Here is a 44,042-nt window from a genome sequence, read left to right as displayed (position 1 = left end):
GGCGGCCCACGAAACAGGCAATGAGGCAGACGAGGACTAGCGCCAGCAACATCGCTGGCGCTCCCCATATCAGAAAACCGGCCTGTCGATTTTTAGGATAAACCGGTCTTGACGTATTAGTCAAGTACTGCGTAATCGCCTTAGTTAGTGCTTTCACGATTGGAAAACCACCCCAACTTTCGGGACAACAGACAAGTAACTCTATAACTACTCAACAGGCATTACGTTTCTCCACTCCCTCTCCGCCCAACGGGGGGAGAGGGCCGGGGTGAGGTGGGCTTCCCTACCATGTCCGCAGGCCGCACCCACTGGTCAAACTGTTCGGCGGTGACATAACCCAGCGCGAGCGCAGCCTCCTTCAGCGTCGAACCTTCCTTGTATGCCTTTTTGGCAATCTCGGCGGCCTTGTCGTAACCGATATGCGGATTCAGCGCGGTCACCAGCATGAGCGACTGGCCCAGCATCTGCTCGATCCGTTCCCTGTCCGGTTCGATGCCGACGGCGCAGTTGTCGTTGAAACTCACCACGCCATCGGCGAGCAATCGCACGCTCTGCAGGAAATTATGGATGATCAGCGGCTTGAACACGTTCAGTTCGAAATTGCCCATTGCGCCGCCGATATTGATCGCGACGTCGTTGCCGAGCACCTGGCAGCAGAGCATGGTCAGCGCTTCGGACTGAGTCGGATTGACCTTGCCCGGCATGATCGAACTGCCGGGCTCGTTCTCGGGAATGCGCAGTTCGCCGATACCGCTGCGGGGGCCGGACGCCAGCCAGCGAATGTCGTTGGCGATCTTCATCAATGAAGCCGCGAGCGTCTTCAGTGCGCCATGCGCATGCACCAGCGCATCGTTGGCGGCGAGCGCTTCGAACTTGTTGCGTGCCGAAACGAAATGCAGTCCCGTGGATTTCGCCAGTTCCTTCGCCACTCGCGCGCCGAACTCCGGATGAGCATTGAGGCCGGTGCCCACCGCGGTGCCGCCGAGCGCGAGTTCGCACAAATGCGTCAGCGATCCCTGCACGTGGGCGATGCCGTGCTCGAGCTGCGAGACATAGCCGGAAAATTCCTGGCCCAGCGTGAGCGGCGTCGCGTCCTGCAGGTGGGTGCGGCCGACCTTGACGATGTCGTCGAATAACTTCGATTTGACGACCAACGTATCCCGCAGCAACTTCAAAGCCGGTACCAGCTTTTCGTTCAGTGCGCCGACCGCCGCGACGTGCATCGCCGTCGGGAACACATCGTTCGACGACTGCCCCTTGTTGACGTCGTCGTTCGGATGCACCAGACGTTTCTGGCCGCGTTCGCCGCCGAGCAGTTCGGAGGCGCGATTGGCCAGCACTTCGTTCATGTTCATGTTGGTCTGGGTACCGGAACCGGTTTGCCAGACCACCAGTGGAAATTCCGCGTCGTGTTTGCCGGCGATGACTTCGTCCGCCGCTTCGACGATGGTCCGGGCTTTTTTTTCGTCCAGAAGGCCGATCTCGGCATTGACCAGGGCGCAGGCGCGCTTGACCCGGGCCAATGCATGAATCAGCTCCGGCGGCATGCGCTCGCCGGAAATGCGGAAATTCTGCAGGCTGCGCTGCGTCTGCGCTCCCCACAGCCTGTCGGCCGGAACCTCGATCTCGCCGAAACTGTCCCGCTCTTTCCGTGTCGCTTCCATCGCTGCAATCTCCAGAAAAGTCAAAATCTCAACGCGGAGGCGCAGAGAGCGCAGAGGTCGCAAAGGAATTCATGATAGAGGGAGAACATGTATTCAAGTTGATATCTCGCCAACTACAGATGGGCAGAGGATTTCCGCAATGCTCAGTCCCAGGGCGCGGACTCACGGACCAACTATACTTCGTTTTTTCTCTGCGACCTCTGTGTTCTCTGCGCCTCTGCGTTGGGTGTAGCGCTTCACCAAGGGATAGGCTTCTTGTCACGGAAGAATCCGCCCGTCGGGCCGCTGTCAGGCAACATGGCCAGCCATACCGCCGTTTCCGCGCCCTTCTCCACGCTGCGACTCGCAGCGGGACCGCCCATGTCGGTGCGCACCCAGCCGGGACACATCGAGTTGACCAGGACATTGTCGCCCGCCGTAGCCGTCGCGACCATACGGGTCAGCGCATTCAACACAGTCTTCGACGTCCGGTACGCCGCGTTGCCATCGCCCATGTCGTCGAGTTGCCCCAATCCGCTGGACAGGTTCACCACCCTTCCATAGCGATGCTTCTGCATCAGTGGCACCACTGCCTGGCACATGCGCAGCGCGCCAAAGAAATTGGTTTCCAGCGTGGTATGGAACACGTCCTCTTTTTCATCCAGAACGCTGGTCGCGGATCTGTCGATCAGGATGCCGGCGTTGTTCACCAGAACATCGACCCTGCCGTGCTCTTTGGCCAGATACCGGGCGAGTGCGGCAACGCTCCTGCGCCTGGTCACGTCGAGTTCATGGCAGAGGACTTCCAGACCTTCCTTCGCCAGCGCCTTTTGCGCCTGTAAGCCCTTCTTCGCATCGCGGCTGGTCAATATCACACGCAGTCCCTTGCCCGCGAGCTGCCTGGATACTTCGAAGCCAATGCCCTTGTTGGCACCGGTTACCAGCGCCAGCCGCTTGTCCGCCTTCGCCATGTCCCTTCACTTCCTTTCTGAGGACGGCCGCCGAACGTGGCCGACCGTCCCGGTCAATAGTCTACCGCGGGGATATTCAGATCAACTCGATGCCATCGAGCTCGGCCGCACATTTGCTGCGAATGATCGATACGAGTTCGAGCACATAAGGTTTCGCCGCCAATGAGCGCGGCACGACCGCGTGCAGTTCACTCCACAGGCCTTTGGGTCCTATGCGCTTGGCCAGTATGTAGTCGTAGTCGACATAGTTCTTCACACCCCAATTGGGCAACGCCGCGATGCCGCGCCGGCTGGCGACGAGTTGAAGGATGGCTATGGTCAGTTCGGCGGTGCGCCGCTGCAAGCGGACGCCCGCCGGGCGCAGAACTTCGCGGATCACGTCGATCCTGTCTTCGGGGACGGGATAGGTGATGAGCGTTTCTCCCGCCAGGTCGGCGGCATCGATCCGCCGTTTGGCGCGCAGGCGATGCTCCACCGGCAGCACGGCGAGTATCTCGAAACGGAACAGCGGCATGGTCCCGAATTCCCGGCCGCGCGGTTTGCCGGAACCGATCACCAGTTCCGCTTTTCCGGTTCGGAGCAGCCCGATGGGATCGCTGTGGAACCCTGCGACCAGATCGACCTCGACTTCCGGCCAGCGCTTGCGGAACTCATCCATGACCGGCATCAGCCAGTCAAAACAGGTATGGCATTCGAGCACGATGCGCAGTTCCCCGCTCATATCGCCTTTCATGCGCTCGAGGTCCCGCTCCGCGTCCACGACAGCGGCCAGCATTTCGCGCGCGAGCTGCAGCAGGCGTTGTCCTGCGGCGGTATAGCGCAACCCACCGCTGGTCCGCTGAAACAGCGTAATTCCGTAGTGCTCTTCGAGGGCCCTGACCTGGTGCGAGAGAGCGCTTTGCGTCAAGTGGACCCGTTCCGCGGCGCTGGCGAGCCTGCCGGCCTCGGCAATGGCAACCAGCGACCTGAGATGGCGCAGTTCAATCATAAGTTCTCGATATGAATTTCATTCAAGTATCTCGGAAAAACTATCGTTTGATTCTAATCCTGCGGTTGCCGATACTCCACGGCCTGTCCAACGAAAAGCCGGGGTTCCCATGGGCACGACCCACATTCTCGGTTACCCGCGCATCGGTCCGGGGCGGGAGATCAAATTTGCCCTCGAGGCCTTCTGGCGCGGCGAAGCTGACGAATCCTATCTGCAGGGCGTGGGCCGCGGCCTGCGGGCACGGAACTGGGACAAGCAAAGCGAAGCGGGGCTGCGCTTCCTCGGCGCGGGCGATTTCGCATTCTATGACCAGGTCCTGAACATGGCGGCGCTGCTGGGCTGCCCGCCGCGGCGTTTCGGCTTCGACACCGACCGGCTTTCGCTCAAGGATTACTTTGCGCTTGCCCGCGGCAGCGCGGATCAGCCAGCCATGGAAATGACCAAGTGGTTCGACACCAACTATCACTACCTCGTGCCGGAGCTGGACCCCCTCACGCGTTTCGGAGGTGGCCCCGACTGGTATTTCGATCAGATTCGCGAAGCCCAACTCCGCGGCACGGCGGTAAAGGCGATCCTGATCGGGCCGGTCACATTCCTTTACCTGTCGAAGGCCACCGAGCCGGGATTCGACCGCCTGCGTCTCCTGCGACCGCTGGCCGAAGCCTACGCCCGCCTTCTGGAGCGCCTGCAACAGACAGGCATCCAGTGGGTGCAGATCGACGAGCCCGCGCTATGCCTGGACCTGCCGCCGGAATGGCTCGATGCGTTCGATCGCGCGTATCCGGTCCTTGCGGGGCGCGCGCCGAACCTGCTGCTTACGACTTACTTCGACAGCGTCGAGGCCTACGCCGACAGGATCGTGCGATTGCCGGTGCAGGGAATCCATCTCGATCTGGTGCGTGGGCCCTCGCAGATCAAGAAGTGGGCAACGACGCTGCCGCAGGATTGGGTGCTGTCGGCCGGGGTGGTCGACGGTCGCAACATCTGGCGCGCAGACCTGCGACGCCTGTTGGCGAGCCTGCATCCGCTGCATGAGAAATTTCAGGACAGGCTCTGGATTGCACCGTCGTGTTCACTGTTGCACGTTCCGGTGTCGTTGGAAAACGAACAGAAACTGGCTGCCGACGTCCATTCCTGGCTGGCGTTTGCGGATCAGAAGCTGGATGAAATCCGCATCCTCGGGTCGGCCCTCGACTCGGGAGAAAACGCGGTCGCAAGCGAACTGGATCATTCGGACGCGCTGCAGAAGTCGCGTCGTGAGAATGCGCGGGTTTCGAACGAGTGGGTGCGCAAACGCCTCGCAGACGTAAGCGCGGATATGGCGAAACGCGCAAACCCGTTCGGCGCGCGCATTCTCAAGCAGCGCGACCGATTGAAGCTTCCGCCTTTGCCGACGACGACGATCGGCTCGTTTCCACAAACGCAGCAGATCCGCTCGGCACGAGGCGCCTACAAACGCCGGGAAATAAGCGCTCTCGAATACCTGGAGCGTATCCGCGCCGAAATCAGAACCGCGGTCGAACGGCAGGAAGCACTCGGACTCGACGTGCTGGTGCATGGCGAGGCCGAGCGCAACGACATGGTCGAGTACTTCGGCGAGCAGCTTTGGGGATTCGCTTTCACCGAGAACGGCTGGGTCCAGAGCTACGGATCCCGCTGCGTGAAGCCGCCGATCATTTACGGCGACGTCTATCGCCCGGAGCCGATGACCGTGGATACCGCGCGTTACGCTCAATCGCTCACGGAAAAACCCATGAAAGGCATGCTGACCGGGCCGGTCACGATCCTGCAGTGGTCTTTTGTGCGCGACGACCAGCCGCGCAAGCTGACTGCTTTCCAGATTGCGCTGGCCATCCGCGACGAGGTTGCCGATCTGGAGAAGGCCGGCATCGGCGTCATCCAGATCGATGAGCCTGCATTTCGCGAAGGCCTGCCGCTGAAGAGACGCAACTGGGAAAGTTATCTGGACTGGGCGGTGCATGCATTCAAGCTGTCTGCAGCCGCCGCGGCCGACGAGACGCAGATTCATACGCACATGTGCTACTCGGAATTCAACGACATCCTGCCGGCGATTGCGGCCATGGATGCGGATGTAATTACCATCGAAACATCGCGCTCCAAAATGGAATTGCTGGATGGATTCGGCCAGTTCAGTTATCCGAATGAAATCGGTCCGGGCGTCTACGACATCCATTCGCCGCGCGTGCCGTCAACCGATGAAATGACCCGGTTGCTGGAACGCGCGTGCGGGGTCATTCCCCCCGAGCGGCTGTGGGTCAATCCCGATTGCGGCCTGAAGACGCGCGGCTGGCCGGAGACCGAGGCGGCCCTGCGCAGCATGGTGGAAGCCGCGCACCGGATGCGAAAGCGACTGGATATTTCGAAGCCGATCGCCTTGTCGGCATGAATGCACTCAATCAAGTTCAACTTCGATAGCCACAGAGGGCACAGAGGAATACCAGTATCGGAAAAACAGGTGGCCAAAATGAGGCTGCGACGTTGCGAGATGTCAACGTGGTTGGCCGCATGATTCCCCGTCGGTCCCTTCCTCTCGCTTTCCTCTGTGGCCTCTGTGGCTAATTTTTTTTGCGGTTCACGTCAGTATGCTGATGCAGCGCCGAGGTCGGCGAGCGGGTGCTCGCTTGCTTTCCAGGGACTCGCGAAAAAGCCGTCGGTCCATTCAGGCGTAATCTGGGCCAGCGTCGGCGGTCGCCACCGCGGCCGCTGATCCTTGTCGATCAGCAGCGCGCGTATGCCTTCGGCAAAATCCGCCCGGCGCGCGCAATGAAGCGCGGCCACGAACTCCATGCGAAACACGTCGGCCAGCGACAGATGCTTCGCGCGCCGTTGCAGCTCGTAGCTCAGGGCAGCGGTGCTCGGCGATCCCGCGGCGAGCGTCGCCCCCGCCTTTGCGAGCCACGCGTCTTCGGTCTTCAGGCCGGTAATCGCGGCAACGATGTCGTTCAGCTCCCCGCCGCCACACAGTTTGTTGATCAGGTCGAAGTGCCGGCGCAGCGGACCGTGCGGCAAGTCGGCCTCCGCAAAGGCGCGCAGCACTGCGGAAAGCAGGCGGTGATTGTCGCCGGAAGCGCGTGTCCACGGCCGCGCGAACAGCGCGTCGAAAACCGCAGGCTTGCGCGCGTGATCGATGCAATAGTCCGCGAGCTTGACGAACAGCGCATCGGACGCCTGCAATCTCGCGCCGGTCAGCGCCAGGAACAGGCCAGTGGCGCCCGGCATGCGCCCAAGCAGCCAACTGCCCCCCACATCCGGATAGAGCCCGATGGTGATCTCCGGCATCGCCACGCGTGATTCATGGGTGACCACGCGATGGCTCGCGCCGGACATCAGGCCCACGCCACCGCCCATGACTATGCCGTGTCCCCAGCACAACACCGGCTTGGGATAGGTATGAATCACGTAATCGAGACGGTATTCGCGACCGAAAAAGCCGGCGGCGTACGCATTGCCGCGAATGTCGTCGCGTTGCGCCGAAGCGTGATGCGCGAGCATGGCCTCGTGTACCTTGTGCAGGTCAGCGCCCGCGGAAAAAGCCTTCTCGCCGGCCCCTTCGATCACAACCAGGGCCACGCCCGGATCAGCGGCCCATGCGGTCAAGCGTTCGGCCAGCAGGTCGATCATCTCCAGCGACAGGGCGTTCAGCGTCTTCTCGGCGTTGAGCCTCGCGACGCCGATGCGCGCGCCGTTTGCGGCGTTTTTTTCTTCGAATACGACAGGCAGGGTCATGCAATTCTCCAATGCGGTACGACCGGCCCCCGATCGCCGCAGAGTCCGGTATTCCGGGGGAATCAGCGGCTGAAGGATGCGTCCACGGAGGCCAGAGCGGCCATGTTCACCAGCCTGCGCACGGTGGCGGTCGGCGTCAGGATGTGTACCGGCTTTGCCGCGCCGAGCAGTATCGGGCCGACGGTGATGCCGTCGCCGGAAATGGTCTTGATCAGGTTGAAGGTAATGTTCGCCGCGTCGAGCGTCGGCATGATCAGCAGGTTGGCCTCGCCCTTGAGCCGCGAGTTCGGGAAAATCTTCATGCGGATTTCCTCGTCGAGCGCTGCATCGCCGTGCATTTCTCCCTCGACTTCCAGTTGCGGCGCGCGCTGCTCGAGAATTTCGCGCGCCTTGCTCATCTTCTGCGCGGACGGGTTGCGCGAACTGCCGAAATTGGAATGCGACAACAGCGCGATCTTCGGTGTGATCCCGAAGCGCAAGACCTCATCGGCCGCCATCATGGTGATCTCGGCGATCTGCTCGGCGGTCGGGTCCGGATTGACGTAGGTGTCGCAGATGAACAACTTGCGGTCCGGCAGGATCAGCATGTTCATCGCCGCGAACTGGTTGACGCCCTTGCGCAGGCCGATGACAGTGGCAATGTATTCCACGTGCAGCGAGAACTGTGCAATTGTTCCGCACAACATCGCGTCCGCATCGCCCCGGCGGACCATCAGCGCGCCGATCAGCGTGGTGCGCCGGGTCACTTCGCGCTTGGCATATTCCACTGAAATACCCTTGCGCCGGACCAGCGCGTAGTACTCCTGCCAGTAGTCACGAAAGCGCGGATCCGAGTTCGGGTTCACGATCTCGAAGTCCTTGCCCGGACGAATGCGCAGGCCGTACTTCTCGATGCGGGGAATGAGCACTTCCGGACGAGCGATCAGGATCGGTTTGGCCACGCCCTCGTCCACCACGATCTGCACCGAACGCAGCACGCGTTCGTCTTCGCCCTCGCAGAACACCACCCGGGTCGGATTCTTCTTTGCCGCGCTGAATACCGGCTTCATGATGAGGCCGGAGTGATAGACGAACTGCGAGAGCTGATCGCGGTAGGCGACAAAATCGTGGATCGGCCGGGTTGCCACACCGCTTTCCATGGCGGCCAGCGCCACGGCCGGCGCGATCTTTTCAATCAGGCGTGGATCGAAGGGCTTCGGAATCAGGTATTCCGGACCGAAGGTCATTTCCTGCTCGCCGTAGGCGATCGCGACTATGTCCGACTGTTCCGCCTGGGCCAGTTCGGCAATCGCGCGGACCGCCGCGAGTTTCATCTGCTCCGTGATGGTGGTCGCCCCGACATCCAGCGCGCCGCGGAAGATGAACGGGAAGCACAGCACGTTATTGACCTGGTTCGGATAGTCGGAGCGTCCGGTCGCCATGATCGCGTCGGGACGCACCGCCTTGGCCTGGTCAGGCAGGATTTCCGGCTCGGGATTGGCAAGGGCGAGAATCAACGGCGTCGGACCCATCTGTTTGAGCATTTCCGGCTTGAGCACGCGCGCGGCGGAAAGACCGAGGAATATGTCCGCACCCGGCAGAATGTCGGCTAGCGACCGGGCTTTCGTGTCCTTCGCGTAGCGCGCCTTATTGTCGTCCATCTCCTCCTTGCGCCCGCTGTACACCACGCCCTTGATGTCGGAGACCCAGATGTTCTCCATCGACAAGCCGAGGCTCACAAGCAGATCGAGGCAGGCGAGTGCCGCTGCACCGGCACCCGAGCACACCAGCTTCACCTTGCCGATGTCCTTGCCGACTACCTTGAGACCGTTGAGCACTGCGGCGCCGACGATGATCGCCGTGCCATGCTGGTCGTCGTGGAATACCGGAATCTTCATCCGGCTGCGCAACTGCTTCTCGATGTAGAAGCATTCCGGCGCCTTGATGTCTTCAAGATTGATGCCACCGAAGGTGGGCTCCAGGCTGGCGATGATGTCCACCAGCTTGTCCGGGTCGCGCTCGTTGATCTCAATGTCGAAAACGTCGATGCCGGCGAATTTCTTGAACAGCACGCCCTTGCCTTCCATCACCGGTTTGCTGGCGAGCGGACCGATCGGCCCAAGGCCGAGCACCGCAGTGCCGTTGGTGATCACGCCGATCAGATTGCCGCGCGCCGTGTAGCTGCGTGCCGTCGTCGGGTCCCGCACGATTTCCTCGCAAGCCGCCGCGACCCCCGGTGAATACGCGAGCGCGAGATCGCGCTGGTTGAGCAGGGCTTTGGTGGGGACCACCGAGATCTTTCCCGGTGTCGGCAAGCGGTGATAATCGAGTGCGCTTTTGCGCAGAAGCTCGTCCATATTTTCTCCGTCCTCGGTATTGGCAGTGATTATACGGGACGCATGTCTAAGCGATCCTCTGCGGCGCCGCATCGAGGTTTGTCGCAAGCCAGGCTTTTTGCTATGGTTCCGGCAATTCCTGCTTCGTAGCCACATTTGATCGCAGTCACACTTGCCTTGCACTTCGGAACATGGATTTCCCGACTCCACGCATTCGCACCGAGCTTTATCCGGAAATCGAGCCGTTGCGCTTCAGTCACCTCAGATTGGACGACCGGCATGAAATGTACTGGGAAGAGTCGGGAAATCCGCGCGGGGCGCCCGTAGTGTTCCTCCACGGCGGGCCCGGCGCCGGCGCCAGCCCGATGCACCGCCGTTTCTTCGATCCGGCACACTACCGCGTCATCATATTCGACCAGCGCGGCGCCGGACGTTCGCGACCGCACGGAAACCTGACCGACAACACCACGCCGCACCTGGTCGCCGACATGGAGAAGCTGCGCACGCATCTCGGCATCGAAAAATGGGTCGTCTTCGGCGGATCATGGGGCAGCACGCTCGCACTTGCCTATGCGGAAACGCATCCGGCGCATTGCGCGGCACTGGTATTGCGCGGAATATTCCTGTGTCGCAAGCTCGAGATCGACTGGTTTTTGTACGGCATGCGCTTTGTCTATCCCGAAGCCTGGCGCCGCTTTGCAGAATACATACCGGAATCGGAGCGAAGCAACCTGCTTGCGGCCTATTCGATGCGGCTGAACGATCCGGACCCGCTGATCCACATGCCTGCGGCCCACCAATGGAGCATTTACGAAGGTTCCTGCTCCACGCTGCTGCCAAGCGCGTCCACGGTGGCGCATTTCTCGGAGGATATCGTTGCACTGGGCCTTGCGCGCATCGAAGCGCACTACTTCGCCAACAACATCTTTCTGCCGGAAAATTCGTTGCTTGACAACGCTGGCAAGCTGCGATCGATTCCCGGCATCATCGTGCAGGGACGTTACGACATGGTATGCCCGATCATTTCCGCCCACGATCTGCACCAAGCGTGGCCCGAAGCGGAATACACGGTCATTCCCGACGCCGGTCATTCGGCCTGGGAAGCCGGGATCAGCGCGCAACTGGTTGCGGCGATGGAAAGATTAAAGGCGAGGGTCTAGGCGCTAGGCTCTAGGGTATTAGTGCCTGGCGCCCAGAGCCTAGCGCCTAATTTCACGGGGGGGGTTGCATGAACGAGCACGTCGAATCACTCAATCAGATCAAAGCGACTGTCGTCGACCTGGCAATCAAGTTCGGGCCGAAGGTATTCGTCGCCATCGCCATCATGGTCGGTGGCTACTTTGCCGGGCGCTGGGTGGGCAAGGTCATGGCCCGCGGCTTGAGGAAACTCGATCTCGAACCGCCAGTTCGAGACCTGCTGGTGCGCATCATCCGCATCCTGGTGCTGGGCATGTTCGCGATCATGGCGCTGCAGAACCTGGGCGTCGAGTTGTTGCCGCTGATCGCCGGAATCGGCGTCGCCGGCGCCGGCATCGCCCTGGCGATGCAGGGTGTGCTGAGCAATGTGGTCGCCGGGTTGACGATCATCTTCACGCGACCGTTCCGCGTCAGCGAGTACATCTCGATCGTCGGCGTTGAAGGCAAGGTCGAGAACATCACGTTGTTCAGCACCACGCTTACGCACGCAGACCTGTCGCGAGTGGTAGTCCCGAACCGGAAGATCGTCGGCGAGATCCTGCACAACTATGGCAAGATCCGTCAGCTCAACATCATGGTCGGCGTCGCCTACGACACGGATCTGAACAAGGCGCTAGCGACGATCAGCGAAATCCTGCAGAGCAATCCGCGGGTGCTGAAGGATCCGGCACCGGGATTCGGCATCAGCGTGCTTGCCGATTCGTCAATCCACATTTCCGTGAATCCGTGGGTGAATGTGCCCGACTTCGGACCGGCCGGCAGCGAGATCAACAAGGCCCTCGTGGAAACATTCCGCGGCAAATCGATTTCCATCCCGTTCCCGCAGCAGGAAGTGCGGATGCTGGGAAACGCGGCCTGATGGTCTGGTAATCCGGGGCGGTTCGCCCCGGAACGCCGCTTCATTTTTATTGCGCGCGCCTCAAGCCCAGGGAATCCTGTAGACCTTGCCAGTCGCTTTTAAAGCCTCCAGCGTCCATTCTCCGCCCACGCGCGGAATCAGCCATTCCAGGAAGCGCCAGATATCCTCGTCGATCGCCTCCGGATCGACGGGATCGAAACCCGGGACCAATGCGTGGATTTCCAGACCGGAGGGAAATCGGTGCCCGGACCGGGAAGTGAACACGATTTCGTACTCGCGTCCCGACGCGGCGCGAAAATAACCTGGCGGCCCGCCGTCGGCATGTTCGGGGGTAAGACCGAAGGCTGCGATCATTGCTTCGCGGAAACCGGTGTAGTGGCCAAGCCGCTCTTCGACCATCACGAAGACACGCCGAACCTTTTGCGCACGAATGTCTGCGGGCGTGATGATTTCGATGCTCATGCTTGACTCCCGCGGCCCTGGTCATGCAGGAATTCGAGGATGTGCCCGCAGATTTCTTCCGGCGAATCCTCCTGCAGAAAGTGCGATCCGGTCACCCAGAGCGGTCCTTTCGCGTGCGGCAGCAGCGTCTTGAACCGGTGCGCGCACTCTGCGGGGAATACGATTTCTTCCTTTCCCCATACGATCAGCACCGGAATCTTCAAATCGCGCAGCGATTGTTCGAGCCAGCGCATGGTAGCGGCCGAACGGTCATCGGATCGCAACGGGATGAGACGCGGGAATACGCGCGTGAGCAGCCGGCTGTCGTAGTCCGGCATCACGAAACGGTAAGCCGGCAGTGCTTCTTTGAGAAATCGCTCGCGATGCACGACCGACAGGTACAGTCCGCGCTCGACCAGGATGTTGCGCCGCTGGAAAAGATAAGGTCCGACCAACGGCGCATGCATCATGCGCCAGGGAAATACGCCGCCGTGGAACGCAGTCGGCTCGGGCCAGGCCCAGGTATTCATCACCACGATGGCTTTGCAGGCCGCGGGATTCAGCACCGCGCACGCCAGCCCCGTCGGGCCGCCCCAGTCCTGACAAACCACCGTGAGGCGTTGCAACCCGAGTCGACGGATGAATTCCGCGAGATTGGCGATATGATTCTCGAGGCTGAAATCGTGTTCGCGCGCGGGTCGGTCGGAAAGCCCGAAACCGATGTGGTCGGGTGCGACGACGCGATAGCCGGCGGCCACAATGCGCGGGACGAATTTGCGGTACAGGAATGACCAGGTCGGATTGCCGTGCAACAGCAGCACCGGATCGCCCTCGCCTTCGTCAACATAGTGCATGCGGTATCCGTTGACCGGCATAAACCGGCTTGCAAACGGAAAGTGCCTGCGAATCTCCGGCGGCAGTTCGGATGCGAGTGTGGAATCGGCACTCATGGTCGGATCGGTTGCTGGGCCCGGTCGATATCCGGTTCGTGGAGTTTGACACGGATGAATGCCGGCATTGACTCGCGCGATGCCGCCTGCCGGAAGCGGGCGAAAAAAAAGCCCGGCATAGCCGGGCTTTCTTGCGGACGACGCAGGTCAACCGGTGATCTGCACCAGATGCCGGGTGCTTTCGACCGAGCGGGCCCCGTTGGCCCACTCGACGTAAGCCTCGTCGCCGACGATGGCTTCGACCACCCCGTCAGTACGTTCCAGTACCCCGAAGCTGCCAACCAGATTGACCTTGGCCCGCATCGCGATTCGCGGGCGGCGGGTATCGAACAAGCGGCGAAAAGCGGAGATCATGGTCGCTCCTCAGAACAGGGAATGATTGCTCTTCGAATCGAGCAAACGCAGGCGGTACTCGAGCTCGCCCAAGTTCTGGGCTTGCGAAAGGAACGCCTCGACCTGACGATTTTCCTGTCTGGCCAAGTAGTTATCGATGGAATCCAGTAATTTGCTAAATACGTTCATTTTGGCCTCCTGTCAGCCATTTATTGCACTGCGCCATTATCAGCCTTTCTGGCAAAAGATTTACATGGCGGATTGCATTGCTGCTATGCAATAAAAGCGTGGAATTCCAGGGAACTAGACGGCAGACTTGAAGGGCGTAATGAACAAGGGAGGGGTATCGGCTACGGCGGGATTTCCTGGACAGGATTTTTGATCTACACCCTGCCCGCTGCGTCACTCAGAAGGTTTTGCGGCCTTCGGTTTTTTTTCCGGCGGAGGCTGTTTCGCCGATTCCTGGATCGTCTCGAGAGCCGACTTCTGCATCTCCAGCGTCTTGGCCGTCATCTGCACGAAGGTGAGGTTCATCTTCAGCCAGTTCTCCACGGCCTGAAGCTCGCGGATTTTTTTCTCGACCTCCTCCACGTCCATGGTGGGCTGGAACATCCCGGGAATCGGGAACGACATCGGGTTCCACATTTTCTGGAAGAACTCGAACAATTCCTTGGAAGAATCTTCAGCCATGGCTTTTCTCCGAAAAACCGTGACGATCGTGACGGCCTTTTACATCGTCGGGCCGAGTATCCACGGAGCAAACTCGTCCTCTCCGTAACCCATCGCCTCGCTCTTGCTCTGCTCGCCTGATGCGGTCCTGAGGATGATCTCGAAGAACTTCTGGCCGACTTCCTGGATGCTGGCCTTGCCGTCGACGATCACGCCGCAGTTGATGTCCATGTCGTCTTCCTGCTTGTTGAACATCGCGGTGTTGGTGGCAAGTTTCAGCGATGGCGACGGCTTGCAGCCGTAGGCCGAGCCGCGGCCCGTGGTGAAGCAGATCATGTTAGCGCCGCCGGCGACCTGTCCGGTCGCCGACACCGGATCGTAGCCCGGGGTGTCCATGAACACGAAGCCCTTGACGGTAACGCGCTCGGCATATTCGTACACGCCCATCATCGCCTGGGTGCCACCCTTCGCGACCGCGCCGAGTGACTTCTCCAGAATCGTGGTGAGGCCGCCTGCCTTGTTGCCGGGCGAGGGATTGTTGTTCATCTCGCCGCCGAGCTTGGTGGTGTAGTCCTCCCACCAGTGAATACGCTGGACCAGTTTCTCGCCGATCTCGCGGGTGGCTGCGCGGCGGGTCAGCAGGTGTTCGGCGCCGTAAACTTCCGGGGTCTCCGAGAGAATCGCGGAGCCGCCGTTACGCACCAGGATATCCACCGCGGCGCCGAGCGCCGGATTGGCGGAAATGCCGGAGTACCCGTCGGAGCCGCCGCACTGCAGGCCCAGGGTCAGGTGCGAAGCCGGGACGGTCTCGCGCTTCACATTGTTGGCGTCGGGCAGCAATTCCTTGATGCGCGCGATCCCGTCGGCCACGGTCTTCTTGGTGCCGCCGGTCTCCTGGATGGTAAAGGCCTGCAATTGCCGGGAACGCTTCAATCCCTGCGCGGCCAGAAGATTGTTGATCTGGTTGGCTTCGCAACCCAGGCCGATCATCAGCGAGGAATGGAAGTTCGGGTGGGTGGCGTAGCCTGCGAGCACTCGGCGCAGCAGGTCCACCGGTTCGCCCTCGGAACCCATGCCACAGCCCGTCTTGTGATGAATCGGCACCACGCTGTCGACGTTCGGGTACTGCGCCATGAAATCTTCGTCGAAGAACTTGGCGATAGTGCGACAGACGTGGGCGGAGCAGTTGACGCTGGAAATCACGCCAAGGTAGTTCCGGGTGGCGACACGGCCGTCTTCGCGGACGATGCCCTGGAACGTAGCCGGGTTGGTGACGTAGTCGACCGGCTTGAAGTCCGCACAGAATGCGTAATCGCGCTGAAAGTCGCCCATCGCCAGATTATGCACATGCACATGATCGCCGGCCTTGATCGGCTTCACCGCGAAACCGATGATCTGGTTGTAGCGGCGCACCGGCGAGCCTTCAGCGATGTCGTGGGTGGCGATCTTGTGCCCGGCCGGGACCGTCACGGCGGCGCGAATCTTTTCCTTGATGATCTCGGTGCCGGCAGGCAGTTCCACCCTTGCGATCACCACGTCGTCGGCAGGATTGAGACGAATGGTGAGATCGGCGGCTTGCAACATTGTGTAGTCTCCTCAATGGGCGCCGGCTGGCTAAGGGGAAAATCGGGCCACGCCGTATCAGTTCAAGCCGCCATTTTATGCTGGTGCGCCCGATTTGGGGGAGTGGCAGTTCCGAACTACGGTAGCCCCCGGGGGGCGTGTTAGCATTCCCCATCCCCTGCCGGTGCGCGGCATCGGGGCAAAAAAAGTCATAACACCCCCGATGAATCTGCGGCTGCTGGTCCTGTGTTTCGGTAATTTCATCATCGGCACTGGCACCCTGATCGTTCCGGGAATGCTGCCGGCACTGGCGCACGGGCTCGGTGTCAATGTTCCAGTCGCCGCCCAACTGATCACCGCTTTCGCCTTCACGGTCTGCGTCACAGCACCGCCGCTTGCCGCACTGACCGCCCGCTTCGACCGCCGCGCCCTGCTGGTCGCCGTGCAATTGCTGTTCGCCGCCGGACATTTTGCTTCCGCACTCGCCTCCAGCCTGCATGAACTCCTGGTGCTGCGCGTGCTGTCATCGGTCGGTGCGGCACTGTTCACCGCTCAAGCGGCTTCCACGGCGGCGCTGCTGGTGCCCACAGAACGTCGCGGCAGCGCAATCGCCTTCGTGTTTGTCGGCTGGTCGATCGCATCGGTTGTCGGCATGCCGCTCGGGGCTTACGTCAGCGAGACGGTTGGATGGCCCGCCGGTTTCCTGATCGTCGGAAGCGGCGCCCTGCTCGCAGCCGCCGCGGTTCACCTCACGATTCCCCGCGGCCTGATGATCGTTCCCATCGGCCGCGCCATGTGGGCTTCGCTGTTCGGCAATCGGAGATTGATAATGACGGTCGCCGTCACCGCGATCCAGGCCGCCGCGCAGTTCACCGTGCTCTCTTTCCTGGTTCCTTCTTTCAAGACGTTGTTCAACGCTTCGCCTGAAACCATCAGCATTCTGCTGATCGCGTTCGGCGCCACCGGCGTTGCCGGCAACATCATCGGCGCGCGCATGGTCGACCGGATCGGTGCCGCGAAGGTCACGTTCCTCGGCCTCATCTCGATGCTGACGTCGCACGTGCTCTGGCTGTTCGTTCCGGGATCCTGGTTGCTGCTGGTTGTTTTCCTGCTGCTGTGGGGCATCGGCTGCTTCTCGACCAACAGCGCGCAGCAGGCGCGGCTGGTCATGCTGTCGCCACCGCATGCTCCGGTGTCGGTGGCGATGAATTCGTCGGCAATGTATTTCGGGCAGGCGGTGGGTACGGCCGCCGGCGCCGCGGTACTCGCCGGCGTCGCCGGCCCGTCCGCTTACTCCGCGCTGGCTCTGATCAGCATCCCGCTGTTCGTCGTTTCCATCGTCGTGTCATTGCTTGCCGATCGCAAGAAAACCGGCATGGACTGAAAAAGAAACGAGGCGCCGCAGCGCCCCGTTGCGTTTAGATGGAATCAGCTTCGGGTTCGACTCTTTACTCCTTCACGTCTCACGCCGTTCGGCTAGTGCGATTCGCGCAACAACGGTGTTCCGCTGCCACCCACCAGAATATCCAGGTCCGCGCCTTCGTCGGCCTGGTTCACGTGGTCGATATAGAGCTTGACGTAGCCGCGATCCGCCATCGGCTTCGGCGCCTTCCACTTCCTGCGGCGCCGCTCCAGTTCCGCGTCGGAAACATCCAGGTGCAGTTTGCGTTTCGGCACGTCGATCTCGATCATGTCACCGTCCTGCACCAGCGCCAGCGGTCCGCCCGCCGCTGCTTCCGGCGCGCTGTGCAACACCACGGTGCCGTAGGCCGTGCCGCTCATGCGTGCATCCGAGATACGCACCATGTCGGTAATGCCTTTCTTAAGGATCCTGGACGGCAGCGCGAAATTGCCGACTTCCGGGAATCCGGGGTAGCCCTTCGGACCGCAGCCCTTCAGCACCATCACGCAAGTTTCGTCGATCTTCAGCTTCGGATCGTCGATGCGTTTCTTGTAGTCCTCGATGCTTTCGAACACCACCGCGCGGCCGCGATGCTTCATCAGTTTCGGCGTAGCGGCGGAAGGTTTGATCACGGCACCCTTCGGAACCAGATTGCCGCGCAACACCGCAATGCCACCCTGCTTCTTGAACGGCTTCTCGATCGGGAAGATCACCTTCGGGTTCCAGTTCTTGGCGGCCTTGACGTTGTTCCAGATCGTATCGCCGCTTACCGTCAGCGCGTTCCTGTGCAGCAGGCTGGCTTTACCGAGTTCGCGCAGTACCACCGGCAGGCCGCCGGCATAGTAGAAATCCTCCATCAGGTATTCGCCGGAAGGCATCAGGTTCACCAGGCACGGCAGTTTGCGGCCCAGCCGATCCCAGTCGTCAAGCGTCAGCTTCACGCCGATGCGGCGCGCGAGTGCAAGCAGGTGCACCACCGCGTTGGTCGAACCGCCGATCGCGCCGTTGACGCGGATTGCGTTCTCGAACGCCTGCTTGGTCAGGATCTTCGACATGCGCACGTCTTCCTTGACCAGTTGTACGATGCGCCGTCCCGCCATGTGCGCCAGCACGTAGCGGCGCGAATCGACCGCAGGAATCGCGGCGTTGGTCGGCATCGCCATGCCCAGGGCTTCGGCCATCGACGCCATCGTCGACGCCGTTCCCATGGTCATGCAGTGCCCGGCGGAGCGCGACATCGCCTGCTCGGCCTCCATCAAGTCGTCGTCGTTCATCTCGCCGGTCTTCAGCATTTCCTTGAATTTGAAGACATGCGTGCCCGAACCGACGGTCTGGTCGCGCCAGCGGCCGTTCAGCATCGGCCCACCGGAAACGACCAGTGCCGGCACGTCGCAGGAGGCCGCGCCCATCATCAGCGCCGGGGTGGTCTTGTCGCATCCGGTCAGCAGGATCACGCCGTCGAGAGGATTGGCGCGGATGGATTCCTCGACGTCCATGGCGGCGAGGTTGCGGAACAGCATCGCGGTCGGCCGCATCACCGGCTCGCCCAGCGACATCACCGGAAACTCCAGCGGGAAACCGCCTGCTTCCAGCACGCCGCGCTTCACGCGGTCGGCGATCTGGCGGAAGTGCGCATTACAGGGCGTGAGTTCCGACCAGGTGTTGCAGATGCCGATGACCGGACGGCCTTCGAACAGATGCCGCGGCAGGCCCTGGTTCTTCATCCACGAGCGATGCACCATGCTGTCGATGCCAGGCCCGCCGAACCAGTCGTGACTACGCAGTTTTTTCTTTGCAACCATTTCTATTTTCCTCAGACAAGAACAAACAAGAATGAACCACGGAGGACACGGAGAAGACGGAGGAAAATCAATTCGGTAATAATATAAATGAACATGGGCGAAATTATTCATCCAAGGAGTGAACCTGCCACCGGCAGTCATATCCCGCCGCCTTTCTATCCCCCAGTCGTTCTCTTGTATTTCCTCCGTGCTCTCCGTGGTTCAAGAATCTTTATTCCTTGACAGCGCCCGTCATGCCGGCGACGTAATATTCTACGAAAAAAGAATACATGATCGCGACCGGCAGCGATCCGACCAGTGCGCCCGCCATCAATGCGCCCCAGTGGTAGACGTCGCCTTCCACCAGCTCGGTGATCACACCCACCGGAACCGTTTTGTTCTCCGATGCGGAGATGAATGTCAGCGCATAGAGAAACTCGTTCCAGGACAACGTGAATGCAAAAATCCCCGCCGAGATCAGGCCCGGCACGGCCAGAGGCAGGATAATTTTGGTCAGAATCTGCCAGCGCGTCGCACCGTCGATCAGCGCGCATTCTTCCAGTTCGAACGGAATCGAACGGAAATAGCCCATCAGCAACCAGGTGCAGAACGGGATCAGGAAAGTCGGATACGTCAGGATCAGCGCCCAGCGCGTGTCGAAAATGCCGATCTGGAACACCATCATCGCCAGCGGGATGAACAGGATCGACGGCGGAATCAGATAGGCCAGGAATATCGCCAGTCCGGTCTGGCGCGAGCCTTTGAAGCGCAGGCGCTCGATCGCGTAGGCGGCGAACACGCTCGCCGCCAGCGACACGAAGGTCGCGCTCACCGACACGATGATCGTATTCCACATCCATTTCGGATAGGACGTCCCCAGAAACAGTTTCCTGAAATGATCGAGCGTGGGTTCGTCGACCCAGAACGGATTGCCACCGGTGGACAACAGTTCCGCGTTCGGCTTGAATGACGTGATCACCATCCAGTAGAACGGGAACAGCAACACGAACAGGAAGACGAGCAGGGGAATGTAAACCGTCACCCAGCGCCGGGGCAGAGATTCCAGGTAATGCATCCCTTCGCGCGGCTCAGTGCTCGCCATGTGGGCTCGCTGAGCGAGGGGTGAGGGGTGAGGGGTGAGGGGTAAGTAAGATCAAACGCCCTGTAAGGCATTTGGGTTTCCCCTCGCCCCTCGCCCCTCGTCCCTCTCCCCTTCGGTTCATTTATCACCCCCCCCTTGCTGCCACCTTCTGCGCTGCAAGCCAAAATAACTGAACAGAATCGCCGCCAGCAGGAAGGGAATCATCGCGGTGGCGATCGCCGCACCTTCGCCGAGCGCACCACCGGGAATCGCGCGCTGGAAGGAAAGCGTCGCCATCAGGTGGGTCGCGTTGATCGGGCCGCCGCGCGTCAACACCCAGATCAACTGGAAATCGGTAAACGTGAACAGGACCGAGAAAGTCATCACCACGGCAATGATCGGGGAAAGCATCGGCAGCGTTACATGCCGGAACTGCTGGAACGGCGAGGCACCGTCGATGCTCGCCGCCTCGTACATCGACGGTGGAATGGTCTGCAGGCCCGCCAGCAGACAGATGGCGACGAACGGCACGCCTCGCCAGATGTTGGCGATGATGGTCGACATCCGCGCCAGGTTTGGCTCCCCCAGGAAATTAATGTATTGATCGATCAGCCCCATTTTTACCAGCACCCAGCTCACGATCGAGAACTGCGCGTCGTAGATCCACCAGAACGCAATCGCCGACAGCACCGTGGGCACGATGAAGGGCAGCAGCACGATTGCGCGTACAAAGGACTTGAACGGGATGTTCTTGTTGAGCAGCAGTGCGAGCCACAGGCCGAGCGCAAACTTGATTACGCTCGCTATCACCGTGTAAACAAAGGTGTTGAACACCGACAGTCGGAACACGCTGTCGGTTACCAGATACTCGTAGTTTTCGATGCCGATCCATTCGCCAACGCGGCCTATCTTGGCGTCGGTGAAGCCGAGCCAGACCCCGAGACCCAGCGGGTAAGTCAGAAAGAAAAGCAGCAGCGCTCCCGCGGGCAGCATGAACAGCAGCCCGAGGACATTGCGGTTGTCGAAGAAGCGCGAAACGGCGCTCATGCGTCAGCGGTAGTACCTTTTCGCCCGCTTCTCCGCCTTCTCGATGGCTTCCTTGACGGACAGATTGCCGGAGGCCGCTTCCGCAATCATGTTGACAACGACGAAATCGGCCATGCAGCCGGCGGAGGCGGTACCCATCGTCCCGGCATAGCCGTTCGCCAGCATGTTCTTGCAACTGAACTTGAACGGCGTGTGCTTCGGGTCCACGGTCCAAACCGGATTACGCTCGTAGAAGGTCAGCGGCTGGGTGACGAAGCCGATCGATGCCTTCTGCCATTCCTCGTACTGCTCCTTCTCCATCATGAAGCGCAAGTACTCCTTGGCCGCGTTCGGATACTTCGTGAACTTGAAGATCACGCAGGTGAAGAACAGCGCGCTCATCGTCGGATGGCCGACCGGCCCGACCGGGAACACGGCATGGTTCATGTCCTTGGCGATCTCCTGCATCTTCGGATCGTTCGAGGTCTTCGCCGCGTAATAGATCGAGATGCCGTTGCTGGTCAGGCTGATCTCACCGGACAGAAAGGCCTTGTTGTTGTTCGGATCGAGCCAGGACAGCGTGCCGGGAATGAACGTCGGATAAAGTTCCTTCGCGTACTCCAGCGCCGCCACCGTCTCTTTGCTGTTGATGGCGACCTTGTTGCTCTCGTCCACCAGCTTCGCGCCGAAGGCCCATACCAGCCAGTGACACCAGCCGTTGGCATCTCCGGTCGCATTGCCGAGCGCGAAACCCGCCGGCGTGCCGTTCTTCTTCAGACCCTGGCAGAGCTTCAGGAATCCATCGGTGTCCTTCGGAAATTCCTTGAAGCCCGCCGCCTTCATGTGGCTCTCGCGATAGTTCATGCAGTTGCCGCCCGAGCCTAGCGGCAGCGCGATCCAGCGCCCGCCGCTTTTGCCATACGCCAGCGCGCTCGGGTACCACGGCCCGTACTTCTTGCCGAGGTATTCGCACAGGTCGCCGATTTCGAGCAGCTTGTCCGGATACTGGTGCGGGTCGTCGTTGGTGGAAAGGATGATATCGGGCCCGTTGCCGATGTTGGCGGCCACCGCCGCCTTGGGTCGGACGTCTTCCCAGTTCTCGGCGTCGGTCGTGACTTCGATGCCGGTCTTCTCGGTGAATTTCTTCGTATTGGCCAGCCACTGGTCTTCGTCGCCCTGGACGAAGCGCTTCCAGCGCAATACGCGCAGTTTCGCGCCCGGTTCGGGCTTGAACGACAACTCCTGTGCCATCGATTCGCGCGCCAGCATCGGCGCGCTGAGTGCGGCACCCGCGGCGGCGGATGCCTGCAGAAAATGACGCCGTGTGATTCGAGTCACATCGCCTCCTTATGGATGTCGTTTCAGGCGATCCGGGCACCGGATGCCGGATCGAACAGATAGCTCTTGCCGTCGGTCGGCTTGAGATCGATGGTGTCGCCCGGTCGGAACGTGTGGCGCGCGCGCGATACCGCGGTGATGTCCTGTCCCGCAATGCGGCAATACACCTGCGTATCCGCACCGGTCGGCTCCACCACGACGATCTGCGCCTTCACGCAGGATTCACCGATGTCGAAATGCTCGGGGCGCACACCGATGATGACGTCGCGTCCGTCGGCCTCCCGGTTCGCCGGCGCGGGTAGTACGCAACCCTGTGCGATCTGCACGCCGCGGCCGGCCTCTTCGGTGACGAGTTTGCCGGACAGGAAATTCATCGCCGGCGAGCCGATGAAGCCGGCGACGAACAGATTGGCGGGATGGTCGTAGAGCTCCAGCGGCGTGCCGATCTGCTCGACCTTGCCGCCGTTCATCACGACGATCTTGTCGGCCATGGTCATGGCTTCGATCTGGTCATGCGTGACGTAGACCGATGTCGTCTTCAGCCGCTGGTGCAGTTCCTTGATTTCGGTGCGCATCTGCACGCGCAGCTTGGCGTCGAGATTGGACAGCGGCTCGTCGAACAGGAACACCTGCGGATCGCGCACGATCGCGCGGCCCATCGCCACGCGCTGGCGCTGGCCGCCGGAAAGCTGCCGCGGATAGCGGTCGAGATAGTCGGTGAGCCCGAGGATCTTCGCCGCCTTGTCCACCCGCTCGCGAATCTCTTCCCGGCTTCGTCCCGCCAGTTTCATCGAGAAGGCCATGTTGTCGATGACCTTCATGTGCGGATACAGCGCGTAGTTCTGGAACACCATCGCAATGTCGCGCTGTTTGGGCGGGATGTTGTTGACCACGCGATCACCGATGCGGATCTCCCCCGCGCTGATTTCCTCGAGGCCGGCAATCATGCGCAGCAACGTGGATTTTCCGCAGCCGGACGGGCCGACCAATACCACGAACTCGCCATCGGAGATGGAAACGTCGACACCGTGCACGACCTGGGTGCTGCCGAAGGATTTGCGGACCTGCTTGAGTTCGACGGATGCCATTTGCGCCTACCTGGGGAGCTGCGGACTGGTCTCTTGCGCATCTGCCAGTCGTGCCCCGAGACGGACACCGCGAGCGGGAGGGTTGTTCGTGAGATCCATCGCCATTCCCCTCAGGCTCTGAATAGTTGTAGTTGTGCGGTTCAGTCTAAAGTAAACCGCAGCGCAGCAGCAAGGCCGGTTCCCTCCAGGGGAGGAGAAAGAACCGGCGCGCGCCTGTGGCATACTTACATCCCTTCGGAAGTTCCAAACAGCAATAAATATACAGGGGGAGCGCGTGGCTGGAAGATTGAGCGGTAAGGTTGCATTCGTGACCGCCGCAGCACAGGGTATCGGCCGCGCAACCGCGCTGGCTTTCGCGCGCGAGGGCGCCAGGGTGTGGGCGACCGACCTGAACGAGGCAAAACTCGCTGAACTGAAAGGCACGCCGGGCATTGAAGTACGCAATCTCGACGTACTCAAGGACGCCGAGGTGGCAAAACTTGCGGCAGAAGTCGGCGCCCCGAACGTCATCTTCAACTGCGCCGGTTTCGTGCATCACGGCACCATACTGCAGTGCGCCGACAAGGACTGGGATTTCTCGTTCAACCTCAATGTGCGCAGCCACTACGTCGTGATCCGCAGCTTCCTGCCGAGGATGCTGGAAGCCGGCGGCGGCTCGATCATCAACGTCGCATCGGTGGCGGGATCCATCAAGGGCATCGCCAACCGCTTCGTCTACGGCGCATCGAAGGCGGCGGTCATCGGGCTCACGAAATCCATCGCCATCGACTACGTCAAGCAGGGCATCCGCTGCAACGCCTTGTGCCCGGGCACGGTGGATACGCCTTCGCTGGGCGATCGCATCAATGCATTCGACGATCCGGTGCAGGCGCGCAAGGATTTCATCGCCCGCCAGCCGATGGGCCGGCTCGCGAGAGCCGAAGAACTTGCCGAACTGTCGGTATTCCTCGCCTCCGACGAATCGGTGTTCATGACCGGCCAGGCCGTGATCATGGACGGCGGGATTACTATCTAAATTCTTTTACGCGTTCACCGCGGAGGACACAGAGGAAAGGCCAGACTGAGGGGAAAAGTATCCGATACTAGCTTGACCGGCGGAGGCTATATTTTCCTGATTGCTCGGTTTCTAGAACAGTATTCGATCGGTTCCTCGATTTTCCTCTGCGTCCTCTGCGTCCTTCGCGTCCTCTGCGGTGGGAGTTTCTGGTTTGATTGGGAGATAAAAATGAAACTGGTACGTTACGGAGAAGCAGGAAAAGAGAAACCGGGCATTCTGGACGCGCAGGGCGCGATCCGCGACCTGTCCGGCGTGATCAAGGACATCGACGCGACGACAGTCTCGCCGGAAGGCATCGCCAAGCTGAAAAGCGTGAACGTGGACAGCCTGCCCAAGGTGAGCGGCAATCCGCGGCTGGGTGCGCCGATCGCGAACGTGCCGAAGCTGATCTGCATCGGCCTCAACTACGCCGACCACGCCAAGGAATCCAACCTGCCGATCCCGCCCGAGCCGGTGGTGTTCATGAAGGCCATCACCGCGATCACCGGACCGAACGACGACGTGAAACTGCCCAAGGGCTCGAAGAAGGGCGACTGGGAAGTCGAGTTGGCCTTCGTCATCGGCAGGAAGGCGCAGAGCGTTTCGGAAGCCGACGCACTGAACCATATCGCCGGCTATATGATCTGCAACGACGTCTCCGAGCGCGAATGGCAGCTTGAGCACGGCAGCCAGTGGTCGAAGGGCAAGAGCTTCGACACCTTTGCGCCGCTCGGTCCGTGGTTCGTGACAGCCGATGAAATCGAGGATCCGCAGAATCTGGCCATGTGGCTCGATGTCAACGGCCAGCGCAAGCAGACCGGCAATACCAACACGATGATCTTCGGCGTGAAGAAGCTGGTGTCGTATCTGTCTTACATCTGCACGCTGACCCCCGGCGACGTGGTGAGCACCGGCACCCCGCCCGGCGTGGGCATGGGTATCAAGCCGGCGCCGCAATTCCTCAAGGCCGGCGACGAGATGCGCGTTGGCATCGACGGCCTCGGCGAGCAGAAGCAGAAGGTCTACGGCGGGTGAACCCGCGGGACTCGGGACCGAGGACGCGGGACGGAGTTGCAAAGAGGCGCACTGCAGTGCGCCTCTTTTGTTTGTGCATCCGATTGCGGAATTGGAATAACGCCGTAACACAGGACGAATCGAAGGGAGAACATCATGTCAGAGCAACACATGCACGTGCACGGCGCGCACGATCACGAGGTCGAGCACCAGGCCCATCATGGCCCGGGACTCGCGCAACAGGTGGCGATCTTCACCGCGATCCTTTCCACCATCGGCGCGGTGGTCGCTTACCTGGGCGCAGCGACGCAGAACGAAGCGATGCTGCTCAAGAACGAAGCCGTGCTGAAAAAAGCCGAAGCTTCGGACCAATGGAATTTCTATCAGTCGAAGAGCACCAAGGGTCACCTTGCGGAGCTTGCCTCCCGGCTCACGAAAGAACCGGCGCAGGTCGAGTTCTACAGGAAGGAGATCGGGCGTTACGACATCGAGAAGAAGGAAATCCGCGTCAAGGCGGAGGAACTCGACAAGGAATCGCACAAGATGAACGAGAACAGCGACCATGCGCTGCATCCACTGCACAAGCTGGAGCAGGCGCTGACGCTGATCCAGATCGCGATAGCTCTGGGCTCGATTACGGCGCTGACGCGCAAGCGCTGGTTGTTCATCACGGCTCTCGCTGCAGCGACCGGCGGCATCACCCTGTTCGGCATCGCGTTGGCGCTATAGGAAGCCGGCAATGAAGGAATGGCTGTACGACTGGGGCGGATTGAACGTCGCCCTGTTTCACGCGGTCAATGCGAATCATGCGGCATGGCTCGACCGGCTGATGTTGGCGCTGACCTGGGCCGGCGACCACGATCGCTTTTCGCTCTACCTCGCCGTCCTGACATTGGTAACCTGGTGGCGCTTCGCGCGCGACCCCGCGGGCGCCCGTGCATGGGTGCTGGCGCTCGCGACGTTCTCGATCGGCTATCTGCTCGACGGCGTGCTGGTGATCGGCCTGAAATCCGCCTTCGATTTTCCGCGCCCGCCCGCCGTCCTGCCGGCGGACAGCCTGATTATCGTCGGTCCGCCGGAATTCCGCCACGGCTTCCCCAGTGGTCATGCCTCGTTCGCCACGCTGGTCGCCGCCATGCTCTGGCCGGGGGCGAAGAACCTGGCCACCCGCATCGCGTTGGCGCTCTTTGTAGTCGGAGTCTGTCTGTCGCGGTCCTACCTCGGCATGCATTTCCCGGCCGACGTGTTGTTCGGCAGCCTGAAGTCGCTTCTCGTCGTCATCGCCGTTCGCGCCACGCTGACAAAGCGGATGCCGGCGGCGCGCGGCTGACAGGTTAGGGCTATGATGATGCGATTCTGCTTCGGAGGACAACAATGATCCGCTTTGCCGCGGTTCTGCTATTGAGTACGCTGATTGCCGGCAAAGCGTGGGCTGCGGAGCAGCAGCTCGAGTCGGACGAGTCGGGCATATCGGCGCAGGCGCGCCCGACCTACTCGCTGGACGCCAAGCCCCACATCAACCGTCTCGATTTCGATTTTCGGGCCGGCGAATCGACCGCCTGGCTGAACGCCGATGGCAACTTCCACTTGCACGGCTGGGTGCCGCACCGCGGCCTGCTGTGTGCCACTTACCAGATGGGAGTGCGTTTCGGCATCGGCGCGCCGGGCTGTCTGAACGTCGAGTGGATTTCCGATCCGGTTTACGTCACGTCACAGTTCCAGTGCAACGGCGCGCGCGTGGAGCATATCGGCGGCGACACCGCGCCGGACATTGGCACGCAGATCGCGAGGATCAGTTGCGCCGAACGCGTGATCCGCTGCAGCGGATCATGCAAATAACCATAGCCAGGGAGACACGAGGCATGCAAAACGGAAAAACCGGCAGCGCCATGAAACGCTGGATCGCCATCCTGTTGTGCACCCCGGTACTGCTGCCGGCCATCGCCCATTCGCAACTTTTGGTCAACGGTGGCGTGGAATATTTTCACTGGAACGAAAACACCACGCCCGAGGTCAAGGAGACCGGACCGATGTTCACCTTCGGGCTGGCGTATTCGCAGGAGCGCGAAGCCGGAGCGCTGTTTGCCTATCGCGGGAAAATCTGGGGCGGCTCGGTCGACTACGAAGGCGCAACGCTGTTAGGGGGCACGCCTCTGCTTTCGACCACCAATTACGAAGGCATCAACAACGAAGTGCAAGTGCGTTGGCGCAAACCCGGGAAAGTCGGAGGCAGCCTCGATGGCGTAGTCGGGTTGGGCCTCGACCTCTGGCGCCGGGAACTGACGTCGGTGCAAAAGGAGGACTACGCCATCGGTTACCTGCGCCTCGGCGTGGAGTCCGGCGCGGACTACAACGGGCAATGGTCAGTCGGCCTCGGCATCAAGCTTCCCTTCTGGACGTACGAGAATGCGCATTTGGAGCAGATCGGATTCGACTCGAACCCCATCCTGCATCCCGGCAAGGAGCTCTCTCCTTTCGGCAGTCTGGGCTATCGCTTCACCGAAAAACTGCAGGTGACGGCCTACTACGATGGCTTTCGTTTCGGTAAATCCAAGAACGTGAACACCAACGAAGTTGCCACGGGGCAACCGATCATTGTGTTCCAGCCGGCATCGGACATGTCGATATTCGGGCTCAAGCTCGAATACCGGATGCGCTGAGCCTGCGCTTCGCCGGCTTGCCGCGCCCGCGCACCGCATGACGTCGCTCGACCACCGCCTGTGCACGGCGCCGATGATGGACTGGTCGGACCGGCATTGCCGCTATTTCTTCCGGCAGCTTTCCAGGCACGCCGTGGTTTACACTGAAATGGTCACGACCGGCGCGCTGATCCACGGCGACGTCGAACGGCATCTGCGCTTCGATGCCGCCGAGCATCCGGTTGCGTTGCAACTCGGCGGCTCGGATTCCGCAGAACTCGCACACTGTGCCCGTATGGGCGAGCAATACGGTTACGACGAAATCAACCTGAACTGCGGCTGTCCTTCCGAACGCGTGCAGCACGGCGCCTTCGGCGCCTGCCTGATGGCCGAGCCGCAACTCGTTGCCGATTGCGTGAAGGCGATGCGGGACGCGGTTTCGATACCTGTGACCGTCAAGCATCGTCTCGGCACCGATTCGATGGAGGCTTACGAATTCGTGCAGACATTCGTGGCGACGCTCGCCCACGCCGGCTGCGAAACCTTCTTTGTCCACGCCCGCAACGCAGTGCTCAAAGGTCTCTCGCCAAAAGACAACCGCGAGATGCCTCCGCTGAAATACGACTACGTCTACCGCCTGAAGCGCGATTTCCCCGGGCTGCGCATCATAGTGAACGGCGGCGTGAACACGCTGGAGGCAATCGACCCGCACTTGTCGCAGGTCGATGGCGTCATGCTCGGACGCCTGGCCTATCACGATCCTTACGTGCTCGCGCAGGCCGGCGTACGCCTGTTCGGCGAACCGCCGCGATCGCGTTCGGCGATCGTCGACGCAATGTTCGACTATGCAACCGATCAGGTGGCAAGCGGTACGCCGGTGCGTGCGATTGTCCGGCATATGCTCGGGCTCTATCATGGCCAACCGAATGCGAGAATCTGGCGGCGCATGCTGTCGGATGCGAGCTTGCTTGCCGCCAATCGTCCCGGCCTTCTGCTCGACGCCATGCAGGCGACCGAAAACGGTGCGGCCATGCTCGCCGCAGTCGCCTAGTCAGAGTCAAGGCCTTCCCACAGAAAGGAAATCGCGATGGAATACGTGAATCTCGGCAGCACCGGCCTGAAAGTCTCGCGCATCTGCCTGGGCTGCATGAGCTATGGCTCGTCGAAATGGCGCGACTGGGTGCTCGACTACGATGCGTCGAAGCCTTTTTTCAAGCGCGCGCTGGAACTGGGCATCAATTTCTTCGATACCGCCGACATGTACTCGGACGGCGAAAGCGAAGTGGTCACCGGACGGGCGTTGAAGGAGCTCGGCGTATCGCGGGACAAGGTCGTCGTGGCGACCAAGGTGTACAACCCCATGGGCAAGGACCCCAACCAGAAGGGGTTGTCGCGCAAGCACATCATGCATGCGATCGACAACAGCCTGCAGCGCCTCGGCCTCGATTACGTGGACCTCTACCAGATCCACCGCTTCGACCGCAGAACGCCGATAGAAGAAACGCTGGAAGCGCTGACCGACGTCGTCAAGGCCGGCAAGGCGCTCTACATCGGCGCCTCGTCCATGTATGCGTACCAGTTCGCAAAGATGCTGCACGTTTCGGATACGAATGGATTCTCGCGCTTCGTGACGATGCAGAACCATTACAACCTCGTGTATCGCGAAGAAGAACGCGAGATGAATCCGCTGTGCCGCGAGGAAGGCATCGGGCTGATTCCGTGGAGCCCGCTGGCGCGCGGCTTCCTGGCCGGCAATCGCACCAGGGAGAGCTGGGGCGCGACGACGCGTGCGAAGAGCGACGATTTCGCGCACGACATGTACTACGAAGACTCGGATTTCGAAGTCGTCAAGCGGGTGACGGAAGTCGCGAAGAAACGCGACGTGCCGAATGCGCAGGTGGCGATTGCGTGGCTATTGCGGCAACCCGGCGTAACCGCACCCATCGTCGGCGCCACCAAGATGCAACACCTCGAGGATGCCGTCGCCGCACTATCCGCCAAACTGACCGAAGACGAACTGAAGTCTCTCGCCGAGCCTTACAAGCCACACCCCGTACTCGGCAATCTGAGCTGAGTCACCTCACCCCCCCGCCCTCTCCAGTTAACTGGAGAGGGAGCTTGATGCACGACGTCAGTACAGTAACTTTATTTATCACCCTCTCCACCTTTTGGGGAGAGGTGCGCTAGATCGCTTCCACCGTGTCGCCAACCTTGATCGCCCCCGGAGTCGTTACCACGGCGTAGGCGCCGACATTCTGTTCGGCGTCCTGAACAATCGTGCGCAGAACGGACTTGTCGAACGGCAACCCCGTCTGCTCGCGAGTGGTCATGCCACACCGCGGCGTCGGTCCGGGACAGGCGATGGTCAGCTCCCCGATGCACAGGCTCTTGCCGATCCAGCCGTTCTCGACCAGACCTTCGGCGCCTTTCACCGGTTCCACCACGAAGTTCGGCCGGAAACGGCGCACGTCCCAGTTCGCTTTTGGATTCTTCTTTGCCAGATACGCGAGCGACGAAGTGGTCAGAAAGTGTAGCGGGGTCACGTCGAAGTACATGCCGGGAAAAGACGTGAACTCGATGATCTCCTTGGGGAACTGCTCGAGCGCGGGAAACGGCTCGCCGGGTTCGCGCTGGAAGATCTCCTGCAGCTCGGCCATGAACTCTTGCTCGTTCATCGGCCGCCGCCGGTAGTGGTCGAGATCGGTCGGCGGCTGAACCGGCCACAGCGAGGTCGGCTTGCCGACCAGCTTGGACAGCTTGGCATTGACAGCCGGATCGTCGCTCGCGGTCTTCGATCCGTCGGGCAGGGTGATGTCGACATGCGGGGTCGCAGCGCCGTCCGGCTCCTTGCGGAAACGCGCTTCGCAACGCATCAGCACAGGGAATCGTTTTGCGCCCTGGATTTCCTTGTCGTTGTCGTTGCGCATGGCCCAGACGCGATCACCGACGATGCCGATCGGACCGATCGTGGCGCGCGCCATCGTCTGTCCTGCCATGGATTTGACCGGAAAACGCCAGATCTCCTTGATGGTACCGACGACTGCCATTTCATCCCTCCTCTTCTGTTATCGTAACGAGTGAAGGTCGTCGATCCAGGACGGACGAACGATCCATGCCGGAGTCTACGAATGCCCGAGACCGATCGCTTGTACGAACCTGCTGCGCCGCACGCCCTGCTCTGTGTCGGCGGCGGCAAGACGCTGTATATCGGCTCGCTGGAACAGGTCGACTGGCATTTTCATGGCGCGCCGGTATTCATCGCCGGAATAACGGGCAACTTCCGCTTGCGCATGCCACGCGGAGAATGGACGACCTGTCGTGCGGCGGTGATTCCGGCAGGCGTCAAACATGCGCTCGATCTCGGCGGCGAACCGCTCGCGGTTTTCTATCCCGAACCGAACGTCGCCGGCATGTCGGTGCTGACGCGCTTCGGACGCGGCTGGGACGAGCACGAGCGGATACTGGTTGGAAAACACGCCGAACTCGGCACATTCCGCAAACTCTACGAAGATGCGGCCAGCGTGCACTGGAGCGGTGAAGCCCTCGACGACCTGCTTGGCTTCGCCCTGCGCCGCGACGGCGGCAACATCCTCGATGCGCGGCTCGCGCGAGTCGTCGCATGGCTGGACCGGCATCCGGATGACCTGACCGGCGCCGAAAAGCTGGCGAACTCGCAAGGCCTATCGTCGTCGCGCTTCCTGCACTTGTTCAGTCAGCAGATCGGGGTGCCCTTCCGGCGCTACCGCATCTGGAACCGCGTGCGCGCCGCGATGAAGGTCGCATTGTCGGGAAGCAACTTTACCGATTCCGCCATGACCGTGGGCTTCACCGATTCCGCGCATTTCGCGCACTGCTTCCGCAAAACTTTCGGCGTGACGCCCTCTTACGTATTCCGCAAAATCGGGCGCGCCGGCGCGATGCCTGGATCCCGAATCGCTCTGCGCACATGACCGCAATCCGCTTCGACACCTACTATCGCTATGACGATCTCGTACGCTTCCTGACCGATTGGGCGGGGGCGCATCCGGGGCTCGTGCGGCTCGAGCCGGTGGGAAAAAGCTACGAAGGCCGCGAGATCTATGTCGTGCGGGTCACCAATTACAAGACGGGGCTCGACACCGACAAACCAGCGCTGTGGGTGGACGGCAACATCCACGCCACCGAAGTCGCCGGTTCGATGGCCTGCCTGCATCTGCTGCATCGCCTGATTACCGGCTACGGCAAGGACGCGGACATCACGCGTTGCCTGGACACTCGCGCGTTCTACGTGTGCCCGCGCGTAAATCCCGACGGCGCCGAATGGGCGCTGGCCGATGTACCGAAGCTGATCCGCTCCAGCACACGCCCGTATCCTTACGACGAAGAACCGGTCGGCGGCCTCAAGCGCGAGGACATCGACGGCGACGGCAGGATCCTGTCGATGCGCGTACCCGATCCGAACGGACCGTGGAAACTATGCGAGCAGGACTCGCGCATCCTCGTGCGCCGCGATCCGGTCGAGAGCGGCGGCCGCTACTACAGGCTGCTGCCCGAGGGCCGCGTCGATGACTTCGATGGCGTCAACGTCAAGCTTCAGTCGCGCAAGGAACGACTCGACCTCAATCGCAACTTTCCGGCGTTCTGGCGCGCCGAGCACGAGCAGATGGGCGCCGGCCCGTTTCCGACTTCCGAACCGGAGATCGCCGCGGTCACCGGCTTCATCGCCCGGCATCCGAATATCACCGGCGCGATCGCTTTTCATACTTACAGCGGCGTGCTGCTGCGCCCCTATTCGCATCTCGCCGACGAACAGATGCCGCCGGAAGATTTATGGACCTTCCAGAAGATCGGCGAGAAGGGCACGCAGATCACCGGCTACCCGGTCGCGTCCTCGTATCACGAGTTCCGCTATCACCCCAAGGAAGTCATCACCGGTGATTTCGATTCCTGGATGTACGACCATCGCGGGGTATTCGCGTGGACGGTGGAAATCTGGAGCCCGCAACGGCAGGCCGGCATCACGGATTACAAATACATTGACTGGTATCGCGAACACCCTGTCGAGGACGATCTCAAGCTGATGAAGTGGAACGACACCGTACTCAAGGGCAAGGGCTTCGTCGACTGGTACGAGTTCGATCATCCGCGGCTGGGGCGCGTGGAACTGGGCGGCTGGCAGAGTCTCTATACCTGGAGCAACCCACCGCCGCATCTGCTGGAAAAGGAAATCGCGCCGTTCTCGCGCTGGCTGACCTGGCATGCACTGATCTCGCCGAAGCTGGAGATTCTCGAAGCGACGGCGACATCGCTCGGCAACGACACCTGGCGCGTGCGGCTCGCGCTGCAGAACACCGGCTGGTTGCCGAGCTACGTCACCAGGATGGCGAAGAACAAGAAACTCGCACGTGGCGTGGTCTGCGAAATCGAACTGCCGGAAAAAGCGCGGCTTGAAACCGGCAAGCAACGCGAGGAGCTCGGCCAGCTCGAAGGCCGCGCCTACAAGACGGCTGCGGCCAATACCTGGGCCGGATCGAGTGCGGACGAGACCGACGACCGCCTGAAGGTCGAGTGGGTGGTGCGCGCGCCGAAAGGCGCGGTGATCAAACTCATCGCCCGCCATGAGCGCGCCGGCACCGCGATCGCGAGCGTCACGCTCGACTGAGGTTTCCGCGTGACGACGTCCAGGAGCATAGCCAATACGATCGGTTTCGCCTTCGTCGTCGCGGGCCTCCCTCCGCTGGCGCTCGCACTCGGCTGGTTGACCGTTCCCTCGGAGAACCTCCCCGTTCCGCTGTGGGCGATGGGCTGCGGCGGTGCAGCGCTTGCCTTTGCCGGGTTGTCGCTGCTGGTTCCGGAATCGCTTTCGCGGCCGCGCGGTTTGCTGGCTGCGTTGTCGATCACCGCGCTGGCGACCCTCTTCGACTGGATTGCCTTCGGCCGTGTTCACGGCGGCTGGCGCTTCATGCTCGACTCGCTGATGAACGCGCTCGCCCTGCGCCAGAATGCGGCGCACGACGTCGTGGTTTTGTTCGCCGTTCTGCTTACCCTGCTCGCCCTGTGGAGCTGGATGCATTGGGCCCGTCATATGGTGGAACGCGATGCGGGAACTCCCCTGAAAAACGCCGGTCGTAAACGCAAGATGCAGGAAAGCGTCGAATGAACATGGCAGGTATAAGGAGAATTTCATGAAATCCAAAGCAGCTTTGATCGGTTTCATCGCAGCCGGCACCCTTTCAGTCCTGGCTGCGTTCGCAACAACCGCAGCAAGCGCGGCGGATAAGGATCAGAAATACACCAAGGAAGAATTCAAGTCCGACGTCAAGGCGGCGGGAAAAGGTATAAAAGATGCGGCCGTGGACGTCGGCCATCAGGTCGGCACCGGCACCAAGAAGGCCTACCACAGTGCGAAGACCAAGATCAAAAAAGACGTGAAGAATGGCAAGCCCGGCGATGGCAGCATCGCCAGGAAGAACGAAGCCGCTCCGACCGCCACCGAAGGCCACAAATAGGTTCCGGCTTTACCTTAAGTTCTTCAGGAGTCCGTATCATGACCGGCATCCCGATGGGATGCCGGTTTTTATTTGCACAGGACAAGGATGATCACCGATCCGCTCTTCTATGCGCTCGCGATACCCGCGATCCTGATCACCGGCATTTCCAAGTCCGGGTTCGGTGGCGCGATGGGCGGACTTGCCGTGCCGCTCATATCACTCGTCATCCCGCCGGCAGAAGCGGCCGGCATCATGCTGCCGATCCTGTGCACGATGGATGTCATCGGCCTGCGCCGGTTCGCGGGAGCCTTCGACTGGCCCAACCTGCGCATCATTCTTCCCGGCGCGATCGCGGGCATCGCACTCGGTACGCTGTGTTTCGGACTGCTCAACAAGGGTTGGTTGCTGCTGCTGGTAGGCGCCATTGGAGTCGGCTTTCCGCTGCTGAACTGGAGCGGCCTCGCGCGCCGGCAGCAGCCGGCCGGCGTGTCCGTCGTGAAGGGCGGGTTCTGGTCGGCCCTGTCGGGTTTCACCAGCTTCATCTGCCACAACGGCGGCGCGCCGCTGCTGGTCTACCTGATGCCGCAACGCCTGGAGAGAAAACTCTTCGTCGGCACCACGGTGATGTTTTTCCTGGTGGTGAACTACGTCAAACTGGTGCCGTATTATTTCCTCGGCCAGCTTCACACCACCAATCTGCTCACGGCGCTGGTGCTGTTGCCGCTGGCGCCGGTCGGCGTGTACATCGGTCTGTGGATGCAGCATCGCATCACCGACAGCACGGTTTACCGCTGGGCCAATATCCTGCTGTTCGCCACCGGCTGGAAACTGATCTGGGACGGGGTGTCGATGTTGAGGAAGCTGGGCTTGTTCTGAGCCAATGGTCAGGTCGCATCGGCCGGCCCCGCGGGGCGCGATCGGTGCAAGGCAGCGACCATCAGGCCGATGACGAGGATATTCGCCGCCAGCGCACCGATGGAGATCCAGGTGACGCCTTTGAACAATTCATAGACCTCGAAGGGCAGGTAGATTCCCGCGCTCAGGGCGGCAAACCATTCCGCCCAGCGCCTTCCCAGCCACAAGCCGTAGGCCTCGACGAATCGCACTATCGCATACGCTGCCGCCAACGCAGCCAGCATCCATAAACGCGCATCCGTGAGGTTTTCAGAGGCGTCCAGGAAAATGCGCGGGAATCGGCTCGCCGCATTGAGATGCAAATGCGCAACCACCTGCTCCGCGAATTGCTCGATGTCGCGATGGATAAAAGCCAGCAAGCCGAATCCCGTCAGCAGGACCAGCGCACCCTTGACCGCTTCGTACACCGCAATGGTCCGGAGCGTCTTAGCCAGCCGCATGAGCGAGATCAGCGAGAAAAGGTTTCACTCGCCCTCCGAAAAGAACCGATATGCAATTAACCAAGCCCGATCCTCATGGCACTAAGTGGCGCTGTCAGCCGAAGAAGCATGCGTGCTTGTCCTCCTGCACAAGTTGCAGGAAGCCTTCAAGCGTTGGAACCTCTGGCGCCGGATCGTAGCGGTGCCACTTTAGATCGGCGCGCTGCCAGAACACTCTCCAGACGTCTTGTGCCTTCACGTAAGTGGCCTTCGCAAACGCGTGTTCAAACTTTTCATGCGGCCTGTCGAAGCGTGGCCGGACCTCAAAGAGCTCAACGCTCTGGCCGGCAACGCGAAACCCCAGATCCAGCTTTGGCCGTACGTGCGGTTGGGGCCGACGCTTCTCAATGAACGCGCCGACTATGCGTTCGAACCGCTTACGTTCAAATTCGCTCAGCGCCATATCCGCGCCATATAAATTTCCCGTTCAGCGGCGGGCGGCTTCTTGCCCGTCCACTGGAACGGATAGCTATGCGTCTTCACTGCCTTGTCTCGATTGCTTCAAATCCATTGTGTCCATATTGCTGTCCGTCGCTTCGAGCTTGCCCAAAAGTTTGAGCCATAGAAAGCCGACTGTTCCCGCCGTCAGCGAAGCTAAAAGAACTGCCATTTTCGAGGCGTTTATTGTTTCCGTATTGCCGGAAAAAGCGAGATTCGTAATGAAAATTGACATGGTAAATCCAATGCCGCCAAGAATCCCGGCGCCGGAAATATGCCGCCAATTCAAATCGGGGGGCAAGCGGCATAGGCCGCTGGCAACGGCAACGAAACAAAGCAACGTCACACCCAAAGATTTACCCACAATCAAACCGGCGGTGATGCCGACGCTGTTCGTGCTCGTCATGTTTTGCATCCACTCCGCGCCTACAACGATACCCGTATTTGCCAATGCGAAAATCGGCAAGATGATGAACGCAACGGGTTTGTGTAAAAAATGTTCGAGCTTGTGCGAGGGTGACTCTTCGTCGTCGTCTTTAGCGGAGAAGGGGATTGCAAAGGCAAGCATAACACCGGCAATCGTCGCGTGAACGCCCGACTTAAGCGTGAGAAACCACATCAACGCGCCGCCAAGCAAATAAGGAACGAGGGACATTACCCGGAAGAGACGATTCAACGCAATGAGCAGGGTCCAAACTGCCAAGCCACCAACAAGATACCCCACCGAAAGTTGCGCCGTGTAGAAAGCGGCAATAATGACGATCGCGCCCAAATCATCTATGACGGCGAAAGCCACGACAAACACTTTCAGCGACGCGGGAATACGATTGCCGAGAATGGCCAGAACCCCAAGAGCAAACGCGATGTCGGTCGCCATCGGAATCCCGATTCCGGCTTGCGTTGGCGTCCTCGCATTGAGCGAGAAATGAATCAGAGCCGGTGCGACCATTCCGCCGATGGCCGCAAAAATCGGAAGAAGGGCGTTCTTGAAGTTCGACAGTTCACCGACGTAAAGCTCGCGTTCGAGTTCCAGGCCGATGAGCAGAAAGAAAACAGCCATCAGCGCATCGTTTGTCCAATGCTCAAGGCTAAGACCTCCGACATGCGTCTGCCACAAACTCAAATAATCCGCGCCGCTTGAGGAATTGGTAATCAAGAGCGAGATTACGGTGCAGACAGTCAGCAGAATCCCGCTCGATTTTTCCGAGTCGAAAAATTGTTGGAACGTGTTTGACAAGCTTCGCTGGACTATGCCCATCGTCGTCTTTAGATGATTGCGGGATCAGGCTTGGCTAATTGCATATCGGTTCTTTTCGGATGGCGAGTGAGACCGAACAATTTATGCAATTGACCAAGCCTGAGCCATCTTCCACATTTTCTCGCTTGTTCATCTTTTCAATCTCTTGACAAAAGCGCGGCTTGAGCCGAATTGCCACTCCGAACGCATGATACCCGCGAGCGGGAAATGAAAGCGGACTCGGAAATGGCAAAGGGTGAATTGCGAGGTCAGGTGAATTGCGGGGTTACAGGGAATTGCGGAGTCAGGCTGGCAGAATTGCATTATTTATGCGCTTATGCAGGCCTCAACATCCCGCCACTTTACGGAATGATCTTGTTTTGGCGAAACTCGCCGAACAAGCGCAAGAACATTTCCTCGGTATCCAGCGCTTCGCACCAGCCGACGCTACGCGCCTTGACCATGTCGGAGACGACGTCCCATTCCGCTGAGAACACGAAGTCGCCGAATTTCCACGCCGCGATTTCCTCGAAGCGATACGGCTTGAGACCGTGCTTCTTTACGATGCGTTCCCAGACCGGCGCTTTGTCCGCCATGAACTGCTCCAGATTGATATGGCGCTGCGGCCCGACTTCCATGCCGAAAAACTGCGCGATCCTAGGCCACAGGCTGCTCCAGCGGAACAGGTCGCCGTTGGTGACGTTGACCGCCTGATTCGCGCATTGCGGACTGGTCGCCATCCACACCATCGCCCGCGACAGCAGCGCCGAATCCGTTGCCTGGTACAGCGTGTGATAGTTCCCGGGTTTGCCGGGATGCGACAGCGGCAGACCGAGTTCCTTGCATATCGCCGCGTACACCGCGATCACCATGGTCAGATTCATCGGGTTGCCAACTGCGAAGCCGCAGATCGTATGGGGCCTGATCGCCGACCAGGTCCAGCGCTTGCCCCGCTGGCGCTCCTCCAGAAAATCCTGCTGGTCGTAGTAGAACATCGTCTGCGAAACGCGCGGATCGCCTTCCTTCGCCGGCGTCTTGTACGGGCCGAGGTGGCTGCCGTACCACTTGCTGCCCTCGACGAGATTGATGTGCCGCAGATTTGCGGCGGCCGGTTCGATCGCATCCACCAGGTTCCTGAGCATGCCGAGGTTGGCCGCGACCGCCTCCTGCGGTGTCGGTTTTTCGAGATATGCCGCAAAGAACACGTGGCTTATGTCTTTCAGGCGTGCCAGCTTTCGCTGGCAGTCCGTCGGATCCGCCAAGTCTGCCGCGAGGTGCTCATATTTTCCTTCAACGTCGGGCGTGCGCCTCGAGACGGCGACGATGTCCCAGCCGCCGGTTTGAACCAGATGCTTCAACAAGTACCGTCCCACCACACCGGTTGCACCGGTTATCAATGCCGTTCTGCCGCCCATAATCCCGATTTCCAGTTATGCAACCGCGACCGGACCATGCTCGTATCTTTGTATATTGCAAAGGCATTGCGCGGTCCGGCCCGTGAGGATGCCCCCAAGAGCCGGACCCGTCCAATTTCACCCCATGAATTCCCTCACCAGCCGATTAAATTTATCCGGGTTCTCCATGAACATGAAGTGATTGCCGCCTTCGACTTCTTCGAAGATTTCCACGCGCGAGTTGGGAATCTGCGTGCCTACCCACTGTTGCGAGCGCCATCCGACGAGGCTCGTCTTGGCGCCGACGATGAGCGCTGGAATGTTAATCGTGGGCAGCATGTCGCGCCAGTCGTTAGTGGCATGGTCGAACAGCAGACGCGCCGCATAGGGCCGGGGGAACTTGAGGTTCTGCTGGATCACCCAGTCCACCATTTCTTTCGGATAGGCCTTGGTGAACATGCCACTGATAAAGCCCTCGGTGGTCTTTATACCTTCGGGACCGGCAAGTGCGTTGGTAACATTCCAAAGAGCATCCTTGTCGAGAATGCCACCGGCGTCGATTTTTTCCTGTTCGCTCCAGATCGGGTTGATCGAAATCATCGGCATTTGATCGATCAGTATCATCTTGGAGATGCGTTCCTTCCCGAACAGCTCCCAATAGCCCCAGATCACCGAGCAACCCATCGAATGGCCGGCTAGCGTCACGTTGCTCAGATTATTGGCGATCAGGAACTCGTTTACGTCCTTTGAAAGACGGTGAATTCGATATCCGTGAGTCGGTTTCTCGGATTCGCCGTGCCCCCGCATATCCAGGGCAATCACACGATACCGGTCGCTCAGGCCCTCGATCTGGTACTTGAACTGTGCAGCCGTCTGCGACCAGCCGGGAATCATGACCAGCGGCTTGCCGGAGCCGGCCTCGATGTAGTGCAGACGGTAGCCGTCGTTGGTGGTGAAGTATCCTTCCTTGGTGTCCGCGGCCCAGCACTGGGCAGCGAGGAACGATGCAAAAACGAGAGAAATGCTCGCGATGGCGCGTGCCGTGCTAACACGGGTGAACATGGTCTCCTCCTCCGGTGATTTATCTATCTTCTTGATCGCCGAGGCTTTCGCCCCGGGGGAAAATAGCCTACAGAATCGGAAGATTTGCGTCAATTGATCGACCGGGACGCAGGGCGTCCGGGCGCGGGCTGCGAATAGAAATAGCGGCAGACTCCACTTACCACTTCAAATAGAGGCGGATTCAACGTCGCTTTTCATGCCACTGCCTCCTGTCGCTGATGGAGGTACTTCTGAAAGCCGGAAAACACCTAGCCAATCTCGTCCGGCTTGCCAAGATCAGCCACGGCATCGGTGGGCTTCCCCTGTTTTCACGGACACTTTGCTAAGCCTGCGAAGCGTCTTTCGAATTCAATCGGGCTGATCTGACCCGGTCGTTCCTTATTATGGATCCGCACGCATCTATCGTGGTGCGGCCGACAAAGAATCTGCGCAGATATGGTGCGACTGATTTCGGCTCAGAATGAGTTAACGTATTCAATGCTAGAAATAAAGTATCTGGCATGGCTTATGCGCCGTACTTCGGATGTCTAAAGAATCCCTGAAGATTAATACGGCACAATGGTTAGCATCATTCCTCGACGCGAGCAATGGGCCAGCGCGAACCAGGCATACCTGGAAGCCCTGTCCCAGGATACCGATTTACTCCTTGCGGCAACCGATGATTTTGTCGCGCTCAACATCACCGCGAAAAAATCTGCCCTGAAGGACAGCGTGGCTCACGCCAAGTTGCTGCTCGATGTCAAAGATGTAAGAGAACTTATCACCTTACGTCGCCAAAGTAGTTACCCCGGCTTCGAGAAGACGGTGGCATACGGTTGTGTGTTCTATGACCTGATGGCTCAACTCCAGGCTCAGGCATGGCGGCTAGCCGAAATCAGATTCAGCGATTTAGTTGAACCACTTACCAAATCCACGAATTCAGCAGATTCCGGTTCCAATGCGGATTCGGATGTGGCGAGATCTTTCATGGGCCTTGCTCAATTCTCACTCGACGCGATGAAAAGCAGCGGCAAGCAGCTTGCGGCAATGACGGAGCGGAACGTGGCGGCGATGACCATCGCGTCAGTCCAGATCAGCAATACCGCGAAGAATGCGGTTGAGGTTTTTCTTCCCGAGCAACCATGAGCATGCCCCGACTCCGCGGGTGGCACAGCCGCGCGGGCAAGCTAGGGGATTCGCGGATGCTCATTTCCGAGCGGCCGGGACGGCAAACTCGAAGCGCGTGAAGGGCGCCGCGAAGTGACGGGATGCAAGGCTCCTCCCCTTTATCCAAGGGTTTCTCTTTGGTAAAGGTTCAACCCCGGTGGTAACCCCACCGGGGTTTTTTTTGGCCCCTTTTCCCGTGTGAATCAACAGATCAGCCCTTCCGCAAGACGTCTACCGACGGGACACTACTCGACATCCACCGCCCGTCCGCTGCGCAGCGACTGTGTGAGCGCACTACCGATGCGTGTTGCCTCGGTCGCGTCGCGCAGCGTCAAGGGCAGCGGCAGATCGCCCAGTACGGCATCGACGAAGGCCTGCGCTTCGAGCTGGAAGGCTTCGGCGAAGCGCTCGTAGAAAGTCGGCGTGCATTCATTGCGCACGCCGTGCGCATCGGAAATCTCGACCCGGTCGATGCGCGGGTTCTGCCCGACCATGAGGCGTCCCTGCGTGCCGATGATCTCGGACAGGGTTTCGTGGCCGTGCGCCATCGTCCGCGACGCGTAGAAGCACGCGATCTGTCCGTCGCCGAACTCGCAAATCGCCACGCCGTTGTCGACGTCGCCGCATTCGGCGAGGCCTTGGTGGATGGCGATCGTTCCGGCCGCGTAGACGCGCTTGGCGCCGCCCGCGCCGAGGAACCAGCGCGCGACGTCGATGTCGTGGACGCTCATGTCGAGCATGGCGCCGCCGCTGGTCGGCGCGAAGCGCACGAAGAATCCACTCGGATCGTTCTGGTCGGCGGTCTGCGAACGCACCAGGAAAGGCCGGCCGATCAGGCCCGCGCGAACCTTGTCGTAGGCGTCGCGATAGCTCGGATCGAAGCGGCGCACGAAGCCGATCATGACCTTCTGCTTCGGATACTTCGCGGCTTCCTGCTCGACTTTCAGGCAATCCGGAATGTTCAGCGCGAGCGGCTTTTCAGAGAACACATGCTTGCCGGCCTGCAGGCCCTGGATGATCTGGTCGGCATGCAGCGTGGTCGGCGTCACCAGGAACACCACATCGAGTCCCGGATGCGCAAGGAGATCCTTGTAGTCCCGGTACAGATGTTTGACGTTGAGATTTTCTTTGGCCCATTCGAGTTCGCCTGCGACGGGACTGCAGGCCGCTACGAGTTGGGCACCGAGGGTGCGATACGCGAGATTCTGGGCATGGCGCTGTCCCATGCGTCCGATGCCGGCAATGCCGATGCGAAGTGGAGCATTCATCGTTGCGATCTCCTTAAAAAACATACTGCAGAACATTCACCACGGAGGACACGGAGGACACGGAGAAAAAACAAGTCGAGGGAAAGCAGATCGGGGTTAAGAGCAGAGTAACTGTTTGCAGATCTACGTCGCCAACTTTCACCGTGAAGGATCATCGGCCCCGGGAGCATTGCAATCCGAACATTTTCCTTGCAGTTGCCCTTCTTCCGTGTCCTCCGTGTCCTCCGTGGTTCACACTTTTCGAGCCTTACACAAGAGTTATAGCGTGACGATGCGGCCTTCTTGCCAGGAACGCGTCGCCGCGTCGGCGAGTTCAAGCGCCTTTACGCCGTCCTGCAGCGTCGTTCGCACCGGCTTGCCGTGGGTCAATGCGTCGAAGAAATGCGCAATCTCGAGCGCGTAGGCGGCACGATAGCGCTCGAGGAAGAAATGCTCCGGCTTATCCTCGCTCACGCTTACGGCGGTATGCGCAAAAACTTCCGTCGGCTTGTGGTTGCCTGCCTGCAACTGCCCCTTCGCGCCGAGCACTTCGAAGCGCTGGTCATAGCCGTAGGCGGCGCGGCGCGTGGTGTTGATCTGGCACAGGCGGCCGGTTTTGGTGCGGATGGTAACCGCGGTGGAATCGATGTCGCCGGCTTCGCCGATTTCCTTCTGCACCAGGCAACTGCCGGTGGCGTACACGCTCTGCGCTTCGTCGCCGAGTATCCAGCGGAACACGTCGAAATCGTGGATCAGCATGTCCTTGAAGATACCGCCGGAGACCTTGATGTAGCTGACCGGCGGCGGGCCCGGATCGCGGCTGGTGATGATCAGCATTTCCGGGTTGCCGATTTCTCCGGCATCCAGGCGCTGCTTCAATGCGGAGAACGTCGGATCGAAGCGGCGCTGGAAACCGATCATGCACAGCACGCCGGCCTTTGCGACGACGTCGATGCATGCGCGCGCCCGCTCGAGCGCGAGATCCACCGGCTTTTCGCAGAAGATTGCTTTCCCGGCCGCGGCCGCCCGCATGATCAGGTCGGCATGCGTGTCGGTGCTGGAAGCGATGACCACCGCTTTCACCGCCGCATCCTTGAGTGCCGCCTCTGCATCCACAACCTTGGCACCATGCTGCTGTGCCAGCTCGCCCGCCGCAGCCGCGCTCACGTCCACCACGTACCTGAGCTTGACCCCGGGTTGCGCCGCCAGATTGGCGCCGTGGATCTTGCCGATGCGCCCGGCACCGAACATCGCCACTTCGATCATGTCTCCTCCCTACTAGTGTCCCGTTCCGATTGCTGCATTGCGATGCGATCGGAGCGTCGTACAGGGTCACGGAAGATTGTACGAAGTTTTGGTCAGGGTGGAAAATGGGGGTAGGCGGATACCCTCGCTATAGCGTGGAGTACCCTTTTAGGAAACCTCGAAACTCACCACGAAGCAACTGCGTTCAAAGTCAAACTTCTTGTGGGTTTTTCCACGGTTGATTGGACTTGAGCATGGCATTAAGGATGATCAGCATTTTGCGCATGCAAGCGGTAATCGCCACGTAATGATGTTTGCCCGCGTCGAT

42 protein-coding genes are annotated in these 44,042 nt (G+C 60.4%); 18 read left to right on the top strand and 24 right to left on the bottom strand.

What is annotated here, in order from left to right:
- Positions 1 to 221: 221 nt before the first annotated feature.
- From fumC to HY067_00385, 3 genes are all read right to left on the bottom strand, one after another.
- Positions 222 to 1,664, bottom strand: coding sequence for a class II fumarate hydratase (gene fumC / locus HY067_00395; protein MBI3526413.1), 1,443 nt, complete (start codon positions 1,662 to 1,664; stop codon positions 222 to 224).
- A gap of 236 nt (positions 1,665 to 1,900) precedes the next feature.
- Positions 1,901 to 2,614: an SDR family oxidoreductase gene (locus HY067_00390; GenBank protein ID MBI3526412.1), complete on the bottom strand. Its 714-nt coding sequence runs from the start codon at positions 2,612 to 2,614 to the stop codon at positions 1,901 to 1,903.
- 76 nt (positions 2,615 to 2,690) lie between these two features.
- On the bottom strand, positions 2,691 to 3,602 hold the full coding sequence (locus HY067_00385) for a LysR family transcriptional regulator (GenBank protein MBI3526411.1): 912 nt from the start codon (positions 3,600 to 3,602) through the stop codon (positions 2,691 to 2,693).
- A 109-nt stretch (positions 3,603 to 3,711) separates the two neighbouring features.
- On the opposite strand from HY067_00385, the gene metE reads away from it, so the two are divergent.
- Positions 3,712 to 6,009: a 5-methyltetrahydropteroyltriglutamate--homocysteine S-methyltransferase gene (gene metE, locus HY067_00380; protein ID MBI3526410.1), complete on the top strand. Its 2,298-nt coding sequence runs from the start codon at positions 3,712 to 3,714 to the stop codon at positions 6,007 to 6,009.
- A 191-nt stretch (positions 6,010 to 6,200) separates the two neighbouring features.
- Here the strand turns inward: metE and HY067_00375 are convergent, their stop codons facing one another.
- The gene (locus tag HY067_00375; protein MBI3526409.1) at positions 6,201 to 7,349 is read right to left on the bottom strand and encodes an enoyl-CoA hydratase/isomerase family protein; all 1,149 of its coding nucleotides are present in this window, start codon (positions 7,347 to 7,349) and stop codon (positions 6,201 to 6,203) included.
- A gap of 62 nt (positions 7,350 to 7,411) precedes the next feature.
- Positions 7,412 to 9,685, bottom strand: a complete 2,274-nt coding sequence (locus HY067_00370) for an NADP-dependent malic enzyme (GenBank protein ID MBI3526408.1) — start codon at positions 9,683 to 9,685, stop codon at positions 7,412 to 7,414.
- Between the two features lie 170 nt (positions 9,686 to 9,855).
- Between HY067_00370 and pip the strand changes: the two genes are divergently transcribed.
- Together pip and HY067_00360 are read left to right on the top strand one after the other, a co-directional pair.
- Complete coding sequence (gene pip / locus HY067_00365; GenBank protein ID MBI3526407.1) at positions 9,856 to 10,824, top strand: prolyl aminopeptidase; 969 nt, start codon at positions 9,856 to 9,858, stop codon at positions 10,822 to 10,824.
- A 68-nt stretch (positions 10,825 to 10,892) separates the two neighbouring features.
- Positions 10,893 to 11,720 carry a mechanosensitive ion channel family protein gene (locus HY067_00360; protein ID MBI3526406.1) on the top strand — a complete coding sequence of 276 codons (828 nt, stop codon included), beginning with the start codon at positions 10,893 to 10,895 and terminating at the stop codon, positions 11,718 to 11,720.
- A gap of 60 nt (positions 11,721 to 11,780) precedes the next feature.
- Here HY067_00360 and HY067_00355 read toward each other — a convergent pair whose 3' ends face one another.
- The 6 genes from HY067_00355 to HY067_00330 form a co-directional block, all read right to left on the bottom strand.
- Positions 11,781 to 12,182 (bottom strand): hypothetical protein, encoded by a 402-nt coding sequence (locus HY067_00355; GenBank protein ID MBI3526405.1) that lies wholly within the window; start codon positions 12,180 to 12,182, stop codon positions 11,781 to 11,783.
- The gene (locus HY067_00350; GenBank protein ID MBI3526404.1) at positions 12,179 to 13,111 is read right to left on the bottom strand and encodes an alpha/beta fold hydrolase; all 933 of its coding nucleotides are present in this window, start codon (positions 13,109 to 13,111) and stop codon (positions 12,179 to 12,181) included. Before HY067_00350 ends, HY067_00355 begins: the two co-directional genes overlap by 4 nt.
- Before the next feature lie 147 nt (positions 13,112 to 13,258).
- Entirely contained in the window at positions 13,259 to 13,465 is a 207-nt protein-coding gene (locus HY067_00345) for a hypothetical protein (GenBank protein ID MBI3526403.1), read from the bottom strand.
- Positions 13,466 to 13,474: 9 nt separating this feature from the next.
- Positions 13,475 to 13,633, bottom strand: coding sequence for a hypothetical protein (locus HY067_00340; GenBank protein MBI3526402.1), 159 nt, complete (start codon positions 13,631 to 13,633; stop codon positions 13,475 to 13,477).
- A gap of 213 nt (positions 13,634 to 13,846) precedes the next feature.
- Positions 13,847 to 14,134 carry a hypothetical protein gene (locus HY067_00335; GenBank protein MBI3526401.1) on the bottom strand — a complete coding sequence of 96 codons (288 nt, stop codon included), beginning with the start codon at positions 14,132 to 14,134 and terminating at the stop codon, positions 13,847 to 13,849.
- Between the two features lie 39 nt (positions 14,135 to 14,173).
- Positions 14,174 to 15,697, bottom strand: a complete 1,524-nt coding sequence (locus tag HY067_00330; GenBank protein MBI3526400.1) for an altronate dehydratase — start codon at positions 15,695 to 15,697, stop codon at positions 14,174 to 14,176.
- A gap of 202 nt (positions 15,698 to 15,899) precedes the next feature.
- On the opposite strand from HY067_00330, the gene HY067_00325 reads away from it, so the two are divergent.
- Positions 15,900 to 17,060 carry an MFS transporter gene (locus HY067_00325; GenBank protein MBI3526399.1) on the top strand — a complete coding sequence of 387 codons (1,161 nt, stop codon included), beginning with the start codon at positions 15,900 to 15,902 and terminating at the stop codon, positions 17,058 to 17,060.
- Positions 17,061 to 17,152: 92 nt separating this feature from the next.
- On the opposite strand, the gene HY067_00320 is transcribed toward HY067_00325, so the two are convergent.
- The 5 genes from HY067_00320 to ugpC all read right to left on the bottom strand — a co-directional run bounded on the left by HY067_00320 (position 17,153) and on the right by ugpC (position 23,392).
- Positions 17,153 to 18,880, bottom strand: coding sequence for a dihydroxy-acid dehydratase (locus HY067_00320; protein ID MBI3526398.1), 1,728 nt, complete (start codon positions 18,878 to 18,880; stop codon positions 17,153 to 17,155).
- A gap of 211 nt (positions 18,881 to 19,091) precedes the next feature.
- A complete protein-coding gene (locus tag HY067_00315; GenBank protein ID MBI3526397.1) occupies positions 19,092 to 19,961 on the bottom strand; it encodes a carbohydrate ABC transporter permease in 870 nt (289 codons plus the stop codon).
- Positions 19,962 to 20,078: 117 nt separating this feature from the next.
- The gene (locus tag HY067_00310; GenBank protein MBI3526396.1) at positions 20,079 to 20,987 is read right to left on the bottom strand and encodes a sugar ABC transporter permease; all 909 of its coding nucleotides are present in this window, start codon (positions 20,985 to 20,987) and stop codon (positions 20,079 to 20,081) included.
- A 3-nt stretch (positions 20,988 to 20,990) separates the two neighbouring features.
- Positions 20,991 to 22,304, bottom strand: coding sequence for an extracellular solute-binding protein (locus HY067_00305; GenBank protein MBI3526395.1), 1,314 nt, complete (start codon positions 22,302 to 22,304; stop codon positions 20,991 to 20,993).
- A gap of 23 nt (positions 22,305 to 22,327) precedes the next feature.
- Complete coding sequence (gene ugpC / locus HY067_00300; GenBank protein ID MBI3526394.1) at positions 22,328 to 23,392, bottom strand: sn-glycerol-3-phosphate ABC transporter ATP-binding protein UgpC; 1,065 nt, start codon at positions 23,390 to 23,392, stop codon at positions 22,328 to 22,330.
- Positions 23,393 to 23,666: 274 nt separating this feature from the next.
- Here ugpC and HY067_00295 point away from each other — a divergent pair, with 274 nt between their 5' ends.
- The 8 genes from HY067_00295 (at position 23,667) to HY067_00260 (ending at position 30,155) form a co-directional block, all read left to right on the top strand.
- Positions 23,667 to 24,407 carry an SDR family oxidoreductase gene (locus HY067_00295; GenBank protein MBI3526393.1) on the top strand — a complete coding sequence of 247 codons (741 nt, stop codon included), beginning with the start codon at positions 23,667 to 23,669 and terminating at the stop codon, positions 24,405 to 24,407.
- Positions 24,408 to 24,617: 210 nt separating this feature from the next.
- Positions 24,618 to 25,463, top strand: coding sequence for a fumarylacetoacetate hydrolase family protein (locus HY067_00290; protein MBI3526392.1), 846 nt, complete (start codon positions 24,618 to 24,620; stop codon positions 25,461 to 25,463).
- Positions 25,464 to 25,598: 135 nt separating this feature from the next.
- Positions 25,599 to 26,171 (top strand): DUF4337 domain-containing protein, encoded by a 573-nt coding sequence (locus HY067_00285; protein ID MBI3526391.1) that lies wholly within the window; start codon positions 25,599 to 25,601, stop codon positions 26,169 to 26,171.
- Positions 26,172 to 26,181: 10 nt separating this feature from the next.
- On the top strand, positions 26,182 to 26,772 hold the full coding sequence (locus tag HY067_00280) for a phosphatase PAP2 family protein (protein MBI3526390.1): 591 nt from the start codon (positions 26,182 to 26,184) through the stop codon (positions 26,770 to 26,772).
- Between the two features lie 44 nt (positions 26,773 to 26,816).
- Entirely contained in the window at positions 26,817 to 27,281 is a 465-nt protein-coding gene (locus tag HY067_00275) for a hypothetical protein (GenBank protein MBI3526389.1), read from the top strand.
- Positions 27,282 to 27,304: 23 nt separating this feature from the next.
- The gene (locus tag HY067_00270; protein MBI3526388.1) at positions 27,305 to 28,102 is read left to right on the top strand and encodes a hypothetical protein; all 798 of its coding nucleotides are present in this window, start codon (positions 27,305 to 27,307) and stop codon (positions 28,100 to 28,102) included.
- Positions 28,103 to 28,139: 37 nt separating this feature from the next.
- Entirely contained in the window at positions 28,140 to 29,132 is a 993-nt protein-coding gene (dusA, locus tag HY067_00265) for a tRNA dihydrouridine(20/20a) synthase DusA (protein MBI3526387.1), read from the top strand.
- A gap of 36 nt (positions 29,133 to 29,168) precedes the next feature.
- Positions 29,169 to 30,155 carry an aldo/keto reductase gene (locus tag HY067_00260; GenBank protein ID MBI3526386.1) on the top strand — a complete coding sequence of 329 codons (987 nt, stop codon included), beginning with the start codon at positions 29,169 to 29,171 and terminating at the stop codon, positions 30,153 to 30,155.
- A gap of 109 nt (positions 30,156 to 30,264) precedes the next feature.
- Here the strand turns inward: HY067_00260 and HY067_00255 are convergent, their stop codons facing one another.
- Positions 30,265 to 31,128 carry an MOSC domain-containing protein gene (locus HY067_00255; protein MBI3526385.1) on the bottom strand — a complete coding sequence of 288 codons (864 nt, stop codon included), beginning with the start codon at positions 31,126 to 31,128 and terminating at the stop codon, positions 30,265 to 30,267.
- Between the two features lie 81 nt (positions 31,129 to 31,209).
- On the opposite strand from HY067_00255, the gene HY067_00250 reads away from it, so the two are divergent.
- The 5 genes from HY067_00250 to HY067_00230 all read left to right on the top strand — a co-directional run bounded on the left by HY067_00250 (position 31,210) and on the right by HY067_00230 (position 35,427).
- Positions 31,210 to 32,031 (top strand): helix-turn-helix transcriptional regulator, encoded by an 822-nt coding sequence (locus HY067_00250; GenBank protein ID MBI3526384.1) that lies wholly within the window; start codon positions 31,210 to 31,212, stop codon positions 32,029 to 32,031.
- Entirely contained in the window at positions 32,028 to 33,722 is a 1,695-nt protein-coding gene (locus HY067_00245) for a carboxypeptidase (protein MBI3526383.1), read from the top strand. The genes HY067_00250 and HY067_00245 overlap by 4 nt, the downstream gene beginning before the upstream one ends.
- A 9-nt stretch (positions 33,723 to 33,731) precedes the next feature.
- Positions 33,732 to 34,220 carry a hypothetical protein gene (locus HY067_00240; GenBank protein ID MBI3526382.1) on the top strand — a complete coding sequence of 163 codons (489 nt, stop codon included), beginning with the start codon at positions 33,732 to 33,734 and terminating at the stop codon, positions 34,218 to 34,220.
- Positions 34,221 to 34,245: 25 nt separating this feature from the next.
- On the top strand, positions 34,246 to 34,569 hold the full coding sequence (locus tag HY067_00235; protein ID MBI3526381.1) for a hypothetical protein: 324 nt from the start codon (positions 34,246 to 34,248) through the stop codon (positions 34,567 to 34,569).
- An 87-nt stretch (positions 34,570 to 34,656) separates the two neighbouring features.
- On the top strand, positions 34,657 to 35,427 hold the full coding sequence (locus HY067_00230) for a sulfite exporter TauE/SafE family protein (protein ID MBI3526380.1): 771 nt from the start codon (positions 34,657 to 34,659) through the stop codon (positions 35,425 to 35,427).
- Between the two features lie 8 nt (positions 35,428 to 35,435).
- Here the strand turns inward: HY067_00230 and HY067_00225 are convergent, their stop codons facing one another.
- From HY067_00225 to HY067_00205, 5 genes are all read right to left on the bottom strand, one after another.
- Positions 35,436 to 35,906 carry a DUF2127 domain-containing protein gene (locus HY067_00225; protein ID MBI3526379.1) on the bottom strand — a complete coding sequence of 157 codons (471 nt, stop codon included), beginning with the start codon at positions 35,904 to 35,906 and terminating at the stop codon, positions 35,436 to 35,438.
- A gap of 94 nt (positions 35,907 to 36,000) precedes the next feature.
- Positions 36,001 to 36,348, bottom strand: coding sequence for a DUF3024 domain-containing protein (locus HY067_00220; GenBank protein MBI3526378.1), 348 nt, complete (start codon positions 36,346 to 36,348; stop codon positions 36,001 to 36,003).
- 66 nt (positions 36,349 to 36,414) lie between these two features.
- Positions 36,415 to 37,641 carry a Na+/H+ antiporter NhaA gene (gene nhaA / locus HY067_00215; protein ID MBI3526377.1) on the bottom strand — a complete coding sequence of 409 codons (1,227 nt, stop codon included), beginning with the start codon at positions 37,639 to 37,641 and terminating at the stop codon, positions 36,415 to 36,417.
- A 341-nt stretch (positions 37,642 to 37,982) separates the two neighbouring features.
- Positions 37,983 to 39,035 carry an SDR family oxidoreductase gene (locus HY067_00210; protein MBI3526376.1) on the bottom strand — a complete coding sequence of 351 codons (1,053 nt, stop codon included), beginning with the start codon at positions 39,033 to 39,035 and terminating at the stop codon, positions 37,983 to 37,985.
- A gap of 117 nt (positions 39,036 to 39,152) precedes the next feature.
- Positions 39,153 to 40,076, bottom strand: coding sequence for an alpha/beta hydrolase (locus HY067_00205; protein MBI3526375.1), 924 nt, complete (start codon positions 40,074 to 40,076; stop codon positions 39,153 to 39,155).
- Positions 40,077 to 40,634: 558 nt separating this feature from the next.
- On the opposite strand from HY067_00205, the gene HY067_00200 reads away from it, so the two are divergent.
- Positions 40,635 to 41,201: a phasin family protein gene (locus HY067_00200; GenBank protein MBI3526374.1), complete on the top strand. Its 567-nt coding sequence runs from the start codon at positions 40,635 to 40,637 to the stop codon at positions 41,199 to 41,201.
- Positions 41,202 to 41,467: 266 nt separating this feature from the next.
- On the opposite strand, the gene HY067_00195 is transcribed toward HY067_00200, so the two are convergent.
- Together HY067_00195 and iolG are read right to left on the bottom strand one after the other, a co-directional pair.
- Positions 41,468 to 42,490 (bottom strand): Gfo/Idh/MocA family oxidoreductase, encoded by a 1,023-nt coding sequence (locus HY067_00195; GenBank protein MBI3526373.1) that lies wholly within the window; start codon positions 42,488 to 42,490, stop codon positions 41,468 to 41,470.
- Positions 42,491 to 42,748: 258 nt separating this feature from the next.
- Entirely contained in the window at positions 42,749 to 43,735 is a 987-nt protein-coding gene (gene iolG, locus HY067_00190; GenBank protein MBI3526372.1) for an inositol 2-dehydrogenase, read from the bottom strand.
- Positions 43,736 to 44,042 lie beyond the last annotated feature (307 nt).

Source organism: Betaproteobacteria bacterium (genome assembly GCA_016194905.1).
Classification (GTDB): Bacteria; Pseudomonadota; Gammaproteobacteria; order Burkholderiales; family JACQAP01; genus JACQAP01.
The sequence above is the reverse complement of the archived record's forward strand: the minus strand, read 5'-3'. Positions and strand labels throughout refer to the sequence as shown.

Coding starts and splice junctions, on each gene's coding strand:
- fumC (MBI3526413.1), bottom strand. CDS start 1,664: ATGGAAGCGACACGGAAAGAGCGGGACAGTTTCGGCGAGATCGAGGTT.
- HY067_00390 (MBI3526412.1), bottom strand. CDS start 2,614: ATGGCGAAGGCGGACAAGCGGCTGGCGCTGGTAACCGGTGCCAACAAG.
- HY067_00385 (MBI3526411.1), bottom strand. CDS start 3,602: ATGATTGAACTGCGCCATCTCAGGTCGCTGGTTGCCATTGCCGAGGCC.
- metE (MBI3526410.1), top strand. CDS start 3,712: ATGGGCACGACCCACATTCTCGGTTACCCGCGCATCGGTCCGGGGCGG.
- HY067_00375 (MBI3526409.1), bottom strand. CDS start 7,349: ATGACCCTGCCTGTCGTATTCGAAGAAAAAAACGCCGCAAACGGCGCG.
- HY067_00370 (MBI3526408.1), bottom strand. CDS start 9,685: ATGGACGAGCTTCTGCGCAAAAGCGCACTCGATTATCACCGCTTGCCG.
- pip (MBI3526407.1), top strand. CDS start 9,856: ATGGATTTCCCGACTCCACGCATTCGCACCGAGCTTTATCCGGAAATC.
- HY067_00360 (MBI3526406.1), top strand. CDS start 10,893: ATGAACGAGCACGTCGAATCACTCAATCAGATCAAAGCGACTGTCGTC.
- HY067_00355 (MBI3526405.1), bottom strand. CDS start 12,182: ATGAGCATCGAAATCATCACGCCCGCAGACATTCGTGCGCAAAAGGTT.
- HY067_00350 (MBI3526404.1), bottom strand. CDS start 13,111: ATGAGTGCCGATTCCACACTCGCATCCGAACTGCCGCCGGAGATTCGC.
- HY067_00345 (MBI3526403.1), bottom strand. CDS start 13,465: ATGATCTCCGCTTTTCGCCGCTTGTTCGATACCCGCCGCCCGCGAATC.
- HY067_00340 (MBI3526402.1), bottom strand. CDS start 13,633: ATGAACGTATTTAGCAAATTACTGGATTCCATCGATAACTACTTGGCC.
- HY067_00335 (MBI3526401.1), bottom strand. CDS start 14,134: ATGGCTGAAGATTCTTCCAAGGAATTGTTCGAGTTCTTCCAGAAAATG.
- HY067_00330 (MBI3526400.1), bottom strand. CDS start 15,697: ATGTTGCAAGCCGCCGATCTCACCATTCGTCTCAATCCTGCCGACGAC.
- HY067_00325 (MBI3526399.1), top strand. CDS start 15,900: ATGAATCTGCGGCTGCTGGTCCTGTGTTTCGGTAATTTCATCATCGGC.
- HY067_00320 (MBI3526398.1), bottom strand. CDS start 18,880: ATGGTTGCAAAGAAAAAACTGCGTAGTCACGACTGGTTCGGCGGGCCT.
- HY067_00315 (MBI3526397.1), bottom strand. CDS start 19,961: ATGGCGAGCACTGAGCCGCGCGAAGGGATGCATTACCTGGAATCTCTG.
- HY067_00310 (MBI3526396.1), bottom strand. CDS start 20,987: ATGAGCGCCGTTTCGCGCTTCTTCGACAACCGCAATGTCCTCGGGCTG.
- ugpC (MBI3526394.1), bottom strand. CDS start 23,392: ATGGCATCCGTCGAACTCAAGCAGGTCCGCAAATCCTTCGGCAGCACC.
- HY067_00290 (MBI3526392.1), top strand. CDS start 24,618: ATGAAACTGGTACGTTACGGAGAAGCAGGAAAAGAGAAACCGGGCATT.
- HY067_00285 (MBI3526391.1), top strand. CDS start 25,599: ATGTCAGAGCAACACATGCACGTGCACGGCGCGCACGATCACGAGGTC.
- HY067_00280 (MBI3526390.1), top strand. CDS start 26,182: ATGAAGGAATGGCTGTACGACTGGGGCGGATTGAACGTCGCCCTGTTT.
- HY067_00275 (MBI3526389.1), top strand. CDS start 26,817: ATGATCCGCTTTGCCGCGGTTCTGCTATTGAGTACGCTGATTGCCGGC.
- HY067_00270 (MBI3526388.1), top strand. CDS start 27,305: ATGCAAAACGGAAAAACCGGCAGCGCCATGAAACGCTGGATCGCCATC.
- dusA (MBI3526387.1), top strand. CDS start 28,140: ATGACGTCGCTCGACCACCGCCTGTGCACGGCGCCGATGATGGACTGG.
- HY067_00260 (MBI3526386.1), top strand. CDS start 29,169: ATGGAATACGTGAATCTCGGCAGCACCGGCCTGAAAGTCTCGCGCATC.
- HY067_00255 (MBI3526385.1), bottom strand. CDS start 31,128: ATGGCAGTCGTCGGTACCATCAAGGAGATCTGGCGTTTTCCGGTCAAA.
- HY067_00250 (MBI3526384.1), top strand. CDS start 31,210: ATGCCCGAGACCGATCGCTTGTACGAACCTGCTGCGCCGCACGCCCTG.
- HY067_00245 (MBI3526383.1), top strand. CDS start 32,028: ATGACCGCAATCCGCTTCGACACCTACTATCGCTATGACGATCTCGTA.
- HY067_00235 (MBI3526381.1), top strand. CDS start 34,246: ATGAAATCCAAAGCAGCTTTGATCGGTTTCATCGCAGCCGGCACCCTT.
- HY067_00230 (MBI3526380.1), top strand. CDS start 34,657: ATGATCACCGATCCGCTCTTCTATGCGCTCGCGATACCCGCGATCCTG.
- HY067_00225 (MBI3526379.1), bottom strand. CDS start 35,906: ATGCGGCTGGCTAAGACGCTCCGGACCATTGCGGTGTACGAAGCGGTC.
- HY067_00220 (MBI3526378.1), bottom strand. CDS start 36,348: ATGGCGCTGAGCGAATTTGAACGTAAGCGGTTCGAACGCATAGTCGGC.
- nhaA (MBI3526377.1), bottom strand. CDS start 37,641: ATGGGCATAGTCCAGCGAAGCTTGTCAAACACGTTCCAACAATTTTTC.
- HY067_00210 (MBI3526376.1), bottom strand. CDS start 39,035: ATGGGCGGCAGAACGGCATTGATAACCGGTGCAACCGGTGTGGTGGGA.
- HY067_00205 (MBI3526375.1), bottom strand. CDS start 40,076: ATGTTCACCCGTGTTAGCACGGCACGCGCCATCGCGAGCATTTCTCTC.
- HY067_00200 (MBI3526374.1), top strand. CDS start 40,635: ATGGTTAGCATCATTCCTCGACGCGAGCAATGGGCCAGCGCGAACCAG.
- HY067_00195 (MBI3526373.1), bottom strand. CDS start 42,490: ATGAATGCTCCACTTCGCATCGGCATTGCCGGCATCGGACGCATGGGA.
- iolG (MBI3526372.1), bottom strand. CDS start 43,735: ATGATCGAAGTGGCGATGTTCGGTGCCGGGCGCATCGGCAAGATCCAC.